Origin of the sequence: Methanoregula sp., from assembly GCF_052325125.1 — an archaeon.
Taxonomy (GTDB): domain Archaea; phylum Halobacteriota; class Methanomicrobia; order Methanomicrobiales; family Methanospirillaceae; genus Methanoregula.
In genome coordinates this window covers 1-42,115 of the sequence record NZ_JBKQWO010000010.1, presented here as the reverse complement: position 1 = coordinate 42,115, position 42,115 = coordinate 1, and the positions used below count along the sequence as shown (strand labels likewise).

The window sequence follows — 42,115 nt, the reverse complement described above, 5'->3', positions numbered from 1 at the left end:
TTCCCCATCACAAGCAACTTCGGTGTCTCCACCCTCATCGCCGTCGGCTTCTCCCTCATCGGCGCCATATTCATCATGCCCGCCGTGCTCTCCCTTATGGGCCAGTTCACCGAGTGGATGGAAAAGAGAAGGTCTGCCTCGCAGAAGCTGGACAATGGAGATTCCTCATAACCGTATAAGAAATAACCTGCCATTTCCGAAAAAAAGCCCATACGCTTCCTCCATGAGGCCGTATGAAGCAACTTCTCTTTTTACCCGAGGACCCCCATCGTCCTTACATTCCTTTCCCATGGATCCATCTTCTATTGGATAGCATGATATTTATGGACAAATAACCCTCTAAAGCAAGAGTATCACCACATGAATCCCACCACTCTTACGGTCTCACTCATCCAGATGGAGGTCCGGCCGGACCCGGATGAGAACCTCAAAACGGCACTTGCACGTGTCGAGACTGCCGCACAGAGCGGGGCACAGATCATCTGCCTGCCCGAATTGTTCCGTACCCGTTATTTTCCGCAGCAGATAGGATTACACGTTGATCAGTTTGCCGAGGACGTCCCCGGGGAATCGACACAGGCATTTGCCAGGCTCGCCCGGCAGTACGCTGCAGTCATCATCGTCCCGGTCTTTGAACGATCGCTATCCGGACGATTTTACAATACAGCGGTTGTGATCGATGCAGATGGAGGTATGCATGCACCCTACCATAAGGTCCACATCCCCCAGGACCCGAAATTTTTTGAAAAAGGCTATTTTTATCCCGGAGAGCACTATGCCGTGCATAACACCCGTTATGGCAGGATAGCTGTTCTCATCTGCTACGACCAGTGGTTCCCCGAAGCGGCGCGATGCGTGGCCCTTGAGGGGGCAGAGATCATTTTTTATCCTACCGCAATCGGTAATCCCTGTACTGAGCCCCCGGGCGAGGGGGACTGGCAGGAGGCATGGGAGCTGATCCAGCGCAGCCATGCCATCGCAAACAGCGTACATGTGGCTGCTGTCAACCGGACGGGACGGGAAGGAGATATCCGGTTTTTCGGGGGATCGTTTGTCTGTGATGCGTTCGGAAAACTCCTCGCCCGTGCCGGCGATAAGGAAGAGATCATTCTCACCCGTGTCGATCTGGGGATGAACGAATCAATCAGGGACTCATGGGGGTTTTTCAGGAACCGTCGGCCAGACACCTATGGCACCATCTGTTCGCGGGTGCCGGAGCACAATGCGATGGCCCCCATACCCCGTAAAGGTGATACTCCCCGGAAACTGGGTTTTTTCATGCCCGCGGAGTGGGAGCCGCACGATGCGGTCTGGCTCTCGTGGCCGCACAATAAAAACACCTTCCCGAACCTCAAGATGGTGGAGGAGGGATATGTCAGATTTATTGCCGAGGTCGTACGTTCAGAACGCGTAGAAATCTTCGTTCCCACGCCGCTGGTAAACAGGATGGTAAAAACACGCCTGAGAAGCGCCGGTGTTGACCTGTCCCGGGTTACGATACGGACGATCACCTATTCTGATGTATGGATCCGTGATTATGGCCCGACGTTTGTAGTGAACCCGGCCATCAGGAAATCCGCGATGGTCCGCTGGGAGTTCAATGCATGGGGCAAAAAATACGAAGATCAGATTACCGACGGGCAGGTCCCGACGGATATGAACCGGTGGCTCGATCTGCCCGTCTTCCGGCCCGGAATTATTCTCGAAGGGGGTTCGATTGATACCAACGGCAGGGGGACGGTACTGACCACCCGGGCCTGCCTCCTCAACCCGAACCGGAACCCGGAACTTACCCGGGAGGAAATCGAAGTCTATCTCAAAGAATACCTCGGGGCTGTAAAGATTGTCTGGCTGAACCGCGGTGTTGCCGGCGATGATACGGACGGCCATATCGATGATATCGCCCGGTTCGTTTCGCCATCAACCATCATCTGTGCATATGAAGAGAACCCTGCTGATGAAAATTACGCGGTTCTCAAAGAAAACTATGAGATCCTGATGCATGCAACCGATCAGGAAAACAATCCATTCACCATTGTAAAACTCCCCATGCCGGCGCCTGTTACCAGCGGGGACGAACGGTTCCCGGCGAGTTACACGAATTTTTATATCGGGAATACCGTGGTGATCGTCCCGGTATTCGATGACCCCCATGACGAGGAGGCACTCCGTATCCTCCAGGATCTTTTCCCGGATCGGACCGTAACCGGGATAAACGCACGTGCAATGGTTGAAGGGTTCGGGACGTTCCACTGCGCCACCCAGCAACAACCCCGGCCGTGAACCTTTTTTACCTGAAACTTTTTTGTAAAGGTGGCAGGTGCTTTCCTGAATCAAGGGTGCAGGCAACTTCTCCTTGTGCTTCCCTCCGGAGAACCTATAAAAAAATGAGTGTCGTATTATCAGGGACTTTCGCAATCGGGTATGTTGCAGGATTTTTTGTGAGCATAGTGCTTGCGCTTTTTGTCTGCACCGTATTTATCGTATCAGTCCGCACCTGAGGCCGCTGCAGGACCCAGAGATGCGGATCGATTTTCCGTAAACGGGTTGCCCGCCTAAACGCCGTGACACCGCTGCAACCAGCACGGCAACATCACGTATGCCCTTTGTAAGATTACGCCGGTTTTTTCTGGCGCAGGACTGCAATAATTTCCTTGATATCGGGAACGCTGTGAACCGGGTAGACCTTGACAAACAGTACCCGCTGGTTCTCGTCAATGATAATGTTCGCCCGCTCGGAGAACCCGTTTGCTTCCCTGAAGATCCCGTACGTCATGGCAACACCGCCATGAGGCCAGAAATCACACAGCAGGGGAGTATGGGTGATCCCGAGGTGTTCAGCCCATGCTTTCTTGCACGGGACGGAATCGACGCTGACCCCGATCGGGATGGTATCGAGCGATGCAAGAAGATCCCGGTTTTCTTCAAGCGACTGCATCTGGGCGGCACAATATGACGTCCATGCGAGGGGGTGAAACGAGGCAAGAACCCGTTTGCCTGACTGTTCAAACAGATCAAAGGTCTTGTCGTTCTGATCTTTAAGCGAGAAATTCCGTGCCGGATCACCGGTCCGTATCATGGGCTGCCGTTCCATTTGTCTCACCAATACAATCCGGATTACCTGCATTGGATATGAGTGTTCGCATCCGGGCCGCAGCGAACCTCTTTCGATCTCCATTTCTGGTATGTTTATCCCCTCCAGCCCACAATAAAAGGTATCGCAGATGCGACCGGATCTTTCTCCCGCTCCATTTACAGGATATGCTGCAATGAGTATGCAGAGCACAACACCCCAACCCCCGCAGGACCCCCAGAACCTATCATCCCCCCAGGCTGCCGGCCCGATCCCGCTCAACTTCTGTATTATTCTTTCCAGGGATGGCAGGATCGACCGGCTTATCGACCGCCAGCTCAAAGAATACCTTGCGACAGTTCCTGAGGCAAGTATTGCCTGGATTGATTATAGCACAAAGAACAATACAGAGGAGATCGAGCAGATCGCCCAGATTGCCGGGTTCACGAAACTGCCGATTCCCAAGCTCTCGACCGGTTTTTACTCGGCATACGAGGACTACGACACGGAACTGGGTATCATGCTCCCCTCCGTAACCATGAAGGGCGACAACATGACCGTCCATCCGCTCTTCGTCCTGATCCGCGAAAATTTTATCCTGACTGTCCATTCCGAAGATATCAACCGCCTGCTCCGGTTCTCGCGGTATGCCCAGCCATTTTTCAAGCGGATCAGTTCCAAGTGCACGTGCGACAAGATCACCCTGATGCTTGAACGGATTATTGATGAAAACAATGACCGTAATTTTGAGTACCTCCGGGAGATCGAGATGCACGGCGATGCGATCAGCAAATCGCTGATCGAAGAGAACATCGCAAAAAGACAGATCGCCCACCGGATTTACCGTATGAAGCACGTGCTGATCGATTACCTCAACGTGCTCTGGGCGACAAAAGACGTAATAAACTCACTCCAGTACGGGGATGCTGACCTTATTACAAACGATGAGAAACTGCTGGGCCGGATCGGGATTCTTTCCGACAATATCGAGCGCCATATCGAGCTCTCAGAGCAGATGTCAAACGTGCTCGCTTCAGGTCTTGAAGTGATGCAGAGTATCTACAACAACCAGCTCCAGAGTCTCAATAACCGGTTTGCTCTCGTGACCGCGTACCTTACTGTGCTGGGCACTGCATTTCTGGTCCCCAATACGATTGCCACGATTGCGGGCAGCGGGATTATGGAAGGCCATATGGCAGAACAGTAGTGGTACCTTCCGCTCCTCATCGTGTCAACGATCGCAGCAACTGCCACGTCATTTATCTGGGTCGTGCACGTCTGGAAATCGAGGAAAGAGGAAGTTTAGCCTTCTTTTTAGGGAGGTCTTCCCGCTTGATCTGCGAAAGTTCGGGCTCAAACCACGTCCCGATACACTGCCTGACCACCCCGAGGCCAGCATCGCTGTCGAGGAAGATCGCCCCCACAATGGCTTCCACGGTGTCGGCAAGGATCGTCTCTTCTCCCGATTGCCAGAGGTCTTTTTCCCCGCGCCCGAGCCGGATGAACCGTTTGATCTTCATGCGCCGGCCGATTTTTGCAAGACTGTGATTGTCCTCAAGCTGTTCTTTTGTCCGGGTTATGGCTCCCTTTTCCTGAAGACCTCTCTCCATTAAAAACAGGATAAGGCTGGTCTTGAGTACCGCGTCACCGAGAGTACTATAGGCTTCCTGGGTAAGGCAGATCCGGTTTTTCTGGATCAATTCATTTGCGTAGGCCGGGTGGGTCAGCGCCCGGATCAGGTGCTGCCGCTCAAAAAAATGGTACCCGATAATCCTCTCGATACTCTGCAGATCGTCCTTTTTTTCCATAATCCTCACTCAGCCGTTAGCGGATAACGACATAAATACCTCGGCCTCTTTGGATGGGCCGACCGGGTTTTTTGAGCGGGCAGGGCAGGATCAGCCAACCATATCCTGTTTCCCGGGCGTCTGCTGGAGCGCAAGCGCTGCCGAGTTCATGCAGTAGCGTTTGCCCGTGGGCGGAGGGCCGTCATCAAAGACATGCCCAAGGTGGGCCCCGCACCGGGCGCAGAGCACTTCGGTGCGTTCCATGCCGTGGGATCTATCCGCATTTGTGCGGGCATTGAGCGACGAGACCGGCGCAGAGAAACTCGGCCAGCCGGTGCCGGAATCGAACTTGGACTCCGATAAAAAGAGTGCCGTGCCGCAGCAGGCGCACCGGTAGATGCCATTCGCCTTGCAGTCATGGTACTTGCCGGTGAATGCATACTCGGTTTCCTGCTTTCGTGCGACCGCGAACTGCAACGGGGTCAGCTGTTCCTGCCACTCGGCATCGGTCTTTACCACCGGGGCTACCTCTTCTACCCGACCGGTTTCCGGGTTGAAGATCGGGATGTTACCGGCCTCTCCTGCTGCTGCATGTGCCGTTCCGTGATTCATTTCTGGAGTCTCCTCCCCACCATGAGGATGGAGGCTGCGGATGATAGACTTTCTGATGCTGACACGGATACGGGGTATTTACGGGGTATTACATTCCAAAGAAACTGAGGATGCGGCGTTTGGGGTCTTTATAGAAGATTCTCGCCCCGTCCTTGATGTTCCGGACGTCCTCGATGGTATAGAGAAGATCCGGGTATTCCCGGGAGATGATGGAGAGCAGCCGGGAAAGCTCCTTTCTTGGGACGATCATAAAGATGATACTGACGGTGCCGGAGAAACTACCGGTACCTTCTATCCGGGTCATGCCATAGCCCAGCGTGGAGAGGCGGGACATGAGAGTTTGCGGTTCGCCGGGAGTGATGAGCCGGACGATCACGAACCCGATCGAGATAAGGTTCTCGATCGCCATGCCAAGCACCGTCCCGATACCGTAGCCTGCGAGATAGGCAAAGAGATTCCAGAACTGCATCAAGTCAGTGAGGACAAGTCCGGTAGAGATCAGCCATATCCCGGTCTTGACTATCCCGACATATGCTGCGAGGTTTGCGTGTCCCTTGCTGATGTAAATCGTCCTGACCGACTCAAGGCTTGCCTCGGCAATCCGGGCGAAAAAGATAAGGAGGGGTATAGCTGCTGCTGCCCAAAAAATACCGATATCCATGCGTCGTTTCGCTCCTGACTACAATAATCGAACCGGATCGGTTGTATAAGTTGCGGAAGGATCTTCAGGCGCGTCGTTTCCTTAAAAGAAGGTACAGGAGTAAAACCGGGTGCCGGCATGGCCGATGCTGCACGTCGGGACAGATACTGTTTTTCTCCATATAGGGGGCAGGCAATCCGCCGCGGGGGCGGCCGCACTCCTCGCTTGTGGGGGTATGCGGGGCTTCAGCCCCCATCACCATGATCACCAGCCCGGCCAGACTCCGGGTTATTCAACCCGGCCCGCAACCGCAGGAAGCGGAGGGAGGGTACCCCCTTCCCCTGTTGACCGCAAACAACAAACATACTCCGACGAAGACTCCACACGAAACACAGGTTTGTGGTGCTGGAACCCTGAGGGGGTACCCCCCATCCGGGCCGGAAGAGGGGGGGATGGATACCCTTTTTGTTTCCGCCATGTTAATCCCTGTCACCGCCACACACTCTCTAAAAGGGATCATCGATGGCATTCCAGTGTCAGCAGTGCGGGGAATGTTGCAGTTCCATGGGGGATATCATCGGCATCGAAGACCGGATCGATCCCGTGAGGTTCCGGATCCGCTTCTCTGTTACCGGCGAAGAGCGGATGGTTACCCTTGACTTGGATATGGTGGAGCTTTTTCGGTCGCAGGATATTGGGCAGCTCCGTCAGAGGGCCTGCCCGTTTCTCAGGTTCAGGGAACCAGAACTCGCCTGCTGCACGATCCATCATTCCCGTACCGATCTCTGCCGGCGCTACACCTGTTTCCGTCTCCTTGTCCTTGACCCAAAGGGTAACCATATTGGCCGGGTGCAGGAGGGATCGCTATTCTTTTCCACGCTGGATGCTGACCTTCGCAAACTCTGGGATGATGAGATGGCAGGCGTAACTATTCCCGATGAGGCCGCGTGGGAAGCACATGTGGCAGATGTCTTCTCCCGGGCCGGGTACCGGATCGTGAAGTGACGGACGACGTATACCATTCCCTTTCGTTCCATTTCCCCATCCCACATATCCGTAAGAGAAGGGAATACCTCCCCCTGACGTGCGATAACCGGCACCGTTCTTTTTTGTTTTCATGCGGGTGAAGAGTCCTGCGATCACGTTCCACCATGTTCGCGGTTTTAACGCCAATAAACCGCATACTGATATATACAAACGGGACCGGCTGCCGCAGTATATACGAGACGATCGTCGGCATAGATACCAGAATACAGGGCTTTCAGGGGAACCACAGCAGAGGGTAATCCCACATCCAAGTCGGGCAAAGATACTTTCACCATGCACGGCCGGGCGCTTATCACCCCGCTTCGATCAAGACATTACCTGAAATGAGGAAAGGTGCGCACATCATCATAGGAGTACTGGCATTTTTTGGATACGCATACCTGCTCAGTCTCCTGCGTGAGACCACCAGCGAGGTATTCCTCCTCGGACTTTTCGCAGTTATCACCGGTTCAATCATGCCGGATATCCTGGAAGCGCCGACAAGCTGGAAACACCGGAGGATATTCCACAGCAAACGAGCGCTGAAATGTATGGCGGGTGCGTTTGGTATAACTGCGGCAATCGGTGTACTGCCATCGCCATTTATCCCCCATGCGTTCCTTGTCTACGGCCTGTCCTGCTTTGTCCTTGGATATCTCTTCCACCTCCTGGCCGATTCCACAACAAAAAGAGGACTGCCGGAATAGCACGGATCGATACCGATTCAGTCTGGATAATCGCGATGCACAAACCAGAGGTCATGACAGTGAACTGTAACAATCCCCATTGAAACCGCTTAATGAAATAAGCAGTGCAAAAGACCGGCCGGACCCTTACAGAACAACCGGTTTTCAAAAAAAGCCGGGATTCATCCCTGCTTACTGAGAACACGCAGGACTGCATCTCCGAACTCCCGGGTCCCTGCCGATCCCCCGAGATCCCGGGTCCGGGTACCCGACGCAAGGACCTGCTGAATGGCGGATTCTATCCGCACGGCCCCACCGGTATCGCCCAGATACTCAAGGAGCATCGCAGCACTCCGCAGGGTAGCGATCGGGTTTGCCAGATTTTTCCCTGCGATGTCCGGGGCGCTGCCGTGTACCGGCTCAAAGAGGGCGTACCGGTCGCCGATGTTTGCACTCGGCACAAGGCCCAGCCCCCCGACAAGGTACGAGGCTACATCGGAGAGGATATCGCCAAAGATGTTCGTCGTCACGATCACATCGTATGCCTGCGGGTGCTGGAGGACATCAAGACCGAGGGCATCGATGAACTTCTCGGTATACGATACCCCGGCCTTTTGCGCCTCTGCGATACAGAGGTCGCGGAAGAAGACATCGGATTTGAGCACGTTTGCCTTGTGCCCGATGGTGAGCTTGCCCTGCCGCTGCTGTGCAAGCCGGATAGCCGCTCTTGCTACCCGTTCGGTTCCCGCCCGGGTCACCACCCGGAGCGTGGTCGCACGATCAGATCCGGTCTCCTCGATCCCCGAGTACAGACCCTCGGTGTTCTCCCGCACGATCATGATATCGAACCCCTCGCCTTTGACCGGCCTCAGGTTCGCGTACAGGTCGAGCGCTTTCCTGATCCGCAGGACAACGCTCTGGTAATCTTTCATCGGCGGGGTCGTGACCGCCCCGAACAGGACGGCGTCCGCAGGTTTGAGCGCTGCGATATCAGCATCGGCACAGGGGCAGCCGGTCCGTTCCCAGCGCCCGTACCCCATCCCGACCGGGAAGTACTCGTACTCGGGATGAAGAAGCGCGAGCACTTTTTGTGCGACCGGGATCACCTCGTGACCGATCCCGTCACCTTCAACAACTGCAATCCGCGTCATCTCTTCCTCCACAGACTGACCAGTTCCTGTACCGACAGGGCGATCTTTGCAGGACTGGCCCCCCAGTGGACAATCGCTCCGAACTTCCCCTCCCAGGTACCGACCCTTTCCCGTTCAGACCGGCAGCACCGGGCAATAAACGGCTCTTCGGCAACCTGTTCAAGGGGACAGATATTCTCAAGAGTGAAATCTGTCCCGTAGCATTCCGTACAGAGCTGCTTTGCCGTCAGGCACCCGGCCACCCGTTCGCCACCCTGCATCGGGTCGGCGTCCAGCGTCCGCGTATACCCGGCAGCCCGGCAGGGATAGACATCGGCAGGAACCGTGGTGATGTCCCGGATATGGTGGTCAAATACCACCGAGAGTTCCCCGAAGAGCCCGATCGATTCCATCTCTTTTAAGCTCGCCGAGAGAGTCGGCCGGGGAGGGATCACATCGTAGACATGCACGGTAAGAAATTCCGACAGGTCAGGATCGAGAACAAATGTCATGTTCTCCTCGAGCCCGGTAAAGACTGTGCACCGGTACCCGCTTTCAAGGGCGAGCCGGACGAGCCGGGCCCGGTCGTTGAGCTGCACCTTCTCCTGGTAACAAAAGACCTCATAGGGTGTCGCAAGAACCCGGGACGAGACAATATCCCGCATGACCGTTTTTTTCGCGGGGTCAAGAGAGACCTCCAGGAGTTCATACCCGGCCCCGGTCCCCCGCAGGAGATACCGGCTGATGGTATAGACCTTGTCACCGCAGGGTTTTGTCGAGGCAAGCCCGACGACTTTACAGTGCTCCGGGAAGATCACCGGTGAGCCCTCCAGTATTCAACAAGACCACCGGCCATGAGGATCTCCTGCATCCGGGGAGACAACGGGCGGATCGTGTGCCGCTTTCCCCCTGCATCTACCCATCCCTCCGATAGATCGAACGCAACCGGGCTTCCTTCTTCGCAGGTCAGGTCAGACTCGATGAGCGGAAGGCCGATATTGATCGCATTCCGGAAAAATATCCGGGCAAAAGACGGGGCGATGACCGCGACAACCCCGGCTTCCCGGAGGGCAAGGACTGCCTGTTCCCGCGACGAGCCACATCCGAAATTCTTACCGGCGATAATCACGGCTCCCATGAGACGGGGAGCAAGCGTAGGATCGAGATCCTCGAACACATGGGTCGCCCAGACGTTCCGGTCCCTGGTCCGCAGGTACCGGCCGGCGATGACAAGATCGGTATCAACATCGGCCGGGAGACACACGGCCATCCCTCTGCCCTGCATTATCCCGCCTCCGGGGAGGTGATCTCACCGTGTATTGCGCTTGCGGCAGCGGTCGCAACGGAGCCAAGGTAGATCTCCCCGCCAACGCCCATGCGGTTCCTGAAATTCCGGTTGGCAGTCGAGAGACAGACTTCTCCTTTCCCGAGCACGCCCATGTGGTACCCGAGGCAGGGGCCGCACCCGGGCGTCCCTATCGTGCAACCCGCTTCGAGGATATCGGCAAGCACCCCGGTCCGGATCGCCTTTTTAAGGATCGCTGCCGAGGCCGGGATCACAAGGGTACGCACGGCCACTTTATTCCCCTTTACCAGCCGGGCAAACCGGGCGAGATCGGAGTACCGCCCGTTCGTGCAGGTCCCGACAAAAACCTGGTCGAGCGGCGCACCTGCAAGGGCATCCACGGGCTTTACCGTGTCCACCCGGTGAGGAACGGCAACCAGCGGAACGATATCGGCAAGATCCAGATCGAGTTCCTTTCGGTACGAACAGGGTTCATATTCCTGACTGGCAGCATCCTGGCCGTGTTCTTTGAGGTAGCGGACCGTTACATCGTCTGCATAGAAGAGCCCGGCTTTTGCCCCGGCTTCGACCGAGAGGTTGGAGAGGACAAGCCGTTCGTCCATTGTGAGGGCATGTACCCCGTCGCCGACAAACTCGAGCGCCTGATACGTTGCGCCGTCAGTACCGAGCTTAGCTACGTAGGCGAGTGCAAGATCCTTTGCTTCCGCCGCACCGGTAAATCTCCCGGTCAGGTGAATGCCCGCCGATTCGGGGACACGGAACCAGGTCTCCCCGGTCAGCCATATCGCTGCCATATCGGTTGCACCCACACCGGTAGCAAACGCCCCGAACGCCCCCAGCGTGACGCTGTGGGAATCTGCCCCGACCACGATCTCGCCGGGAAGGATGAGCCCCTCCGCCATCAGCTGGTGGCAGATCCCGCAGCCGATATCAGAGAACTGCATGCACGAGCTTTTCGCAAAATCCCGCATCTCGTGCTGGAGGGTGGCGGTCGTGCCGTTGTTGGCCGGGGCGATATGGTCGAACTGGATATAGTACCCGGTATCTTTTCCCAGCCGGTCCCCACCCATCCCTTTCCAGGCCTCCAGTGTAAGGACACCGGTCCCGTCGTGGGCGTACGCCCTGTCGACCTTCCGGTCGATATACTCCCCGGCCGCAGCGCCAAGGATGCGTTCGGAAAGCGTGCTCATGACGGTGACTCCCGCTGTGCCCGCCGGATCAGTTTCCGGAGTATCCCGGGTGTGATACTGCATTTCTGTTCAGAGTGTTCCTTGACCAGGTCAAGGACCCGGCAGATCTGGGTCTCGGAAAGATCTTCGCCAAGAGAAGAGATCACGTGCTCAAGCGCTTTTCTCCCGGTGTGCTTCCCAAGGATAAAGTGGCGTTCGCTCCCCACCAGTTCCGGGGGGAAATATTCATAGGTCGCAGGATCTTCGAGGATTGCTGCGATGTGGATGCCACTCTCGTGGGAGAATGCGAGCTCCCCCGTCACCGGCTTGTTCTTCGGAAGCGCGATGCCGGAATATTTTTCCACTTTCCGGGAGAGGGTGGTGAGGTGCGAGAGGTCATACCGGTCGATGCCGCCTTTGGTCCGCAGGATAACCAGTATTTCTTCGAGAGATGCATTGCCCGAACGTTCACCGATGCCGTTCACGGTCGTGTGGAGCTGGAAGGCGCCGGCCTGTGCCGCGGTGATCGTGTTTGCGACGGCGCAGCCCATATCGTTGTGGCAGTGGGCGCAGAACGGACGGTCGACAGAAGAGACGAGATCGGTCATGATCGTACGCATCTCGTCCGGGATCAGGCACCCCACCGTATCGGCAAAACTGAGCAGGACTGCCCCGTGGTCGGCTGCCTGGCGGTATACTTCCTTTAAGAAGGCCGGATCTGTCCGTGATGCGTCCTCGGCTGCAAACCGCACGGCAACCCCGTGGTCCCGGGCAAAATCGATCATGGCAAGGGCGTCTTCGAGCACCTTCTCCCGTGATTTTTTAAACTTGACCCGGACGTGGAGATCCGACGTCGGGATGAAGATGGAGACCATATCGACGTCGCAGTCGATGGCAGTCGTGATATCCTCTTTTTTGGCCCGGGCAAAACCGCAGATCCGGGCATCGAGTCCGAGGTTTGCTATGGTCTTTACGCACTGTTTCTCGTTTTCAGAAACGGCAGGGAACCCGGCCTCAATCACTTCCACGCCGACACGATCCAGTGTCCGGGCGATATCCACCTTCTCTTCGCAGGAAAACGACACACCGGGTGTCTGTTCCCCGTCTCTCAGCGTCACGTCACAGATCTCGATATTCCACGGTTTCATGGTGTGCTCCTTCGGGGCATTCCGCCTCCACGACAACAGTCTGCGGTGCATCCGGTTCGTGGATCACCTCGCGGAGGCTGCGTTCATCGTCCGCAGGGCAGATTACCGGGTCGGCCCAGCGGATATAGGGGATGGGATCGCTCACCTGCTGTCCACCGGTCATCGCGGCGCACTGGTTTTTCATCACGATGCACAGGAGAGGGAGCCCCTTTTCATACACATCGATAAGGGCATTGATGCCCGAATGGAGCAGTGCGTAGTCACCGATCAGCGCCACATGCGTGCTCCGTGCAGCGACCGCGATGCTCGAACCCATGCCATAGCTGGCAACGCCCAGGTCGTAGGGGGGATTCAGCCCGAACACCGAGCAGCCGGCATCGCAGATGAGAAACATATCCCGTTCCTTCAGGATATCCAGCAGGGGCCGGTACGGGCAGGCAGAACAGAACGTCCGGCTGAATCCCCGGTCTCTCCGTGACTCCGGCCGTCCCTGCGGATCCGGCGGCAGAATGGCCCGGTGATCCCGGACAAAGGACCGGCCGAACTCCTTTATCTCATGGAACGGTGCGGCACGGGCAGGCACCGGGTTCACGGTCACGAGCCGGGACTCCCCCGGAGCAGGACCGGCACCCAAAGGTTCCCCATTCCACCGGTTCAGGAGTGATGCATCCGACCAGGCAAACATCGTCCGGTAGATCTCTGTTGCAGCGGTGACCCTGCCATGCATGGTCCAGCCCGGATCGGCAAGTCTCCCGCTTCCCCGGGTGCGGGGAGCCGGAACCCCGGTGACCTCAGCGTCCAGCAGCCGGGGCGTGAGCCGGAGAATGGCTACCCGGGAGAATGTCTCCGATGCTGCAAGTGCCGCTTCGACCCCGGAAAAACAGGTCACCTCATCCGGTTCGATCACCGGAATCTCCGCCAGTTCACCGTAATAACGGGAGTCCTGTGCCGTCTGGGAACCTTTGGCTGCGGGATCGTCACCGACGACAAGGAGGACTCCTCCCCGGATACCCTGCACCGTAGCCTGGACAAGCGGGTCTGCACAGGCATTCACACCCACGTTTTTTATGATCACTGCCGCTCGCCTGCCGGCGAGAGAATCGCCCAGGGCATATTCGAGAGCGGTCTTCTCGTTTATGACCATCTCTGCCCGAGTTAATAACCCCAGTTCTGTGATCGGGAATCCCGGGACAGTATATTGCCGGTCCGTACCGGCGGATATCGCCGCCGCCAGCGCCTCAGCTCCCTTCATTCGTCCCTCCCGGGCACAAGATCGCATCCCGCACAGGCCGTGCACATGGTAAGCGCACCGGCGGTGTCCAGTCCACCCCGGACAAGGGCCTGGCGGTGCAGGGCAAAGAGGTGCCGGAGCCTTTGGGCAGAGGGCCGGGGTCGTCCGGCGCATCCCGCAACAGGGTTGAGCGGCCGCAGCACCGGAATCACCCCTTGAGAGGTGAGCCGGTTGATGCAGGCCTCCATCTCCGCATCGGTCTCGCCAAGGCCGATGATGACATTGGAAAAGACCCGGCCCTTACCGAAGAGTTCCATGGACCGGTCAAGGACCCGCCACAACCGGTCGTAGTCAAGACCCGGGCACATCTCTGCAAAGAGTTCCGGGGTGGCAGCCTCGATATTAAACTTGACTTCCGCCACACCGAGGGCATGGAGCTTGTCCGGGGCCTGGTCGGTCGGGTAGATAGAGACTCCGATGGGCAGGCCAAAGAACTTCAGGTGACCGATGACCTCACAGACGTAGGCTTCTTCCTCCTCAATGCTTCCCTGAACACCACTCGTCAGCGAAATGGCGCTGATATGGTGCCGGACCGATTCAACAAGATCCATGATCTCCTCTACGATCTTGCGTTTACCGGGAAGCCGCGGAACGGTGCAGTAGCGGCAGGAGAAGATGCAGCCCTCCGTAACGGTGATGAAAGCCTGGTCCGGGCAGTGAAGCCCCGGCTGGAGGAGTCTGCCAGGGATCTGCCGGTCCTCAAAATAGAGGTCAGCAACCCCGCCTCCCCGGTGGGCAATCTCAACCGGGGAGGCCGGGTTGATCACCAGCTTGACCCGGTGATTACCCATGGCAAAGAAGACCGCGCCTTTTCCCCCGGCACCCGGGCCTGCCGTGGATTTTGCGATAAAATCGTCAGCAGGTTCGCCGCTGAGCCGGGCAGAGCCGGCCTCGAGCAGCCGGGCCTTCAGTTCTTCCCACTGCATAGTTCCAGTGCCACCTCGTACCGGGTGAAGAACGGCAGGGCCGCCACCGCCCCGGTGATCCCCCGCCCGTTCATGACGATGCGGAGATTGGGATCCCGGAGATTCTGCACACGATCCGGAGTAACTTCACCCCGTTTGACGTCCTTTGCATATTCCATAAGCTCCGTGGATGGGGAAAAACCGGCATAGACTGCCATGCCGGTCTTTTGCGAGAGGGTGTACTTTTTGAGCAGTTCGCCAAACCTGCCGACCAGACGTTCCGGTTCTGTTGTTGCAAATTCGGCCACGAGGCTTACGCAGTTCTTGGTCCGGTATGCTACCGGGAAGAGCTGGACAATCGTATGCGAAAGATAGACCGACTGTTCATTTTCCACCGCTCTTGCAATGTTATGGACGAGCGTCCACGTCGCCCCCTCTTCAGCGGTATCGGTATCATCCACCCCGATGAGCACCCGCTGCCGGCGGGGCAGCCAGAGCGTGGCACTGGCCACTTTTCCCCCGCCGGACGGATCGCACTGTTCCCGCAGCACACCCTTTGCAGCAGCACGGCAGGAGGTCGCACCTACGCCACCACCGCCCATGCCGATGTAGGTCACCGCAATCTCGTCCCCGATTACCGAGACTGCGGAGATTCCGGCAGGGAACCGGGACCCTTCTAACGCAAGATCGACAGATCCGGGACGGAGCAGGAACCGGGTGGTTGATCCCACACACCTGACACTCCTGACCAGCGGGCTCTGTGCGTAATGGTGCTGGGTCCACATCGCGCCTCCGATGCAGTCAAAAAATTCGATCAGCTCAACACTGCTTCCGGTCTCATCCGCCATTGCGACGATCTGCGGGTAACGGATCACGTACGGGTCAGAGATGCTCGCCATACAACCCCGCCGCCTCGATTCCCCGGTTTGCCCAGAGCACTGCACCAAGCGCCCCGATCCGCCCTTTCCTCCCGTTATGGTCAAGATACCCAATACCAAGCCGTTCTGCCTCTGCTTCAGCGTTTTCAAGAGTGACAATATCGGTCTTGATGGCTTTCAGCAGCGGGGAATCCTCGCCGATCCCGATACCACGGGAGAACGCGATACCGGTATCTTTTGAAAAGGTATGCTTTTCCACAAACGTGCAGACGAACTTGCGAAGTGCATCGATACTTCCCGGCTGGGCAGCAAAATTGAGGGCAGATCCGACACAGTTGGTCGTCTTATTGGGGACCGCCGGATTGAGCTGGACAAGGCGCATGTTGAGGAACTCCACGCCTTCGATATGGCAGGCCTCCGCACACTTTAAGGCCATCACCCAGGTAGCCCCTTCCTGAGTGGTATCCGTATCATCGATCCCAAAGGAGATTTTCTCATAGCGGGGGGATATGATTCGGACACGGTTGGTCCGTGCTCCCCCGACCTTAAGGTCATCCTCCGTCGGGTACTCGGCCCGGATAACCCCCGGTGCCTGCGGGAGACAGGCAGCAACACCCACCCCGGCACCGGCAATGCCTGCCCAAGTGGTGATCACCTCGTCACCGTTCACTTCCACCGCTTCCAGCGCCTGTCCCCCAATCGTACCGGCAGCTGCCCCGAAATTGACCGGGTGGCGGCCGAGGCGTGCCAAGATGGTCATCGTGCTCCCCTCAACGGCACACGCTGCTACGGCCCCGCCGGCACGGGACCGGTTCATCGCATCCCACTCGATAGTACCCCGGGCGTGACACTGCTCGAGGATTTCTGCACGCCCCGCTCTCTCGTCAACCATCACCAGAAATTTCTTTGAGAAGAGCGGCCCGAACCGCTGCTTCACGTCATCGGGTGTAAGTGTGATCATATTATCGCCGAAATTTTCGTTAACAAATCATTCGGCAATAAAAATATATATAGAATTCCATGAGTGCGAAAAATTTTGCAGAAAAAAGAAAGGATTAAATGACTTTTGCCAGATCGATCTTGAACGGCCCAAGGCTGCCGCCGAAATTACCGGCCGAAATAAATTTCACGCCAGGCACCTGCACAGCTGCCCTGATGCCGGCCCCCATGGCAGCAGCCACGCTCTTCTCATCCACGCCGTCAATGACAATCTCATAGACCGCCTTGATGCCGGCGGGAACCTTGCTGTCCGCCACTTTCTCGCGGAGCGTCGGGCAGTACTTCTCATTCGTAGATGCCGTCATGAACTTGTACTTCAGGCTGCCAACCTTGGAACCGCTCGCCACGATACCCCCCGGAAAACTCGTAATAACGCCTTTTACCCCCGCAATCGCATCCGATGCGGCCTGGGCGCCCATCAGGGCTGCCATCTGGTTCTCGCCCATGATAAAGAAGTTGCCGCCGGCAACACCCTTTACGATACCGAACTCCTCCTCACCGACATATTCGCCGTTCATGATCGGGATTGCCCAGCACTTTCTGCCGCCGACTTCCTTCTGGTACTCGTACCCGTCGCCAAAGAAATGCAGTTTCACCGGAATCTTCTCTTCTGCATCGGTGATGCCATTGAAGACCGCTGTTGTCGGTGCCGTCAGCACGCACTCGGCAAGGCGTTCCACGACCTGCTCCTTGAGCTTTTTCTTGCTTGCGCAGATGAGGATCGCAACACCCGGCCTTCCGTCGGGGGTTTCGCTGCCGGAAAGGATACTTTCGATTCCTGCTTCACACGGGCATCCGATCGCAGAGGTTGCAAACCCGGTTGCCTCTGTGGCTGCCTTGAGTGCCCAGTCTTTCGTTACTGCAGTAATGATCACCCGGCAGACCCAGGTCGGGAATGCTTCTGCATAGGTGTTGTCGATTGTTACGCCATTGATTTCCATGCTAACATAACCTCGTGTATACCAACAGTACCTTGATTATTACTGAATAAATTTTCTCATTTAATCCGCGCTCGACAAAGCGCACCGGAATACAGCGAAAAAGTACAGTACAGTATGTTAATATGGTCTAATTATATATTGACACGAAGCAGGCACATATAAAGAAAAATTAAAAATTTATAATATAAAGGCAGGGTTACAGCGATATATTTCAGAACCTTTATCTAGATACTTTCACCACTCTTTTGATAATCGATTTTGAAATCGATCATAGCTGGTGCGAGAACTCATGGCATTTGCAGAGCAGATTTACCACGAACATTGCACTGGCTGTAGTAAATGTGTTGTTGCATGTCCTGTGGACGCGCTGGAACTTCACACGGTAAATCCGGTGTCAAATGAAACAATCTACGCAGTCAGGGATGGAAAATCAATGGTCCCTGGCTTTCCGGGTGAGTTCCGTGCCGGGTGCGGCGAATGCGTCCAGGCGTGTCTGCATGATGGTATCAGGCTGACAGGGCCCTGGGAAACCAGAGCAGAGGCAAAGGTGCAATAGAGGAACAGCGTGAGGGTTATTTCATGGCATTGTTTCCAAAGTTTTCCAAAAAGAGGGATGGTGTCAACGTTGTGATGGAGCAGCGCCTCCTTCAAAGCGTGAACAACCTGATTCTGAATTCAGAGACCTGCACGGGGTGCGGTATCTGTGTCGAATCATGTCCGGAGGATGCTATCGTCCTCGGACTTGTCGGTGCAGCCCGCCGTGGGGCAATCAACTACGCGACACCTATCGATGTAGACGAGACCAAGTGCTCGTACTGCGGTGTCTGCGTTATTATGTGCCCGTTCAATGCATTGACTCTGAAGGTCGACAATCAGGAGCGGCTTCCCATTGTTGAAAAAGAGGGATTCCCGCAGTACGACATGAAGGCAGAGATCGATGACGAAAAGTGTGTCAGGTGCACGATCTGCGAAGAGGTCTGCCCGCGAGATGCAATCGACCGTAATGTCCCGGCTTATGAAGGGACCTACCAGGGACCGGTTGCCGGGGCAAAGGATCGCCAGACCGCACTCAAGACCAAGACGACCTTCACGGTCGACAAGGAGAAATGCTCCCTGTGCGGCCTGTGTGGTGCACTCTGTCCTGCCATCAGGGTCAAGCACAAGGAATTTACTGCCGAAGTCGGAAAAATCGAGGGCGATGTGATCTGGGACGAGACCAAGTGCGACGCCTGCAAGGTATGCGTGGAAGTCTGCCCTGAGGAATGTATCACCGTCGAGCGTGAAGTTATCTCCGACAAGGTTGACGGCAAAGTCTCTATCATAAAGGACAACTGCTGCACCTGTACCTGGTGCTCAAGCAACTGCCCGACCGAAGCAATTACCGTTGAAAAGATGTTCGAAGGCGATATCGAATTCCATGCCGAGAAGTGCCCTGGCGGCTGTTCGACCTGCGCAGAGATCTGCCCGGCAAACGCGATCTATCTCCCCAGCGAGAAACCCGCAGCTGAGATGGGGCACAATATTGAAGCCACCATCGCGGTCAACAAGGACTACTGCATCCTCTGCGGCGCATGTGTGAATGCCTGTCCCGGTGAGGACATCATTGTCCTCCACCGGACCGGTATCCGGATGAAAGGCAAGGAAACGGATCTCTTCAAGAAGATCAAGGAGAAACTCTTCACGAAGAGAACCTCGAAGGTAAAAGAAAGCATCACCGGACAGGTCGGACTGAAAATGATGGAGAATGCGTGAGGGAGGACGAATATGGCAAGATCAAAAGGTTACCCGGAAGCGCTGGAGAAGAAACTCCACGATCAGCGGTATTTCCGTGAAGACTCGTCACCCGACTTTACCAAAAGGGTCGAAGGCATTTCACGTACCATCGCCCACATGTGCTACCAGTGCGGCACCTGCACCGGCTCGTGCCCGTCAGCACCCCGGAGCACCTACCGGATCCGGAAGTTCATGAGGAGGTCCGTCCTCGGGTTAGAGAACGAGGCGCTGACCGATCCCGATCTCTGGCTCTGCACCACCTGTTACAGCTGCACCGACCGGTGCCCGCGTGACATCGCTCCCACGGATGTCATAATGGCCATGAGGAACATGGCATTCACCCACGATATCGTACCGGTGAACTTCCTCAAGACCGTGCAGGCAATCTACAGCTCCGGCCATGGCGTGCCCAACAACGACGTCAACCGTGCAGCCCGGGAGAAACTCGGACTCACCCGCGACCCGCCGACCACCCATATGTACCCGGAATATATACCCGGCATCAGGAAGATCCTTGACCACTACCATCTCAAGGAAAATGCCGACAGGATAGTCAAGGAACGGGAGGGATAAGGCACCATGTCAGAATCAAAAGCAAACCACACGTTCGCATTCTATCTCGGCTGTATTGCACCGAACCGGTATCCCGGTTGCGAGGCGGCGTCCATCAAGGGCTGCAAGAAACTCGGCATCGACCTGGTTCCCCTCAAGGGAGCAAGCTGCTGCCCGGCCCCCGGTGCATTCGGTTCTATCGACCTGAACGTTTTCTATGCAATGGCAGCCCGCAACCTTGTGCTCGCCGAGCAGATGAAGACCGATATCGCACTCCTCTGTAATGGCTGCTACAAGTCGATCTGGGAAGTCAACCACAAGCTCAAGCACAACCAGGATCTCCGCGATGGCGTCAACGAAGTGCTCAAGGAGATTGACATGGAGTACAAGGGGTCCATCAATGTCTACCACATCGCCGAACTCCTGTACAACGACAAGTTCGTCGGGGTCAACAAGATCAAGGACTCCGTGGTAAATCCCCTCACCGGTGCACGCATCGCCGTCCACTACGGCTGCCACCTGACCAAGCCCCACAAGGACAGGGAGTTTGAAAAGGAGGTCATGTTAAACACCGAGCACCCGACTTGGATGGAAGAGCTGGTCGCTGCACTCGGTGCGACGCCGGTCGAATACCGCAACAAGATGCAGTGCTGCGGCGCCGGCGGCGGGGTCCGCGGGTACGATATCGTCCACTCGCTGGATATCACCAACGAGAAGCTGATCAACCTCAAAGAGGCAAAGGTGGATGCACTGACAGACATCTGCCCGTTCTGCCAGCTCCAGTTTGACCGCGGCCAGATTGAGATCAAGGAAAAGTTCGGTGTCAGCTATGACTTACCGGTGCTGCACTTTGCAGAACTGCTCGGACTGGCACAGGGAATGAGCCCGCAGGAACTCGGGCTTGACCTGCACGGGATCAGCTGCGAACCATTCCTGCAGAAGGTGCTGTGAGGTGGGAATGATGGTTGAAAAGAAGAAAACAACTACCAAAAAAACCGAGACAAAGAAGCAGGATGCCAAAAAGGAGGCTCCCGTGAAACAGGAAGTCAAGAATCAGGCTCCCGTACCGGCAGCGAAGGCAGTCGCAGCACCCGGCGCCACCACCAAGCAGGAAGCCCGGATCGGTGTCTTCATCTGCCACTGCGGTACCAACATTGCCGGATCGATGGATATCCCGGCCGTGCAGGAATATGCAAAAACCCTCCCGAATGTCGCCTATGTCGACAACTACAAGTACATGTGCTCGATGCCAGGGCAGGCTGTGATCAGCAAGGCAGTCAAGGAGAACCACCTTACCGGGGTCGTTGTTTCTGCGTGCTCGCCCCGTCTCCACGAACCGACCTTCAGGACAGCAACAAAGGAAGCCGGCCTGAACCCGTTCCGGTTCGAGATGGCAAACATCCGTGAGCAGAACTCGTGGGTGCACATGCACGACCGCGAAGGTTCAACCGAAAAGGCCAAGGATGCGATCAGGATAGCAGTGGCAAAAGCTGCACTTCTCCAGGACCTCTTCCCGAAGACTGTGCCGGTCGAAAAGGCCGCTATGGTCGTCGGTGCAGGAGTCGCCGGCATGCAGGCAGCCCTTGACCTTGCTGCAGCGGGGATCAAGACCTATCTCGTAGAGTCCGACACCAGTATCGGAGGGCGTATGTCCCAGCTGGACAAGACGTTCCCGACACTCGATTGTTCGCAGTGCATCCTTACTCCGAAGATGGTGGACGTTGGGAGGGCTACAATGATCGACCTGATGACCTACTCGGAGATTGACGCAGTAGAAGGGTACATCGGTAACTTCGAGGTCACTGTCCGCAAGAAGGCACGCGGCGTGATGACGCCCAATGAAGCGGAAGCCAAGGGAATTGTCGGCGGCGGTTGTAACGGCTGCGGTGACTGTGATGCAGTCTGCCCGGTTATCAAGCCCAACGAGTTCGAAATCGGCATGAAGCCGAGGAAAGCCATCTATATCAACCACCCGCAGGTCGTCCCCCTCCTGTACACGATCGACTTCAACTCCTGTATCAAGTGCGGCCTGTGCGTGACCGCCTGTGGTCCCGAAAAGAGGGCCATTGACCTCGAATCCAAGGACGAATTCATCAAGGTCAAGGTCGGTACCGTCATCCTCGCGACCGGGTACGATATCTTCCCCATCGAGAAGAAAGAGGAGTGGGGATACAAGCGGTACGAGAACGTCATCACGAGCCTCGAATTCGAGCGGCTCATCTGCGCATCCGGCCCGACCGGCGGCCACCTCATCCGCCCGAGCGACGGCGAGACGCCCAAACGCGTGGCCTTCGTGCTCTGTGCAGGGTCACGTGACAACACTGGCATCGGCAAGCCGTACTGTTCCCGTTTCTGCTGCATGTACTCCCTGAAGCATGCGCACCAGATCACCGAGAAGATCCCCGGATGTGTTCCCTACATCTTCTACATGGATATCCGGTCGTTCGGAAAGGCGTACGAGGAATTCTACTACCGTATTCAGGATGAGGGCGCAAAATTCATCCGCGGACGCGTGGCAAACATCCTCGAGGATCCCAAGACCAAGAACCTCCATGTCTATGCTGACGATACCCTGCTTGACCGCCCGGTCGATATGGAAGTCGATCTTGTCGTGCTCGCTGCCGCAATCGAGCCCAAGGCAGATACCAACAGGACCAGGAAACTCTTCGGTGTCTCCTGCTCCATGGACGGCTGGCTCCTTGAGGCGCATCCGAAACTGAACCCGTGCGGAACCACCACTGCCGGTGTATTCCTTGCCGGTGTCTGCCAGGGACCAAAAGATATCCCAGACACGGTAGCATCCGCGGAAGGTGCGGCATCAGCGGCCAGCATCCCGATCCACAAGGGAGAAGTCGAACTCGAGCCGTACTTCGCAACCTGTATCGAAGAGAAATGTGCCGGCTGCGGCATGTGCGTGAACCTCTGCCCCTACAGCGCCCTTTCCCTCGTGGAAAAAGACGGAAGGACGGTCATGCAGGTTACGGAGGCAAAGTGCAAGGGCTGCGGTACCTGCGGTGGCTTCTGTCCCGGTGGAGCTATCTGGATGAACCACTTCGCAACCCCCCAGATCGTTGCCCAGATCGATGCATTCCTGCTCGGAGGTGAGCAGTAAATGTCTGACGAATGGAAACCCAAGATCCTCGGCATGGTCTGCAACTGGTGTTCCTACGCAGGAGCCGACCTTGCCGGCGGGGGTCGTATCCAGTACCCCCCGGACATCAGGATTGTCCGTGTGATGTGCACCGGTCGTCTCGACTCCCTCTTCGTCCTCAAGGCGTTTGCCGATGGGGCGGACGGTGTCCTCATCTCCGGGTGCCACTTCGGGGACTGTCACTACCTTGAGGGCAACTACAAGGCGGCAAAGAGGATGTTCATGGTCAAGAGGCTGATGAAGAGCATCGGTCTTGACGACCGCCGGTTCCGGATGACGTTTGTCTCTGCATCGGAAGGTGCGAAATGGGCAAAAGTCGTGACAAACGTCGTTAATACCGTCAAAGAGCTCGGGCCGAGCCCACTCACGGAGAACAAGTAAACCCTGCCAAGGATCCCTCACCAGGACCTGTCACAAACCAATATTTTTTATAAAAGAGCGCACCGAAAAACAGGTAATTTTTTAACATAGTATAAGATATCATAACACTTTTTTAAAAAATAGTCGTACTGTGTAAAACAATGAAAGGTCGTATATATGTAATATTTGAACATTCCTTCATTTTTATGTAATATTTTTACAGTTATATAAAAAAACTTTTCGAGATAAAATCGGAACGCTTATAAGGGGAAATTGGGAATTATTCAATGTCCCAATCTAGGGGACGTGCAATAGCGACTTTCATTCATTACCAGTGACTTCTGTTAGTGACTACCAGCGTTCAGTTCTCGTACCGTACAGCAGTTAAAAGTCAATTTGGAGGAAATTACATGGCAAAATATAAAGACACAATCGACCTCTACGACGATGAGGGGAAGCTCTTAAAGAGCAACGTCACGATTGACAAGATCAGTCCGCTGACCAACAAGGGTGCTCTCGAGCTCATCGACCTCACCAAGAGGACCGTGGCAGTCAACCTCGGGGGTATTGAGGAAGCACTCAAGACCGGTAAGATGGGCGGCAAGTCGAACCAGATCCTCGGCCGCAGCATGAGCTGCAGCTGCGTCAAGGACTGCGATGCACTCGCAGCCAAGATCAAGAGCATGGTCCAGGTTACCGAGGGCGACAACACCAAGATCACGAAGGTCGCCGGTGGCAAAATGCTTCTTGTCGAGGTTCCGTCTGCACGTATCAACGCAGCAGCAACCTACGATGCGACATCCACATCCGTTGCAGCAGCGACCACCTACGCGCTTATCGAGCAGTACAAGGTCGGCATGTTCGATGGTTCCTACGTCAAGGGCGCAGTCTGGGGTACCTACCCGCAGACCATGGACATGCAGGGCGGCAATGTCGTCTCGATCCTGTCCATCCCGCAGAACAACGAAGGCCTCGGCTATGCACTCCGTAACATCCCGGCAAACCACGCTGTCATGATGACCCACCGGAATGCAATCCAGGGTGCAGCACTCTCGGCCACCTTCGAGCAGGCCGGAGAATTCGAGATGGGCGCAGCAATCGGCCCGTTCGAGCGTGCCCAGCTCCTGCTTTACGGGTACCAGGGCCTGAATGCAAACAACATCGTCTACGACCTCGTCAAGAAGAACGGCAAGACCGGTACCATCGGTACTGTTGTGCAGAGCCTCGTCGAGCGTGCCATTGAGGACAAGGTCATCAAGGCAGGCAAGAAGGGCAAGAGCGGCTACATCTTCTACGACACCAAGGATCCGATGCTCTGGAACGCCTACGCATCCGCAGGCACCCTCGCAGCGACCATGGTCAACTGCGGTGCAGGACGGTTCGCACAGGCAGTTTCCGCAACCCTGCTCTACTTCAACGATCTGCTCGAGCACGAGACCGGCCTCCCAGGCTCCGACTTCGGTCGCACGATGGGTGTCGCAGTCGGGTTCTCGTTCTTCAGCCACTCGATCTACGGTGGCGGCGGCCCCGGCGGATTCAACGGCAACCACGTCGTTACCCGTCACGCAGCCGGTGTCGGTATGCCCTGTATCGTCGCAGCATGCGCACTTGATGCAGGTACCCAGATGTTCGGCCCCGAGGCTACCTCAAAGGTTTACCAGGACACTTTCGGGCAGATCGATGCGTTCAAGAAACCGATGCAGACGATCGCAAAGGGTGTATAATCCCTTTCAGGATACGAATGACCAAAGCCACGTTCCCCCAGTGCAGGATTGTCACCGAGCGGCTGCTTAATCCCGAGACAACCGAGCACCTGCTGAACAAGCTCGTCGAACTTCCCGGTATCAGGCGCATGGTCCTCAACGGGCCCCGCCTTCCTGTTACCATTACCTACGGGCCCGCCAAAGGACTGGCGAACCCTCATACGATGAGGAGGCCAATCCATGTCGGCGACCAGGAAATCGATCTGCATGTTCACGTGGGTACGGTGCTCCTCGAGCTTGAGAACCGCGACGTGATTCCCGCACTGAAGACCGCATGCGAACAGATCTTCACCCATTTCTCCTTCCGGATCCAGGAAGGGAAGTTCATGAAGACCGAGCCCTCGCTTGTCGATTATTGCAAGTACGGCCCGGATGCGGACACATCGATCCTCGGACTGGCTGATCCAAGCAGCAAGTCCAGACCCACTATCATTCAGGGAATCAAATAATGCCAATGGGACGAGTAACCCAGGTTGTTGACTGCCGCGAGGCGATGGGCATGGGTAAAGGAGGCGGGATTGCCCAGCGGGGCACCATCTCCGAATGCCGGTACCCGGACGTGATCGTGGTCGGAATGTCCCCAGGACGCCGCCACGTCACAAAACCGGTGTGCGACATCACCTCGGGGCTGCGACAGCAGGGCGTCGAATACAGTATCAGTACCCTTGTACTGAACGCCGGCAGCGGCGTCCCCCCGGACGCCCCCAATATTGCCGGCGGCGTCATCGGCGCCTACTTCGGGCTTACTGACAAGGAGATTGCGCAGATTGAGAAACACAAGGTTGCCATACTTCACCATGGGAATGTCCGATCCCATGTGGTGCACAAGGTCCGGTTTATTCTCGAGGCCTGCGACGTGAAGGCAATTGTCGTTTCCCAATCCCCGATTGATTATGAGGATCTCGCGAAAGAGGGCGTGAAGACTGCCGTAGTGATGCCCCCGGCCGACCGGATCCGTACGAAAGGTACGGTGATGGCGATCGTGAGCGGCGTGACCCGGGGTCAGACCCCCACGCGTGAGAAGATGGCGGAAGTCATTTCATCTGTCATGAGAATCGTGAAAAAAAAGTAACATTGGAGTGATTAGACAATGGCATACAAACCCCAGTATTGTCCCGGCCAGACGCAGGTCGCCGAGAACAGGCGCAAGCAGCTGGACCCCACTCACAAGCTGGAAAAGCTTCGTGATGTAACGGACAAGGACGTCGTCCTCGTCATGGGACACAAGGCACCCGGTGCAGCATATCCATCCGCACACCCGCCACTCGCCGAGCAGCAGGAACCAGCCTGCCCGATCCGCAAGCTCGTGACCCCGACCGACGGCGCAAAGGCCGGCGACCGCGTCCGCTACATCCAGTTCACCGACTCGATGTACAACGCTCCCTGCCAGCCGTACCAGAGATCCTGGCTCGAGTCCTACCGCTTCCGCGGCATTGACCCGGGTACGCTGTCCGGCCGTCAGATCGTCGAATGCCGTGAGAGAGATCTCGAGAAATATGCAAAGGAACTCATCAACACCGAGCTCTTCGATGCAGCACTCACCGGCATCCGTGGCTGTACCGTGCACGGACACTCCCTCCGTCTCGACGAGAACGGGATGATGTTCGATATGCTCCAGCGCTTTGTCATCGACAAGAAATCGGGCATGATCAAGTACGTCAAGGACCAGGTCGGCGTCCCCCTCGACTCCGAAGTCAAGGTCGGCAAGGCAATGGACGCGAAGTGGCTCAAGGCGCACACCACCATGTACCACTCGCTTGTCGGTACCGGCTTCCGCGACGACGCAGAATACGTTGAATACATCCAGCGCATCCACGCGCTGAGGGTAAAATACGGCTTCATGCCAAAGGAGTGATAAGACATGGCAAAGGCAAAAATCGAAAGGACCCAGAAGCTCTTCCTGAAGGCAATGAAGGAGAAGTTTGCAGAAGACCCCCAGGCAACCTCAACCGTGTTCGCCCGCGAAGGTCTCGAGCAGTCCCCGCGCAAGATGGAGTTCTTAAAGGAAGGCCAGAAAGTCGCGATGGAACGCGGCATCTCCGGTTATGACCCGAAGCGCTGCCACTGTGGTGGTATCCCGCTCGGCCAGCGCCAGCTGATGACCTACGAAGTCTCCGGCACCGGCGTCTTTGTCGAGGGCGATGACCTTCACTTTGTCAACAACGCTGCAATGCAGCAGATGTGGGACGACATCCGCCGGACGATCATCGTTGGCCTCGACCTCGCCCACGGCACCCTCCAGAAACGTCTGGGAAAGGAAGTTACTCCTGAGACCATCAACGAGTACCTCCACGTCTTAAACCACGCGATGCCCGGCGCAGCAGTCGTTCAGGAACACATGGTCGAGACCCACCCGGCTCTCGTCGACGACTGCTACGTCAAAGTCTTCACCGGCGATGACGAGATGGCAGACGACCTCGAGCCCCAGTTCGTCTTAAACCTCGACAAGCTCTTCCCGGCAAAGCAGGCAGCCGCCCTCAAGGCCGCAGTCGGCAAGTCCATGTGGCAGGCAGTCCACATCCCGACAACCGTCAGCAGGACCTGCGACGGTGGAACGACCTCCCGTTGGTCTGCAATGCAGATCGGTATGTCCTTTATCGGAGCGTACAAGATGTGCGCCGGTGAGGCAGCAGTCGCCGACCTTGCATTCGCGGCAAAGCATGCCGGTGTCATCCAGATGGCAGATATCCTGCCCGCCCGCCGTGCACGTGGCCCGAACGAGCCAGGTGGCATCAAGTTCGGACATTTCGCCGACATGATCCAGGCAGACCGCAAGTACCCCAACGACCCCGTCAAGGCATCCCTTGAAGTCGTCGGTGCAGGTACCATGCTCTTCGACCAGATCTGGCTCGGATCTTACATGTCCGGCGGTGTCGGATTCACCCAGTATGCAACCGCTGCATACACCGACAACATCCTCGACGACTACTGCTACTACGGTCTTGACTACGTCAAGAAAAACCACGGCGGTCTCGGAAAGGCAAAGGCGACCCAGGAAGCAGTCAGCGATATTGCATCCGAAGTCACGCTCTACGGCATGGAGCAGTACGAGACGTACCCGACCACCCTCGAGGACCACTTCGGCGGTTCCCAGCGTGCGTCCGTCCTTGCAGCAGCATCAGGTATTTCCGCGTCACTTGCAACGGCAAACTCCAATGCAGGCCTGAACGGCTGGTACATGTCGATGCTCCTGCACAAGGAAGGCTGGTCACGTCTCGGCTTCTTCGGCTACGACCTGCAGGACCAGTGCGGTTCCGCGAACTGCATGTCCGTCCGGCCCGACGAAGGCTGTATCGGAGAGCTCCGCGGCCCGAACTACCCGAACTACGCAATGAACGTCGGACACCAGGGAGAGTACGCTGCAATTGCAGCTGCCGCTCACTATGGACGCCAGGATGCCTGGACCCTGTCCCCGCTCATGAAGATCACGTTTGCCGACCCGTCGCTCAAGTTCGACTTTGCCGAACCACGCCGCGAGTTCGCAAAGGGTGCAATCCGCGAGTTTATGCCCGCCGGCGAGCGCTCACTGATCATCCCCGCAAGGTAAGCACGATCGTCCCCAACCAAATTTTTTTTCTTTTTTGTGATTCTCCCTGATACGAGGATCTTCACTGTAGAGGAGCCGTTCGCTATTCCCCCATCACAGGGATGTACCCGGAATTTTTTCCATCAGGCACATTTCATCGTGCAGAGCCCTGTAAACCGGTCCTTTGTGTCACCGCAGATATGATCGATGACGCAAAGAAATCCGGGCTGAAAGTCGGGACGCGGGCCGACAAATGTGGGCATTGCAAAGATACTTCACGAAGACGCCTGAATAAACTCGAAAAAAGTGAATAACCAACGGGATGAGAAAGGGTGCGCAGTCCCGTGCGCCCATATCTTCTGGTTCCCGGCCCAGAGTCATATCTTTTGGCTTACAAAAAGTGGCATTAAATCGCTTTTATCCATTAAGATCAGGGAAGTCCAGCATCCCATCAGAGTTTCTTGGTAACTTCAACAGGATCAATCGTTGCATCGATCTGGCAGTCAAACGAGACAACATCCAGCCACCCGGCCTTCTCGAACATATGCATGAAGCAGACGCCGATAACTGCTGCACCGGGATGCCTGTCAATTACGGCCTTCACCTGCTCTGCTTTCACCGGCACATTGGGCATGGAGAGCCCGCCCATGATAACAATTGCTTTGGGATGAAGAGCCGTGGGGGCATCCCGGGCCTGCATGCCGATATCTGCGATATTCTGGATCGTGTGCGCCTTGCTCTCATCGATCATGGGAACGAAGACCTGTTCGAGTTCAAGGGAACGGATGGCAAACCCCAGCAGTTCGACAAACGGCGTACAGGTCCCCGGCACACCGTAATAGACAATCTGGTCGCCATTCTTTAATCCCTTTGACTCGACAAATTCCTTGAATTGGCGCAGGATACCGGGGACACCGTGGAAGATCTCTTTGCTGGTCATGATAGATCCACAGTCAGGTTGGGAGGAGATAAAATTTCGCCATGGAGGCACTGTTCATATTCGCAAGGATCGTGGGGCCGGATTCGGCGCAACAGGAAAAGCGGGCAAAAACCGTGCAGGTCAGTATTCCAGTCTTAACCCGACACCGGTCTCCTGTAAAGTACATGCCCCGGAAAGCGTGATCTTTGCAAAAAGGGAGGTACAATGGCAGGCATGCACCGCCGCAGGTACAGCGTTACGGAGATAGTCACAGGTACCCTGCAGCTGTTCCGGCGACGGGCCAACCAGGTGAAACCCCCCGATGATATCAACAATCCGGTTCTCCCCGCAGACCTCCCGCGCATATTCCGCGATATTGCAGATCCCTGCATGCGAGCAGCCGGTGATGATGACAAGCCCTGCCCCGGATTGAAACGCAAGGGCGGAATCGTCCAGCAGGAAATCAGGGGCGGTGCTGCCGTCGGGCAAGAGAATTGTCCGCGTTCCCGGATCTGTCCGCTCGTACGCGAACCTCCTGGGAACCTCTCCCAAAAAGACCAGGTCGCCGGTGATCCAGACCGGCGAACAGGAGAGGTTCACCGGGAACTGGCGCCGGACTTCTTCTTCACCCAAAGGAGAGCCGGTATTGGGGAGCGGGGGCCTGGGCCGCGGGCAAAAGCAGAGAGGATGGGCAACAAGGTGAGGTACCTGATGAGGGATGTGGTTGATCTTCGATTCGGCAAGGTGCCGGATAAGAGCGACGAGCCCTCCCGTATGATCGAAGTGTCCATGGGACAGGATAACATAATCCAGATCCAAAAGATCCGTTCCCATGTTCCTTGCATTGGCAAGGAATGCATCCGAATACCCGGTATCGAACAGGATCTTCTTTTCGTCGGTTTCAAGGAGGAACGAAAGCCCGGGTTCGCCTGAGAAATACCGGTCCGTGAACGTGTTGTTATCGACAAGTACCGAGAGGGTGAGCCGGGATGCCATAAAAAGATATGACGCCGTGAAGGAAATGAGTCTTTTCTTTTCTGGATTGTACCGAAAAACATGCTGGGGCGCCTATTCCCGGGGAACCCCCGGCTCCCAATGTAAGGACAGGATAGTTTAAATGATTTATGCTCATATGAGTAATAAAGTAGAGGTACACGATGAAGATCTGTATTACAGCCCGGGGGCCGGATACGGAAAGCGGGTTTGAACCTCATTTTGCCCGGGCCCCGTGGTTTTTACTGTTCGATACCCGGACCCGGCAGGTTGATGCCATCCGGAACGGTTTTACGGTGAGCGACCAGAAGATAGGTCAGAATGCCGTCCTGCTGCTTTCATCCCACAATGTTACCACGGTCATCACCGGCAGGGCAGGCACCCAGGCGAGAAATCTCCTCATGAATGCCCATATCCAGCTCCATATCTGTGAAAGTGAAGGATCGGTACATGAGGTGCTTTCGGAATTTCTCCTTACAAAAAAAGGAAAAACAGGAAGCCCGGTACCGGAACAGCCCGCCGAACGTCGTACCAGGTAGCCCGGGATGAAAAGTGTACAGGTCCTCCCGGTTTTTATGTCAGGGTACGAGAGTTTAAATGATTTATGCGCATATGAGTAATTATATCAAAAACAACTCCAGGGTGAACCAATGCCAGAACCAACAACAACTCCAGCCACTACCAATGAATCAGCAGCCCCCGCCCGACGCGGGTGCATTGATGAGCACACCTGCGCGTGCGGTGAAAAACACGAACGGCATGAAGACGGGGTCAGCCACCGGGAATCCTGCACATCCCCCTTAAAATACGGAGATACCTGCTGCTGCCGGTCCGATGATGATACCGGAAACGCTCCCCACCGGTGCGGGCATGGCCCGCGCTGCCAGTAAAATATCCTTTTTACCGCTGACGGACCGAACGAAAACGGCGAGACTGATGCCCGGTTCTTTTCTGATCCCCGATCTGCTCGAGCAGTACATGAAGGAGCGGGGATACACGGAACGCTGGATTACGGTCCAGGAACTCCGTACCTGTGTCCAGCAGGACTGCCCGTCAGGCCAGGCGATTTCCGGGTTCTTGGGCAGGAACCACAACGGGGCCTTTGCTGCCTGCCGGTACAGGGTAACGCGGGTTGAAAAATTCCGGGACACAACCCCTCCTTACCGGGTCATAAAAAGGTACCTCGTGCAGGAACGGCCGGCATGGCAACACCACGCACGGCAGGCATACATCAGTAAGAACAACCCCTCCCGGTAAACCTGTTATACTATTCCAGATACACTATATCAAGGAGTGTACGACCGTGCCTGATGAGATTCCTGCCCGGAATGAATGCCCCCGTCGGGGGAGACCTCGCCTCAGGCGCACCATTGCGGGTACTTCGGAATCACGCTGCTACAAACCCTGCTGCTGTCCGGAGGAGGAAGGGACCGGTATCTCCCTGCAGCCCGAAGAGATCGAGCTTATCCGGCTCATAGACCTTGATGGGTTGGAGCAGGAAGAAGCAGCTGAAAAACTCGGGGTATCCCGCAAGACTGCATGGCGCGACCTGCACGAGGCCCGGCGCAAGATTGCCGATGCGCTGGTGAACGGGAAGGGGATCGAGATGGCCGGCTGCCAGAAAGCGGCAGAAGGCCGGTGCCCGAAGTGTCCCCGTTAAGCCATCACCGCTTTTTTCACGGCGTTTATGGCAATTCCGTCATCTTTTTATGGTTTCGCTCATATGGGTATTTACCCCCTCCCGAAACGAGGAGTACGAGGTAATGATTATGAGCAACGAACCGATGAGAATACCCGTGAATTACGGTGAGGCCGCAGAAACCTTAACAACACTCCTGGGCCTGAAAGGATCTCCGGTAGCCCTCAGATTCGCCCCATCAAAAGAGGATATCCCGGCCGGGATGGTGGAACTGGACAAGACCATCCGGCACTGTTCTATGGTGAACCTGGCCCGGACCGAGGGAAAGATATTCTACGCTCCCGCGGAAAAGCATGAGTGCAACGGCGGCGCATGGTCGCTGGGGTTGCGGGAGATAACGCCGACGTTAAAGAATGGCGAGTTTTACTTTAAACTGGGAAAGTACGACAGCTCGGCCTCCTGCAAACGGACCATCGAGAAGGTCACGCATCTTGGCCCGGGCGAGACGTATGCCACGCTCTATGCCCCCCTTGGAAAGACCCCTTTTACCCCGCAGGTCATCCTGATCGTGACGACCCCGAGGAACATGCTCAAGCTCGCCCAGAGTTCACTCTTCCGGCTCGGCGGGAGGATCTATGCTGAGTTCTCCGGCATCCAGTCGGTCTGTTCGGACGCCACAGCACAGACCTATCTTACCGGGAGACCGAACTTCTCGCTGGGCTGCGATGGTTCACGGAAGTTCTCCGGCATTGCTGACGACGAGCTGGTGATGGGTTTCCCGGCCGAGATGCTCCCCGAGATTACTGCCGCGTTAAAGATCGTCATCGGGGCCGCCGGTTCAAAATAGCATTTCATACCTGACAGAATCCCCGGGCGAAATGAGCGGTGCCATACGTGCCGGTGCCTTCATGGCAATCGGGAGATGCACGAATGGCAGGGCTCGTCCGCACTTTTTTTAGTAGGATCCCGATCCTTAAATCTTTATGCTCATATGCGTAATAATTCCCTGCAAAGATCTGGAATGGATGTACATGCCGAATTTTGATGGGACCGGGCCGTTAAAACGCGGGAGACTGATCGGGCGGGGGCGCGGACCCTGCCGGAAGAACGCTGGCGGGAACAGGCAACAGGAGCCGGATGCTCCGGTCCAAAAAAACCCGGCAAAGGATAACGTACAAGCGGAGACGTAAAGAACCATGCCAAAACCATTCATCAGCGTGAACGACCTCTGCATGGACTTCGCTGATACGCGGGTCCTCAACAACGTTTCGTTTGAGATCCCGGAGGGGGAGATCATGGGGGTCATAGGAAGGAGCGGGGCAGGAAAAAGTGTCTTAATGCACCTTCTCAGGGGTGTCGAGCAGCCCCCGTCAAAAGGCTCGGTCGTCTACCACATGGCCGCCTGCAACCGCTGTTCGTTCATGGACGTCCAGAGCCGGGCCGGGAGCCGGTGCCCGGAATGCGGCGGCGAGCTGGTCGCCGTAGATGTCGACCTCTGGGGCGAGAAAACAGACGGGATGAAGTCCCGGGTCATGAACCGGACCGCGATCATGTTCCAGCGCACGTTTGCCCTCTATGGTGACGACCGGGTGATCGAGAACGTGTTGCACGCGCTCGATGATATCCGGTACCCACAGGAACAGGCGATCAACCGGGCCGCCGACCTGATCGACCAGGTGAAACTCTCCCACCGTATGATGCATATCGCCCGTGACCTCTCCGGCGGCGAGAAACAGCGGGTCGTGCTTGCCCGGCAGCTGGCAAAGAACCCGGCGATGCTCTTTGCCGACGAACCGACCGGGACGCTCGACCCGGAGACCGCCCGGCTGGTGCACGCTATGCTCATCGAAGCGGCACAGCGCAACACCATGGGCATGGTGGTGACCTCGCATTTCTCGCAGGTGATCGAAGACATGGCGGACCATGCGATGCTGCTCGTGAACGGCGAGATCGCCGCCATGGGTTCGCCAAAAGAGGTCATCCATTCGTTCGTGAAGGACTACCAGGAGATCGGGGAGTCGGCACCCGCGGAACTGGGAGATAAGATTCTCTCTGCACGGGACGTGGCCAAACGGTACGTCTCTGTTGACCGGGGCGTGGTGCGGGCAGTAAATTCCGTCACCTTCGATGTAGCGAGGAAGGAAATTTTCGGCATCATAGGAAAGAGCGGGGCGGGAAAAACCACGCTCTCCCAGATCATTGCCGGCATCATCGAGCCGACGAGCGGGGAGATGAACATCCTGATCGGGGATGACTGGGTGGACATGACAAAGCCCGGGATCAACGAGCGGGGGAGGGCAAAGGAATACATCGGCCTCCTGCACCAGGAATACGACCTCTTCCCCCACCGGACGATCCTCGATAACCTCACCGACTCCATCGGGCTCGAATTCCCCAAGGAGCTCGCGCAGCGCAAGGCTGTGGCAACGCTCATGATGGCGGGTTTCTCCAAAGAGAAGGCACAATCGATCCTGAACCGGTACCCGGGAGAACTGTCCGATGGCGAACGGCACCGGGTCGCGCTTGCGCAGGTGCTGATCCGGGAACCGCGCCTCGTGATCCTCGATGAGCCGACCGGTACGATGGACCCAATCACCAAGCAGGACGTGAAGCACTCGATCCTGAACGCACGCGACGAGATGGACGAGACCTTCGTCGTCGTCTCCCACGATATGGATTTCGTGCGGGATATCTGCGACCGGCTCGCCCTGATGCGGGGCGGGAAGATCATCAGGATCGGCCCGACTGCCGAAGTCCTTCCCCACGTGACCGAGGAGGAGAGGCACGATTGAACGATACCAATGATTATTCCCGCAGAACCGGATACTTGATACCATGACACCAGAACAGAAAGACCAGGCCTGTACCGAGAACTGCGGCACGCGTGCCTCGGCACAACCCCACAGCGCCCCGACCGGGCTGCCACCGAAAGCGAAGATCGATGTAAAACACGTTATCCTTGTCCTGAGCGGGAAGGGCGGCGTAGGGAAATCCACGGTTTCGGTGAACCTTGCATACGCTCTCGCCAACCACGGGAAAAAGGTCGGGCTCCTCGATCTTGATTTTCACGGCCCCAATATCCCCAAGATGCTGGGGATCGAAGACCGGCGGCCGACGGTCCTCGCAAACACTATCGAGCCCGTGCATGTGACCGGCAACCTTGCGGTCATGTCGATGGCATTCCTGCTGCCGGACACGAGCACCCCGGTGGTCTGGCGCGGCCCGATGAAAATGGGCGCCATCCAGCAATTCCTTGCGGAGGTGAACTGGGGTGCCCTTGATTATCTTGTCGTCGATCTGCCGCCCGGTACCGGCGACGAGGCGCTCACGATCGTCCAGCTGGCCCCGAACGTTAGGGGTGCAGTCATCGTCACCACCCCGCAGGATGTCGCTGTCATGGATGCGGTCAAGGCAGCAAAATTCGTTGAGAAACTGGAGCTGCCGGTCCTCGGGGTCATCGAGAACATGAGCGGGATGGCCTGTCCATACTGCGGCGGGACCATCGACCTGTTCGGCACGGGGGGCGGAAAAAAGGCGGCCGGGGACCTCGGCGTCCCATTCCTGGGCGCGATCCCGCTCGATCCGGCAATGGTCAAGGCGAGCGACGAGGGCCGCCCCTACATCCTCCGGCATGCAGATTCCCCGACCTGGCGGGCCGTGAATGCGGTCATGGAGAACCTGATCAGCGAGGTCGAGAAGTAAGAACACCGCCGGCCCGGGTATCCCGCCCGCCGGGTACGCCCTTTTTTGATCTTTTTTGCCGTTAGGTACGGGCAGGGGGAAGGATGAAAACCCTTATCCCCTGATGAAAGGAAAAATCCTCATGAAAAACCCGTTCCACGTGATGATCATCCCGACGCTGGGATGCCCCTCGAAGTGCAAATACTGCTGGAGTTCGGAGGAGGGGTCGCCGGTTATGAGCGTGGACACGGTAAAAGAGATCGTGGAATGGCTCAACGGGGAGGATAGGGACCGGGTGACGTTCACGTTCCACGGCGGGGAACCGCTGCTTGCCGGGGCGGATTTTTACCGGCAGGCGCTGCCACTGCTTGCCGACGGGCTCGCCCAGATGCACCCGGAGTTTGCGATGCAGACGAACCTCTGGCGCATGACGCCGGAGATCGCCGATGTCCTCGCGGCATATCACGTGCCCATCGGGTCGAGCATCGACGGACCCGAGGCGATCACCGATTCGCAGCGGGGGGACGGCTATTACGAGAAGTGCATGCGGGGCTACGAGATCGCAAAAGCCCACGGCCTCGACGTGCGGTTCATCTGCACGTTCACGAACAAATCGGTGAAGAAAAAAGAGGAGATCTTCGGATTCTTCCTCGACAAGGGCTTTACCCTGAAGCTGCACCCGGCGCTGCCGTCGCTCCGGTCCGAGAACCCGAAGGAGTGGGCGCTGGAACCGGCGGAGTACGGCGAGCTCCTCGTGTACCTTCTCGACGAGGCGCTCGGCCACATGGACAAGATCGAGGTGATGAACATCAACGACCTCTGCCGGTGCGTGTTCACCCGGCGGGGCAGCGTCTGCACGTACGTGGACTGCATGGGGAGCACGTTTGCGATCGGCCCTGACGGGAGCATCTACCCCTGCTACCGGTTCGTGGGGATGCCGGAGTACGTGATGGGAAACGTCGCCGACCGCCCGTCCATCGAGACCCTGATGGCGTCACCGGCGGGAAAACTGATGCTCGCATTTAAGGACTACGTGGATGTGGTCTGCGGGAAGTGCAGGCATATCAAATACTGCCGGGGCGGGTGCCCCTACAACGCGATGGCGCCGACGCCGGGGAGGATCGAAGGGGTCGACCCGCACTGCGTTGCCTACACCCGGATCTTCGATGAGATCAACGACCGGCTCAACAGGGAGATGTTCGATGCGCCGCCGATGGAGATGGGCGGGTTTGGTGCGCCGGTCGCGGGGAGATCGCAGAAGCCCGGCGTGATGATGCTGATGCGGAAGAACGCGATGCGGTAGTATTCCCGACGGCCTTGCCCGGCCCCGGTTCCGTGGGAGGTCTGTCCCCTGCTCCGGGCCGTCGTACGGACGTGAAAGTATCTCCCGGTAAAAAGAGAGATCTTCCCGGGAGATCTGCCGGAGGCGACTACTTCATCGTCGGCTTCCAGAGGCCGATGGCGTTTCCTTCGGTGTCCTGGATGATCGCAATCAGCCCGACGGTTTTTATCTCATTTTTCGGGACGATCGTCTTACCGCCCAGTTTCTCCACCTTTGCAAGGACCTTATCGAGGTCGTCGACCATCACGAAATTGATGATGGGTTTCGACATCTGCCGCTTGTACAGCCCGCCCATGTTCATCGTGCCTTCCTCCGCCTTACCGGTGACGATGTCCTGGTACTGCATCGGGGCCACCGCCGGGTCCATCGGGGTTTTGGTCGGCTCGATCTTCCACCCGAGGAGGGAGTGGTAGAAATGCTTTGCGCGGTCGACGTTATCGGCCGGAATCTGGAAGTATGCAATGTTTGCCATGGGACAGTGATAACCGTGGTATCGTATTTAGGGGTTGAGACAGTTTTCAAAATCTGAAAGGGAACCGTGCGTCCCGGAAAGGGGGGTAAAAACCGCGAGAGCTCCCGCCGGAACCGGATTTTTTACCGACGCTCTCTGGGGGCTCGCGCCCCCGCCGCGTGGGCACCCCCAAATTGCGATAGTTCCTCAGAAGGTAATCCGGGATCATCTCATAGCGGCGGGGCAGTCCGGGGGAGAGGCACGGTCCTCTCCGTTCCACTGTACTGTGTACTATGATTCAGGACAGGGCTTTTCCCGACGTAAAAATTGAAAAAATATGGGGGTTACGCTTTCTTTGCGCTGGTGTTCTTGTCACTGGCAGCGGCCTTCGCGTTTGCCGATGCCTTCTTCGCGGCGGCGACTGCCTTGGTAATCTTCACTGACGTAGTAATCACTTCCTTTTCGTTGATTGTGGTTTATGCCACGTAATGATAATCTCTTTATGCCGGGATATACGCTTTCTTATGATACGGGGATTCCGGGCGGTTTACGCGGAGATTTTCGCGACCGGGAAGCGGAGAACGCACCGGCAGGATCCGGGGGACCGCCCGGCTCACTTCTTTTCCGGCATCAGGAGGCCGAACAGGTTCCCTTCGGTGTCGAGGATCATCGCGTTGTGCCCCACGCCGGGGATTGCGGTCTTGGGTATCAGGATTGTCCCGCCAAGGCCCGCCACCTTTGCAAGCACCGCGTCGATATCGTCGACCTGCACGAAATCCAGGATCGGTTCGGTCATCTGCCGCTTGTACAGCCCACCGGTGTTCAGCGTGCCAGCCGCCGCCGGCCCGGTGGTGATATCGTGGTACTGCATCACCGCTATTCCCATGGTCTCGGGGGATGCTGTCGGCTCGATCTGCCAGCCGAGGAGGGCGGAATAAAAGCGCCGGGCCCGGTCCACGTCATCGGCCGGGATCATGAAGTGCATGAGGTTTGGCATGGGAAGAGATAGTACCGTTGCGGTATTTAGCGGTAGGGATACGGGCCGGCATCGCAGGCGCCGGGGGGTAGGGGTGACGGGTGGTGTGGAGGGAAGAGGGGGAGGGGGGTGATCCCCCTACCCCCCCTCCTTCTTTTTTCCTGGAGGGGATCACCCCCCCACCCATGTGCCGGGCCCGGAGGGGGGCACCCCCCTACCCCTCAGGTCCCGGCCGGGCCGGAACGCGACAATCCAGGAAATCCGCCAGTACGCGAACTCACGACGGCAATTCCACGCGAACCACAGGTTTTGGCCATGCAAAACAGGGGCCGTTTTGCGGGCAAGGGGGGGAGGGGGGTGATCCCCCTACCCCCCCCTTCTCTTTTTTCCTGGAGGGGATCACCCTCCCCCCCATGTGGCCGGGCGGGTGGGGGGTACCCCCCCTTATTAGTGGGAATGAGGGGAGAGGAGATATCTAAAATTCTGTTGGTACCGGCAGATCAGAAAAATATAGTTTAATCCTTACTATAACCTTTCACAACTGCAATTTCCTCATCCGTCAAACCATAGAGCTCATAAACTAGTTTTTCAATTGCTGCATCAGTAGCCACAATCTGTCGGGAGATCTGCATCTTATCCTGCTCAAGTTTCGCATCTTGCAACCGCTTGTTAAGGTCAAGCATATGGGTGACAAGTTCAACCATGCGATCGTGGCGGACTTTATCAGCGGGATCGGAGAAATTGATGGTATGGATAGGGATTTTTGAAACGCTATTCCAGAAATATTCTCTAATCCCACCACTTTTTAGTTTAGCAATACTCTGGAACCTAAATGACAAAAGTTGTGAATTTAACAATCCAAGGATGTATTTCAAATCTTCAGGTTGTCCATTTTCGAATAATACAGTCGTATCAGTAAGGCCTAAGTATTCCTTATTAGTATCCAATGCAAAACGATTGGAAACCGCAAGATATGGGCATAAGAGACGGGGCCGGTCATACCATTCTTTATGCAAAGGCCAAGTGTATTTCCACCATTCACAATTCCCTCGTTTGAAGGCTGCCCTTCCTTTTAATTCAGGCGTATGAGCGTTAAGATGATTTTGAACCCCCTCAGGTAAATCTTTTAATTTCGGGGCTTCTTCGAGATATAATAAAAATTCTTGTCGATTATTAATTGAATATCGTTGGATATCGGAATTGGTTGCTCGTTTGAAATATTGACTTTTATTCAACCCCCATTTTTTTATTTCTTCAAGAGACCGTTTTCCAAAGACATCGTTAAGTCCGGTTTCCATTCCTTTTCCAATAGCTAAAATGTCTCCAACTTTTTTCCCAGCATTGTCGAGTTTCTTATTAATTTTATCAACATTATCAGAGGCAAATATCCACGGTGCATCATTCAGTTCTTTTTGGTCTTTCTCAACCCGTTCAAATATTTTATCCTCATTAAGATATCTCTCTAACTCCAGCGAAGGCAATGTTTTTTGCAGTAATTTATAATCAACAGTTTTTTGAGGGGATTTACGTGAGTCTAATGTGATTATACAGGTTGTAATTCCAACTCCCTCGAATACATAAAAATTTTGAAAATCTATAATTTCATTAATCGCTGAATTTGATGTAAGATATCTTCGTAATTTGTCCGCTTTAAATGCCTCTAAGAAGGCCCTAGAAACAATAAAACTTACAAAACCTTTGCTCAGACTTGCTCCTTTTGCAAGGAAATAAAATAAAATATCCGTTTTGTCGTTGTAAATTTCCGGATATTGCTTTTTTATTGCCCTTAACCGGTTATCGTTCTTTCCCCAAGTGTCATCTATATTTAAATAGGGGGGATTTCCGATTACTGCATCGAAGCCTCCCATTTTCATAACGTCAGAAAACTCATGATTCCAATCAAATGCATTAATATTTGTTATCTCACTTCCATCAAGTGTAAATTGCGAATCCGTGTAAATTTCTGTATTAATTAATGAGTTCCCACACTTGATGTTCTGGTTTAGGGAGGGAAGAGCTCGTTCCGCAAAGAGTTTCAATTGTTTTGAGATATTCTCTTCATTCTCATCTTCAAGCACTTTTAGCAGTAATGATAATTTGGTTACCTCAACAGCCTGTTGATCAATATCCACACCAAAAATATTGCTGATAAGGATGCGCTTTTTTTCGACAGTTGTTAATTTCCAATTACTACGTCTTCGCTCTAACAAAGGGATGTCCTTATTATATCCTGTATTATAGAGGGGAAGTTCTATTTGGTCTGCATTTTTTTTCTTTTTTGTCTGTGTAGCAGGTTCCGGAAGAAGAGCTTTCACTGAAGGATCTGAAAGATTTTTTTTCTCATTATATTTTGGGATCAAATTTGCCAGATACCATTCAAGATGCCAATCAAGGAGATACTGATATGCACCAATAAGGAACGAACCTGAGCCACAGGCAGGATCGAGAATGCGGAGTTTTGCTACTTCACGTTGTGTTTTACCCTTAACAAGTTCCCCAAGGGTACGCTTGACGATATATTCGACAATATATTGGGGAGTATAATAGACACCCCCTGCTTTTTTTACGTCCTCCTTAAGTTCAATTCTTACTTGATGTCCTTCCGTGAGCCGGATTACTTTACCCAAGAATTGTTCATAGACCTGTCCAAGAATAACAGGTGGAATAACAGAGAATTCATAGGGACTATCCGGGAAATAAAGACGTTTAATAATGTTTTTAAGAACTTTATCGTCTATTTTCAAATTTAGAGTGAGGGTATCTGCAGGTTCTGCCAAGACATCATCATTATTAAAATGAAAAAGCCCGGAATTGTAGCGATCATCCGCGATCTTGAATAATTCGCAGATTTTTTGGTAGACATTATCTCCTTCGAGATATTGTTTAAGGGTTTCGTATTTTTCAATCCCTCGATCTTCACAAATTCTTAAAAAGATAAGCCGATCAATAATTTTCTGAACTGATAGATTGACTTCTTCTTTCGTAAGATCGTTATTTCTGATAGCGATATTTTGGGCAATTTCTTTACGCCAGTCTTCAATATCTTTTAAAAACTCCTCATTGACGGTTGTGGTCCCATGTTTTCCTTTCTTTGCGTCAACGAATTGATCAAAAGAGCCACGATATACACTTTTTTTTGCAAATATTTTGTAAATTTCATCCCATTTCTCTGGATAGTCTAAATACGAATATTTTTTAATACGAGCTGTTGAGAAAGTATCGTTTGCAAGGGGTCTTATCGTACAATCATATACCGCGAATTGCTCGAAATTTTGCTCTGTAGAAATCCTATCCAAAACAGACGGTACCAATGACCGAAAGATCTAAGGTACATTGTCTCCTTACATTCGATTGTGAGTCCAAAAAGCAAGGAGACAACTAAAAGATTAGCGAGCCGG

Annotated in this window: 43 protein-coding genes; 24 read left to right on the top strand and 19 right to left on the bottom strand. The window is 55.5% G+C overall.

The features are described 5' to 3' along the window. The first annotated feature begins 360 nt into the window (after positions 1 to 360). Positions 361 to 2,283 (top strand): agmatine deiminase family protein, encoded by a 1,923-nt coding sequence (locus tag ACLQMU_RS02435; protein ID WP_443673520.1) that lies wholly within the window; start codon positions 361 to 363, stop codon positions 2,281 to 2,283. Positions 2,284 to 2,614: 331 nt separating this feature from the next. Here the strand turns inward: ACLQMU_RS02435 and ACLQMU_RS02430 are convergent, their stop codons facing one another. After that, the gene (locus ACLQMU_RS02430; protein WP_422149360.1) at positions 2,615 to 3,094 is read right to left on the bottom strand and encodes a redoxin domain-containing protein; all 480 of its coding nucleotides are present in this window, start codon (positions 3,092 to 3,094) and stop codon (positions 2,615 to 2,617) included. 181 nt (positions 3,095 to 3,275) lie between these two features. On the opposite strand from ACLQMU_RS02430, the gene ACLQMU_RS02425 reads away from it, so the two are divergent. Continuing rightward, positions 3,276 to 4,280 (top strand): CorA family divalent cation transporter, encoded by a 1,005-nt coding sequence (locus tag ACLQMU_RS02425; protein WP_443673519.1) that lies wholly within the window; start codon positions 3,276 to 3,278, stop codon positions 4,278 to 4,280. A gap of 52 nt (positions 4,281 to 4,332) precedes the next feature. On the opposite strand, the gene ACLQMU_RS02420 is transcribed toward ACLQMU_RS02425, so the two are convergent. From ACLQMU_RS02420 to ACLQMU_RS02410, 3 genes are all read right to left on the bottom strand, one after another. Continuing rightward, entirely contained in the window at positions 4,333 to 4,881 is a 549-nt protein-coding gene (locus ACLQMU_RS02420; RefSeq protein WP_422149356.1) for a ribonuclease III domain-containing protein, read from the bottom strand. 90 nt (positions 4,882 to 4,971) lie between these two features. Next, complete coding sequence (msrB, locus tag ACLQMU_RS02415; RefSeq protein WP_424039209.1) at positions 4,972 to 5,472, bottom strand: peptide-methionine (R)-S-oxide reductase MsrB; 501 nt, start codon at positions 5,470 to 5,472, stop codon at positions 4,972 to 4,974. Positions 5,473 to 5,560: 88 nt separating this feature from the next. Continuing rightward, positions 5,561 to 6,133, bottom strand: a complete 573-nt coding sequence (locus tag ACLQMU_RS02410; protein WP_422149354.1) for a DUF2179 domain-containing protein — start codon at positions 6,131 to 6,133, stop codon at positions 5,561 to 5,563. Positions 6,134 to 6,634: 501 nt separating this feature from the next. On the opposite strand from ACLQMU_RS02410, the gene ACLQMU_RS02405 reads away from it, so the two are divergent. Together ACLQMU_RS02405 and ACLQMU_RS02400 are read left to right on the top strand one after the other, a co-directional pair. Next, the gene (locus ACLQMU_RS02405; protein ID WP_424039210.1) at positions 6,635 to 7,117 is read left to right on the top strand and encodes a YkgJ family cysteine cluster protein; all 483 of its coding nucleotides are present in this window, start codon (positions 6,635 to 6,637) and stop codon (positions 7,115 to 7,117) included. Between the two features lie 365 nt (positions 7,118 to 7,482). Continuing rightward, positions 7,483 to 7,845 (top strand): metal-dependent hydrolase, encoded by a 363-nt coding sequence (locus tag ACLQMU_RS02400; protein WP_424039211.1) that lies wholly within the window; start codon positions 7,483 to 7,485, stop codon positions 7,843 to 7,845. Positions 7,846 to 8,006: 161 nt separating this feature from the next. Here the strand turns inward: ACLQMU_RS02400 and ACLQMU_RS02395 are convergent, their stop codons facing one another. The 10 genes from ACLQMU_RS02395 to fhcD form a co-directional block, all read right to left on the bottom strand. Beyond that, on the bottom strand, positions 8,007 to 8,975 hold the full coding sequence (locus tag ACLQMU_RS02395) for an isocitrate/isopropylmalate dehydrogenase family protein (protein ID WP_422149351.1): 969 nt from the start codon (positions 8,973 to 8,975) through the stop codon (positions 8,007 to 8,009). After that, the gene (locus ACLQMU_RS02390; protein ID WP_424039213.1) at positions 8,972 to 9,772 is read right to left on the bottom strand and encodes a DUF7714 family protein; all 801 of its coding nucleotides are present in this window, start codon (positions 9,770 to 9,772) and stop codon (positions 8,972 to 8,974) included. The genes ACLQMU_RS02395 and ACLQMU_RS02390 overlap by 4 nt, the downstream gene beginning before the upstream one ends. Next, the gene (locus tag ACLQMU_RS02385; RefSeq protein WP_422149349.1) at positions 9,769 to 10,239 is read right to left on the bottom strand and encodes a LeuD/DmdB family oxidoreductase small subunit; all 471 of its coding nucleotides are present in this window, start codon (positions 10,237 to 10,239) and stop codon (positions 9,769 to 9,771) included. Before ACLQMU_RS02385 ends, ACLQMU_RS02390 begins: the two co-directional genes overlap by 4 nt. After that, entirely contained in the window at positions 10,239 to 11,450 is a 1,212-nt protein-coding gene (locus tag ACLQMU_RS02380) for an aconitase/3-isopropylmalate dehydratase large subunit family protein (protein WP_424039215.1), read from the bottom strand. Before ACLQMU_RS02380 ends, ACLQMU_RS02385 begins: the two co-directional genes overlap by 1 nt. Continuing rightward, positions 11,447 to 12,577, bottom strand: a complete 1,131-nt coding sequence (locus ACLQMU_RS02375; protein WP_422149347.1) for a homocitrate synthase family protein — start codon at positions 12,575 to 12,577, stop codon at positions 11,447 to 11,449. Before ACLQMU_RS02375 ends, ACLQMU_RS02380 begins: the two co-directional genes overlap by 4 nt. Next, the gene (locus ACLQMU_RS02370; RefSeq protein ID WP_424039217.1) at positions 12,549 to 13,829 is read right to left on the bottom strand and encodes a thiamine pyrophosphate-dependent enzyme; all 1,281 of its coding nucleotides are present in this window, start codon (positions 13,827 to 13,829) and stop codon (positions 12,549 to 12,551) included. The genes ACLQMU_RS02375 and ACLQMU_RS02370 overlap by 29 nt, the downstream gene beginning before the upstream one ends. Beyond that, entirely contained in the window at positions 13,826 to 14,794 is a 969-nt protein-coding gene (locus ACLQMU_RS02365) for a radical SAM protein (RefSeq protein ID WP_422149345.1), read from the bottom strand. The genes ACLQMU_RS02370 and ACLQMU_RS02365 overlap by 4 nt, the downstream gene beginning before the upstream one ends. Continuing rightward, complete coding sequence (mmp11, locus tag ACLQMU_RS02360; RefSeq protein ID WP_422149344.1) at positions 14,776 to 15,672, bottom strand: methanogenesis marker protein 11; 897 nt, start codon at positions 15,670 to 15,672, stop codon at positions 14,776 to 14,778. Before mmp11 ends, ACLQMU_RS02365 begins: the two co-directional genes overlap by 19 nt. Then, complete coding sequence (locus tag ACLQMU_RS02355; RefSeq protein WP_424039219.1) at positions 15,656 to 16,612, bottom strand: tRNA(Ile2) 2-agmatinylcytidine synthetase; 957 nt, start codon at positions 16,610 to 16,612, stop codon at positions 15,656 to 15,658. The genes mmp11 and ACLQMU_RS02355 overlap by 17 nt, the downstream gene beginning before the upstream one ends. 94 nt (positions 16,613 to 16,706) lie before the next feature. Continuing rightward, a complete protein-coding gene (fhcD, locus tag ACLQMU_RS02350) occupies positions 16,707 to 17,591 on the bottom strand; it encodes a formylmethanofuran--tetrahydromethanopterin N-formyltransferase (RefSeq protein WP_422149342.1) in 885 nt (294 codons plus the stop codon). Between the two features lie 289 nt (positions 17,592 to 17,880). Here fhcD and ACLQMU_RS02345 point away from each other — a divergent pair, with 289 nt between their 5' ends. The 11 genes from ACLQMU_RS02345 to mcrA all read left to right on the top strand — a co-directional run bounded on the left by ACLQMU_RS02345 (position 17,881) and on the right by mcrA (position 28,737). Further along, complete coding sequence (locus ACLQMU_RS02345) at positions 17,881 to 18,147, top strand: 4Fe-4S dicluster domain-containing protein (protein ID WP_422149341.1); 267 nt, start codon at positions 17,881 to 17,883, stop codon at positions 18,145 to 18,147. Positions 18,148 to 18,170: 23 nt separating this feature from the next. Continuing rightward, positions 18,171 to 19,343 (top strand): 4Fe-4S binding protein, encoded by a 1,173-nt coding sequence (locus ACLQMU_RS02340; RefSeq protein WP_422149340.1) that lies wholly within the window; start codon positions 18,171 to 18,173, stop codon positions 19,341 to 19,343. A 12-nt stretch (positions 19,344 to 19,355) separates the two neighbouring features. After that, positions 19,356 to 19,937, top strand: coding sequence for a CoB--CoM heterodisulfide reductase subunit C (gene hdrC / locus ACLQMU_RS02335; protein ID WP_422149339.1), 582 nt, complete (start codon positions 19,356 to 19,358; stop codon positions 19,935 to 19,937). Between the two features lie 6 nt (positions 19,938 to 19,943). Further along, a complete protein-coding gene (hdrB, locus tag ACLQMU_RS02330; RefSeq protein ID WP_422149338.1) occupies positions 19,944 to 20,867 on the top strand; it encodes a CoB--CoM heterodisulfide reductase subunit B in 924 nt (307 codons plus the stop codon). Between the two features lie 7 nt (positions 20,868 to 20,874). Beyond that, positions 20,875 to 23,028, top strand: a complete 2,154-nt coding sequence (locus ACLQMU_RS02325) for a 4Fe-4S dicluster domain-containing protein (protein WP_424039221.1) — start codon at positions 20,875 to 20,877, stop codon at positions 23,026 to 23,028. Then, the gene (locus ACLQMU_RS02320) at positions 23,029 to 23,448 is read left to right on the top strand and encodes a hydrogenase iron-sulfur subunit (RefSeq protein WP_422149337.1); all 420 of its coding nucleotides are present in this window, start codon (positions 23,029 to 23,031) and stop codon (positions 23,446 to 23,448) included. Positions 23,449 to 23,837: 389 nt separating this feature from the next. Further along, positions 23,838 to 25,151, top strand: coding sequence for a coenzyme-B sulfoethylthiotransferase subunit beta (gene mcrB / locus ACLQMU_RS02315; protein WP_424039224.1), 1,314 nt, complete (start codon positions 23,838 to 23,840; stop codon positions 25,149 to 25,151). Positions 25,152 to 25,168: 17 nt separating this feature from the next. Then, a complete protein-coding gene (mcrD, locus tag ACLQMU_RS02310) occupies positions 25,169 to 25,639 on the top strand; it encodes a methyl-coenzyme M reductase operon protein D (RefSeq protein WP_422149854.1) in 471 nt (156 codons plus the stop codon). After that, positions 25,639 to 26,262, top strand: a complete 624-nt coding sequence (gene mcrC, locus ACLQMU_RS02305) for a methyl-coenzyme M reductase I operon protein C (RefSeq protein WP_422149855.1) — start codon at positions 25,639 to 25,641, stop codon at positions 26,260 to 26,262. Before mcrD ends, mcrC begins: the two co-directional genes overlap by 1 nt. 18 nt (positions 26,263 to 26,280) lie before the next feature. Then, positions 26,281 to 27,045 carry a coenzyme-B sulfoethylthiotransferase subunit gamma gene (mcrG, locus tag ACLQMU_RS02300; protein WP_443673518.1) on the top strand — a complete coding sequence of 255 codons (765 nt, stop codon included), beginning with the start codon at positions 26,281 to 26,283 and terminating at the stop codon, positions 27,043 to 27,045. A 6-nt stretch (positions 27,046 to 27,051) separates the two neighbouring features. After that, positions 27,052 to 28,737 (top strand): coenzyme-B sulfoethylthiotransferase subunit alpha, encoded by a 1,686-nt coding sequence (gene mcrA, locus ACLQMU_RS02295; protein ID WP_422149293.1) that lies wholly within the window; start codon positions 27,052 to 27,054, stop codon positions 28,735 to 28,737. A 430-nt stretch (positions 28,738 to 29,167) separates the two neighbouring features. Here mcrA and ACLQMU_RS02290 read toward each other — a convergent pair whose 3' ends face one another. Together ACLQMU_RS02290 and ACLQMU_RS02285 are read right to left on the bottom strand one after the other, a co-directional pair. After that, a complete protein-coding gene (locus tag ACLQMU_RS02290; protein ID WP_422149294.1) occupies positions 29,168 to 29,656 on the bottom strand; it encodes a DUF2124 family protein in 489 nt (162 codons plus the stop codon). Between the two features lie 120 nt (positions 29,657 to 29,776). Beyond that, a complete protein-coding gene (locus ACLQMU_RS02285; RefSeq protein ID WP_424040562.1) occupies positions 29,777 to 30,631 on the bottom strand; it encodes an MBL fold metallo-hydrolase in 855 nt (284 codons plus the stop codon). A gap of 161 nt (positions 30,632 to 30,792) precedes the next feature. On the opposite strand from ACLQMU_RS02285, the gene ACLQMU_RS02280 reads away from it, so the two are divergent. The 9 genes from ACLQMU_RS02280 (at position 30,793) to ACLQMU_RS02240 (ending at position 37,251) form a co-directional block, all read left to right on the top strand. Beyond that, a complete protein-coding gene (locus ACLQMU_RS02280; protein WP_443673517.1) occupies positions 30,793 to 31,167 on the top strand; it encodes a NifB/NifX family molybdenum-iron cluster-binding protein in 375 nt (124 codons plus the stop codon). Positions 31,168 to 31,278: 111 nt separating this feature from the next. Next, positions 31,279 to 31,518, top strand: coding sequence for a hypothetical protein (locus ACLQMU_RS02275; RefSeq protein WP_422149297.1), 240 nt, complete (start codon positions 31,279 to 31,281; stop codon positions 31,516 to 31,518). Positions 31,519 to 31,564: 46 nt separating this feature from the next. After that, positions 31,565 to 31,885, top strand: coding sequence for a hypothetical protein (locus ACLQMU_RS02270; protein WP_424040409.1), 321 nt, complete (start codon positions 31,565 to 31,567; stop codon positions 31,883 to 31,885). Between the two features lie 46 nt (positions 31,886 to 31,931). Continuing rightward, complete coding sequence (locus tag ACLQMU_RS02265) at positions 31,932 to 32,288, top strand: DUF134 domain-containing protein (protein ID WP_424040411.1); 357 nt, start codon at positions 31,932 to 31,934, stop codon at positions 32,286 to 32,288. Positions 32,289 to 32,397: 109 nt separating this feature from the next. After that, positions 32,398 to 33,114, top strand: coding sequence for a DUF169 domain-containing protein (locus ACLQMU_RS02260; RefSeq protein ID WP_424040422.1), 717 nt, complete (start codon positions 32,398 to 32,400; stop codon positions 33,112 to 33,114). A 136-nt stretch (positions 33,115 to 33,250) separates the two neighbouring features. Further along, positions 33,251 to 33,457: a DUF5320 family protein gene (locus tag ACLQMU_RS02255; RefSeq protein WP_443673516.1), complete on the top strand. Its 207-nt coding sequence runs from the start codon at positions 33,251 to 33,253 to the stop codon at positions 33,455 to 33,457. Positions 33,458 to 33,463: 6 nt separating this feature from the next. Then, entirely contained in the window at positions 33,464 to 35,059 is a 1,596-nt protein-coding gene (atwA, locus tag ACLQMU_RS02250) for a methyl coenzyme M reductase system, component A2 (RefSeq protein WP_424040415.1), read from the top strand. Positions 35,060 to 35,102: 43 nt separating this feature from the next. Further along, positions 35,103 to 35,969, top strand: coding sequence for an Mrp/NBP35 family ATP-binding protein (locus ACLQMU_RS02245; protein ID WP_424040417.1), 867 nt, complete (start codon positions 35,103 to 35,105; stop codon positions 35,967 to 35,969). A gap of 121 nt (positions 35,970 to 36,090) precedes the next feature. Then, positions 36,091 to 37,251: a TIGR04083 family peptide-modifying radical SAM enzyme gene (locus ACLQMU_RS02240; protein ID WP_424040424.1), complete on the top strand. Its 1,161-nt coding sequence runs from the start codon at positions 36,091 to 36,093 to the stop codon at positions 37,249 to 37,251. 127 nt (positions 37,252 to 37,378) lie between these two features. Here ACLQMU_RS02240 and ACLQMU_RS02235 read toward each other — a convergent pair whose 3' ends face one another. From ACLQMU_RS02235 to ACLQMU_RS02225, 3 genes are all read right to left on the bottom strand, one after another. Next, the gene (locus tag ACLQMU_RS02235; protein WP_424040418.1) at positions 37,379 to 37,762 is read right to left on the bottom strand and encodes a VOC family protein; all 384 of its coding nucleotides are present in this window, start codon (positions 37,760 to 37,762) and stop codon (positions 37,379 to 37,381) included. 592 nt (positions 37,763 to 38,354) lie between these two features. Continuing rightward, positions 38,355 to 38,738 (bottom strand): VOC family protein, encoded by a 384-nt coding sequence (locus tag ACLQMU_RS02230; RefSeq protein ID WP_424040420.1) that lies wholly within the window; start codon positions 38,736 to 38,738, stop codon positions 38,355 to 38,357. 494 nt (positions 38,739 to 39,232) lie between these two features. After that, complete coding sequence (locus ACLQMU_RS02225; protein ID WP_443673515.1) at positions 39,233 to 42,013, bottom strand: Eco57I restriction-modification methylase domain-containing protein; 2,781 nt, start codon at positions 42,011 to 42,013, stop codon at positions 39,233 to 39,235. Positions 42,014 to 42,115: the final 102 nt, after the last annotated feature.

Bases quoted from the DNA above. Each gene is read 5' to 3' on its own strand.
- ACLQMU_RS02435 (WP_443673520.1), top strand. From the start codon at position 361: ATGAATCCCACCACTCTTACGGTCTCACTCATCCAGATGGAGGTCCGG.
- ACLQMU_RS02430 (WP_422149360.1), bottom strand. From the start codon at position 3,094: ATGGAACGGCAGCCCATGATACGGACCGGTGATCCGGCACGGAATTTC.
- ACLQMU_RS02425 (WP_443673519.1), top strand. From the start codon at position 3,276: ATGCAGAGCACAACACCCCAACCCCCGCAGGACCCCCAGAACCTATCA.
- ACLQMU_RS02420 (WP_422149356.1), bottom strand. From the start codon at position 4,881: ATGGAAAAAAAGGACGATCTGCAGAGTATCGAGAGGATTATCGGGTAC.
- msrB (WP_424039209.1), bottom strand. From the start codon at position 5,472: ATGAATCACGGAACGGCACATGCAGCAGCAGGAGAGGCCGGTAACATC.
- ACLQMU_RS02410 (WP_422149354.1), bottom strand. From the start codon at position 6,133: ATGGATATCGGTATTTTTTGGGCAGCAGCAGCTATACCCCTCCTTATC.
- ACLQMU_RS02405 (WP_424039210.1), top strand. From the start codon at position 6,635: ATGGCATTCCAGTGTCAGCAGTGCGGGGAATGTTGCAGTTCCATGGGG.
- ACLQMU_RS02400 (WP_424039211.1), top strand. From the start codon at position 7,483: ATGAGGAAAGGTGCGCACATCATCATAGGAGTACTGGCATTTTTTGGA.
- ACLQMU_RS02395 (WP_422149351.1), bottom strand. From the start codon at position 8,975: ATGACGCGGATTGCAGTTGTTGAAGGTGACGGGATCGGTCACGAGGTG.
- ACLQMU_RS02385 (WP_422149349.1), bottom strand. From the start codon at position 10,239: ATGCAGGGCAGAGGGATGGCCGTGTGTCTCCCGGCCGATGTTGATACC.
- ACLQMU_RS02380 (WP_424039215.1), bottom strand. From the start codon at position 11,450: ATGAGCACGCTTTCCGAACGCATCCTTGGCGCTGCGGCCGGGGAGTAT.
- ACLQMU_RS02375 (WP_422149347.1), bottom strand. From the start codon at position 12,577: ATGAAACCGTGGAATATCGAGATCTGTGACGTGACGCTGAGAGACGGG.
- ACLQMU_RS02370 (WP_424039217.1), bottom strand. From the start codon at position 13,829: ATGAAGGGAGCTGAGGCGCTGGCGGCGGCGATATCCGCCGGTACGGAC.
- ACLQMU_RS02365 (WP_422149345.1), bottom strand. From the start codon at position 14,794: ATGCAGTGGGAAGAACTGAAGGCCCGGCTGCTCGAGGCCGGCTCTGCC.
- mmp11 (WP_422149344.1), bottom strand. From the start codon at position 15,672: ATGGCGAGCATCTCTGACCCGTACGTGATCCGTTACCCGCAGATCGTC.
- ACLQMU_RS02355 (WP_424039219.1), bottom strand. From the start codon at position 16,612: ATGATCACACTTACACCCGATGACGTGAAGCAGCGGTTCGGGCCGCTC.
- fhcD (WP_422149342.1), bottom strand. From the start codon at position 17,591: ATGGAAATCAATGGCGTAACAATCGACAACACCTATGCAGAAGCATTC.
- ACLQMU_RS02345 (WP_422149341.1), top strand. From the start codon at position 17,881: ATGGCATTTGCAGAGCAGATTTACCACGAACATTGCACTGGCTGTAGT.
- ACLQMU_RS02340 (WP_422149340.1), top strand. From the start codon at position 18,171: ATGGCATTGTTTCCAAAGTTTTCCAAAAAGAGGGATGGTGTCAACGTT.
- hdrC (WP_422149339.1), top strand. From the start codon at position 19,356: ATGGCAAGATCAAAAGGTTACCCGGAAGCGCTGGAGAAGAAACTCCAC.
- hdrB (WP_422149338.1), top strand. From the start codon at position 19,944: ATGTCAGAATCAAAAGCAAACCACACGTTCGCATTCTATCTCGGCTGT.
- ACLQMU_RS02325 (WP_424039221.1), top strand. From the start codon at position 20,875: ATGATGGTTGAAAAGAAGAAAACAACTACCAAAAAAACCGAGACAAAG.
- ACLQMU_RS02320 (WP_422149337.1), top strand. From the start codon at position 23,029: ATGTCTGACGAATGGAAACCCAAGATCCTCGGCATGGTCTGCAACTGG.
- mcrB (WP_424039224.1), top strand. From the start codon at position 23,838: ATGGCAAAATATAAAGACACAATCGACCTCTACGACGATGAGGGGAAG.
- mcrD (WP_422149854.1), top strand. From the start codon at position 25,169: ATGACCAAAGCCACGTTCCCCCAGTGCAGGATTGTCACCGAGCGGCTG.
- mcrC (WP_422149855.1), top strand. From the start codon at position 25,639: ATGCCAATGGGACGAGTAACCCAGGTTGTTGACTGCCGCGAGGCGATG.
- mcrG (WP_443673518.1), top strand. From the start codon at position 26,281: ATGGCATACAAACCCCAGTATTGTCCCGGCCAGACGCAGGTCGCCGAG.
- mcrA (WP_422149293.1), top strand. From the start codon at position 27,052: ATGGCAAAGGCAAAAATCGAAAGGACCCAGAAGCTCTTCCTGAAGGCA.
- ACLQMU_RS02290 (WP_422149294.1), bottom strand. From the start codon at position 29,656: ATGACCAGCAAAGAGATCTTCCACGGTGTCCCCGGTATCCTGCGCCAA.
- ACLQMU_RS02285 (WP_424040562.1), bottom strand. From the start codon at position 30,631: ATGGCATCCCGGCTCACCCTCTCGGTACTTGTCGATAACAACACGTTC.
- ACLQMU_RS02280 (WP_443673517.1), top strand. From the start codon at position 30,793: ATGAAGATCTGTATTACAGCCCGGGGGCCGGATACGGAAAGCGGGTTT.
- ACLQMU_RS02275 (WP_422149297.1), top strand. From the start codon at position 31,279: ATGCCAGAACCAACAACAACTCCAGCCACTACCAATGAATCAGCAGCC.
- ACLQMU_RS02270 (WP_424040409.1), top strand. From the start codon at position 31,565: ATGCCCGGTTCTTTTCTGATCCCCGATCTGCTCGAGCAGTACATGAAG.
- ACLQMU_RS02260 (WP_424040422.1), top strand. From the start codon at position 32,398: ATGAGCAACGAACCGATGAGAATACCCGTGAATTACGGTGAGGCCGCA.
- ACLQMU_RS02255 (WP_443673516.1), top strand. From the start codon at position 33,251: ATGCTCATATGCGTAATAATTCCCTGCAAAGATCTGGAATGGATGTAC.
- atwA (WP_424040415.1), top strand. From the start codon at position 33,464: ATGCCAAAACCATTCATCAGCGTGAACGACCTCTGCATGGACTTCGCT.
- ACLQMU_RS02245 (WP_424040417.1), top strand. From the start codon at position 35,103: ATGACACCAGAACAGAAAGACCAGGCCTGTACCGAGAACTGCGGCACG.
- ACLQMU_RS02240 (WP_424040424.1), top strand. From the start codon at position 36,091: ATGAAAAACCCGTTCCACGTGATGATCATCCCGACGCTGGGATGCCCC.
- ACLQMU_RS02235 (WP_424040418.1), bottom strand. From the start codon at position 37,762: ATGGCAAACATTGCATACTTCCAGATTCCGGCCGATAACGTCGACCGC.
- ACLQMU_RS02230 (WP_424040420.1), bottom strand. From the start codon at position 38,738: ATGCCAAACCTCATGCACTTCATGATCCCGGCCGATGACGTGGACCGG.